The organism is Streptomyces sp. RB17 (assembly GCF_009604455.1).
In the GTDB taxonomy this organism is placed as follows: Bacteria; Actinomycetota; Actinomycetes; order Streptomycetales; family Streptomycetaceae; genus Streptomyces.
The window spans coordinates 398,488-453,863 of record NZ_WEGL01000002.1 but is presented as its reverse complement, the minus strand read 5'-3'; the positions used below and the strand labels follow the sequence as shown (position 1 = coordinate 453,863).

The window sequence follows — 55,376 nt, the reverse complement described above, 5'->3', positions numbered from 1 at the left end:
TCAACGCGGAGGTCGAGGGTGACCGGCTCACCGACGACGAGATCGTCGCGGGCATGCTGCTGCTCTTCGCCGCGGGCAACGACAGCACCATGGCGACGTACACCAGCGCGATGATCGCGCTGATCCAGAATCCCGACGAGCGCCAAAAGGTCCTCGACGACCCGTCGCTGGTGCCCAGCGTCGTCGAGGAGGCGCTCCGGATGTTCCCCGCGTTCACGTTGATGCGACGCACGGCGACGAAGGACACCGAGGTCGGGGGGCAGGCGATCAAGGAGGGCGACCAGGTCGTCCTGTTCTACCCGTCGGCGAACCGCGACGAGGACAAGTACGAGGACCCGGACCGCTTCGACGTCACCCGCAACCCCGAGCACCAGGCGTTCGGGGCCGGCGGCCGCCACTTCTGTCTCGGCAACGCGCTGGCCCGCCTCGAGCTGCGGCTGATGGTCGGGGAGACGCTCAAGCGCTACCCGCGGATGGAGATCGCCGGCGACGCGCCGTTCACCGCGTCGTTCTTCGTCAACCAGCGCCAGACGCTCCCGGTCCGGCTGGGCCCCCGCGCGAACTGACCTGACCCACCACCGGACAGGAAGTGGAGAACCCGTGTCAGACACCACCGCAGGAACCAAGACGTACGACGTGGCCGTGCTCGGCTGTGGGCTGCTGGGCTCGGCCCTCGCCCGCAACTTCGCGGCACAGGGCCTGAAGACCGCCGCCTGGAACCGCACACCGGCCAAGGCCGAGACGCTCGCGGGAGACGGCGTGAGCGCACTCCACGACATCGACGAGGTCGTGCGCTCGTCGAGGCTCGTCGTGGCCGTCACGTCGACGTACGCGACCACCCGCGAGGCCATCGCGGGTGCCACCGACTGGACCGGCACCGCCCTGGTCAACGTCGGCACCGGCACGCCCACCGAGGCGGAGGAGATGAAGACCTGGGCCGAGGAACGCGGTGTCCCCTACCTCGACGGGGCGGTGCTCTGCTACCCACAGCAGATCGGCACCGAGGAGGGCATGGTCCTCTACTCGGGCTCCCCTGAGACCTGGGCGGAGCACGAGCGCACCCTGACGGCCCCCGGCCCCTACTCCGCGCGCGTCTCCGACGACGTGAAGGCGGCGAGCGTCCTCGACGCCGCGATCATCGCCGGGTTCTACTCCGCCGCCCTGAGCGCGTACGTCGAGGCCTCGACCTACGCGCTCGACCAGGGTGTCGACCCGGAGACCCTGAACGCCATCAGCGAGCTGGCGTTCCAGACCCTGGCCGCCACCGCGAAGGAGGCCGTGGGCGCCATCGCGAGCGACCAGCACACGACCGACGTGGCCACGCTCGGTGTCTACGCCGCGGGGTGTCGCGCCGCCCTCGGCACCATGCGGTCGGCCGGCCACAAGGCCCGGCTGCTCGCGGCCGCCGTGGAGAACCTCGCCGAGGCCGAGAAGGCCGGCCTCGGCGAGCTCGGGTTCTTCGCCTCTACGAAGGTCGCCCGCGCCGACGCCTGACCCTCCCCACCGTCGAGGCGCCGAGCCCTGGACCGCGGACCCACCCAACTGGGCGGGTCCTCGCGCAACCTCCCGCTGCGCGCGGTCCGGGGCTCTCTGCCTGCGGCGCATGGGCAAGACACCGATCCTCGGTGCCCGGGGCAACCTGAGCGGGCTGCCCGCCCGGCTACGCGCTTCCCGCGGAGGTGCTGGTCGTGACCCCGACTTCGTCACCGACAAGCCCGTGAATCGGCTGGACGGCCGGTTCGAACTGCTCCGAGAGGGCAACCGGAACCTGCCGCACAGCCACCAGACGCTCCACGCCCTGGTGGACAGGAGCCACGACGTCGGCGACGCCGAGTTCGAAGCGGCGTTCGCGCGCGGCACCGCCCTGGGCCCAGATCGCCGGCCTGGTCACCAATCCAGTCTGTCGACGGCCGCCGACCACTCCCCCAGGTGGGCACACTGCGGGCTTCGCGGCCACCCCATCGGTCCGCTGCGAGCACGATGCGGTCATGACTTCCTCAACTTCTGAACAGGTCGCGCCGAAGAGGGTGCTCGTGACCGGCGGTGCCGGCGAGATGGGCGCGTACGCCTGCGGCGTGCTCGCCAAGGCCGACGAGATCGCCAAGGTGGTCGTCGCCGATCGCGACGAGGAGAAGGCGGTCAAGCTCGCCGCCGACCTCGGCGCGAAGGCCACCCCGCTGGCCCTCGACATCTCGGACTCGGAGGCGCTGGCGAAGGCGCTGGCCGACGTCGACTTCGTGCTCAACTGCGCGGGCCCGTTCTACCGCTTCGGTCGCGAGGTCCTCAGCGCCGCCATCGCGGCCGGCACCGACTACCTCGACATCTGCGACGACTGGGAGCCCACCCTGGAGATGCTCGAGCTGGACGACGCCGCGCGTGCGGCCGGCGTCACGGCCGTGATCGGCATGGGCGCCAGCCCGGGCACCAGCAACCTGCTCGCCGTCCTGGCGATGAACGAGTGCGACACCGTCGACCGGGTCTACACGTCGTGGCGTGCCTCCGCGGCCCACTTCCCCCGACCCACCGCCGACCGGGAGTTCCCCGAGGCGACCGCTGCCATCGAGCACTGGGTGCACAACTGCACCGAGCCGATCAAGATCTGGCGCGACGGTGGCCTTGTCGACGCGCACGCCCTCGAGGAGCTGACGCTCGCCTACCCCGGGTGGGGCGAGGACGCGGTCTGGGTGTGCGGCCACCCCGAACCGCTCACCCTTCCGAGGATCCGGCCCGAGGTGCGGGAGTCGCTCAACGTGATGAGCGCCCGCCGGGGACTCATGGACGGCATCAGCGGCATCGCCGACCGCGTCCGCGCCGGAGAACTGAACGTCCGCCAGGCCTCCGACGAGCTGCTGCGTCGGCCGAACCTCAGCGGCAAGGCCGCCGGCCCGTCGCCGAGCCTGCCCAGCAACATCTTCGCCATCGCGGAGGGCACCAAGGACGGAACCCGCGTCCGCGTCGGCGCGCAGGCCCTGGTGCAGCCGGAGGGCAACATGGGCGAGATGACCGGGATCCCGCTGGCCGTCGCGACGCTGATGGCGGCCCGCGGCCAGGTGAGCAGGCCGGGCGTCCACGGACCCGAGGGCGCCATCGACCCGAAGATCTTCTTCAACGACCTGGCGCAGTTCGCCGACGAGCCTCCCGCGCCCGGCGCCGCGGTGTACGAGGTCGTCACGGACGTTCTCGACAGCTGACGACGCGCCGCCGCGCAGGCTCCCCACCACCAAGGAAGGCAGGTCGTCCGGATCACGGCGGCCGCCTGCCTGGCGCCATGCTCGCCGGGCCGGCCCCGGCCGGGTGCCGGTTTCGTGGCCATTGCCAAGGCACTGGTGTGGCCGTGCCGTGGCCGCCCTCCTCGACCGCCACACCCGCCGCGCCGTGACGACCGCGCTGGTCGTCGACTCGGCGATCGCGATCGTCCAACCCTCCGGTCTCAGCCCGCAGACCCCGTTCGCCGGGCGCCGCATGTCCGACCTGGCCTACTGAGCGGGAGCTTGGTGGGGCTCCTGGCGGCAGCGCTCGGCGCGCGCACTCCTCCCGAGAGGTCCACGACCGGCCCGCTCAGTCGTCGCAACCAGACCTGCCTCGTCTGGAAAGTGACCCCAGACATAGGTCACCTGGGTGGGATCGGGCAGCAAGACCACGCCGGGGGCCCGGTGATGCGGCACCGTGACCAGCGCTCGAGCGAACGTGCTCGCGCGCACGACAGAACTCAGCGGCATGAATGGAACAGGTGGCCACGTGGACGAAGCAGGCGGATCTTCCCTCATCTACCTCTCGGGCAGTGGGTGGGCCGACAGGCCGACGACGCTCGAACCGGCCCTGACCGGCGACGTGGAGTGCGACGTCGCTGTGATCGGCGGTGGACTCGGCGGGATGGCGGCCGCGCTACGCCTCGCGGAGCTCGGCCGGGACGTCGTACTCGTCGAGGCCGAGCTCTGTGGCTGGGGAGCCAGCGCCCGCAACGCCGGGTACATCACGCCGACCCTTGGCAACGACCCCCGGATCCTCAACCGCTTCTACGGCGACCGGGTGCGCGGGCTCTACAAGTTCGCCGGCAATGCGGTGGACTTCACCGAGGATCTCATCACCAAGCATGAGATCGACTGCGGTTACCAGCCGACCGGCAACATCGCGGCCGCTCCGACTGCCGCCGCGTTCCGGCACATGGTGGCGCACAGCAGGCCGGGCCGCCGATCGGTCGTGGGCGACGCCGCACAGCTCGGCATCCCGCCGGCCTTCCCGGGCGGCATCCACATCAAGGTCGGCGGCGTCCTGAACCCGGGGCAGCTGGCGCTCGGCATTCGCGAGGTGGTTCGTACATCGGGCATCCGCGTGTTCGAGCGGAGTCCGGTCACCGGCGTCGTCGACACCGGTGACTCCGTGCGGATCGAGCTCCCCGGAGGACGGATCCGGGCCCGCCAGGCGATCCTGACCACCAACGCCTTCACCAACGAGCTGCCGATCGCGCCGCGCAACCTCAGCACTCCCGTCTGGGTGACGGCGGTCGAGACCGAGCCGGTCTCCGCCGAGATGATGGACGCCGCCGGTTGGACGAGTCGCACCCCCATGACGACGAACCATTTCGTGATGCAGAGCTTCCGGCCGACGAACCGCGGCACCATCGTCTTCACCACGCGCCGCCTGCGGACGGCCCGTCGGCCGCGGGCGGACCGGATGCCCGACCAGGCGGTGGTCGACGACCTGATGCGCGGCTTCCGGGAGCGCTTCCCCACGTTGACCGACGTCGCCCCGGCTCGCGCTTGGGGCGGTTGGATCGGGCTCACGCCGTCCAACATGGCGGTCGTAGGACAGGCGACACCCCGCGTCCACTACTCGATGGCCTGCAACGGGCACGGGCTGCCCCAGGCCCCGTACCTCGGCACCCTGCTCGCCGACCACCTCGTCGAGAAGGGCATGCACGACGACCTGGCCGCCGTCTGGCGAGAGTCGCGACGGTTCGCTCCGGGCGTCGTGAACCCGGTTACGCTGCGCCTGGGTTGGCTCGCCGACCGCCTGGGGGACCGAATCGGCCGCCTCCGCCGATGACGTCGGCCTCCCCCGGCCGGGCACCGCTTCAGTCGTTCGGCCCGCGTGCGTCGACGCATGCCGGAAAGTGCCAGGCATCGAAGAGGCCGTGAACCACATGTCGACCCGAAGAGGAGCCTGACCACCCATGTCTGACACCAAGCCGCCCCTGGGCACTGTGATCATCGTCGGCGGCGCCGGCGCGATGGGGCGCTGGGCCGTCCGAGGGATCGCCAAGCTCGGCACGGCCAAGAAGGTGCTGATCGCCGACATCGATGTGTCACGCGCCCAGCAGCTCGCCGATGAGGTCGGCGGTCCGTGCGTGCCCGTGCGCCTCGACGCCACGGACCCGGCAGCGCTGCGGCAGGCGTTCGTCGAGTGCGACGTGGTCCTCAACACCATGGGCCCGTTCTCGAAGTTCGCCAGGCCCATCGTGGAGGCCGCCATCGACTGCGGCTGCGACTACCTGGACATCGACGACGACTGGGAGTCCACGGTCGAGGCGTTCGAGTTCGACGCCCAGGCTCGCGACAAGGGCCTCCGCGTCGTGAAGGGCATCGGCGGCAGCCCGGGCATCTCCAACCTGGCGGCAGCACTGGTCGCCCGGCGGCTCGACAAGGTCACCGAGATCTTCACCGGATGGTCGATGCGTGGCGCGGTGCTGGAGGACGAGCCGGCGTACCCGTCGACCGGTGGTGCCGGCGCGGCCGTCGAGCACTGGCTGATCCAGATCAGCGGCTCGATCCGCGCCTACCGCGACGGCGCCGAGAAGGACATCGAGCCCATCACTCCCGTGGAGCTCTTTTACCCGGGCAAGGGGCAGGTCCAGGCCTACACGGTCGGGCACCCGGAGGCGATCACCCTGCCGCGCTACTTCCCGACGGTCGTCAGCTCGACCAACCTCACGTCCGGCCCGGCGTGGGTCTTCGACCACGCGCGCAGGGTCGCGACCGACTACGACGCGGGCCGGGTGACCCTCGCGGAGGGCGCCGGCCGCCTCGAGGACATGCCCGCGCCCCCGGCCGACGCGCCGCGGACTCGCGACCCGCTCGCCCAGGTCTGGGCCCTGGCCCGCGGCGAGCGCGACGGGGAGCCGCTCGTGATCTCGGTCGAGCCGACGTCGATGCCGCCGGGCAAGATGGGCGGCGGCACCGGCGCGGCGCTGGCGGTGGGACTCGAGCTGTTGCGCCAGGGCCGCATCACCGAGCCCGGCGTGCACGCCCCGGAGGGCGTCATCGACCCCCACGAATTCTTCTCGGTGTTCCTGAAGTTCGTCGAGCCGGCCGTCGCGTCGGTGGAGGATCTCCTGATCATCCACGAAGGCCCGGTGGGCTGATCGACGACCGTGGTGACGCGGGCCTGCGACGACGTCACCACGCCGGGAAGGCCCACCGCCCCCGGCGGTGGGCCTTCCCGGCGTCGTTCGCGGCGAGGAAGTCCTCTGGTCCCGCAGGGCCGCCCGGGTACTGGTGCTGGTGATCGGCGCGGCGATCTGCGCGGCCGGACTGCTGTTCCTGCCCGGGCAGGGGATCGGCGTCCCCCACCACTGTCTCTTCTCCGCAGCCTTGCACCAGTTGGGCGGCGCCACCGTATCCGAGCAGCACCGAGCAGACCACCAGCACCGTGTGGGCCTCGGCCACCGCCGCGACCAGCGCCCCGACGGTGAGGAGGCCTCCCGACAGCAGCGAGATCGAGCGATCGCTGGACATGTCGTTCAGCCGCGGGATCGACACGAACCCGGAGCAGCCGCCAAAGGTGAGCGCGGTGAAGACCCACGTCGCGGCGGCGAGCGATCCGCCGGCACCGCCGAACTCACTGTTGTGAGGAGTGCTGTGACAGCGATGAGGGCGGCGGCCCCGAGCCGAGCTGATCCCCCAACCGGGTGTGATGACCCTCGGGAGACCGGCGCGGCACCGTGTGGTTGGCGAACATCTGGGCATGACGATTCAGAAGGTCAACCCGGACACGATCGCACCGCCGCACGGCCACGCGCAGGTGATCGTCGCGACGGGCAGCAAGCACGTCTACATCTCGGGGCAGATCGCCATCGACGTCGACGAGAAGTTGCTCGGCGAAGGGGACTACGAGACGCAGGGCTACCACACGGTGAAGAACGCCTACGCGGCCATCGCTGCGTCGGGCGCCACTCCGAAGGACGTGGTCCGGGTGATGGTGTACGTCGTCGACCCGACCCAGGAGCACCTCGAGAAGCTCTACGTCGGGCTGGCCAAGGCGACCTCCGAGGCCGGCGGCAGCACCACCGCCATGACCCTGATCGGCGTCGTCGGCCTGTCCACGCCCGGCGCCCTGGTCGAGGCGGACATGACCGCCATCATCGACTGACGAACCGATCGCGTGCACGGAAGCCCATGTCCCCACCGTCGAGCAACGCTGCGACGACGACCCGCGGAGTCGACCCTGCCTGCAAAGCGCCGTCGTGGAGGTATGCACCGGCGCGTTCGGCCGCCGGTACACGGCCAAAGCACTGCGTCGGCTCAGGAATGTGGCCGCCCAAGGTCACGCCGACGTGAATCGACGCGCTGCGCGAGGCGGTACGCGTCCTGTGGGAGGACGCCGTCGTACGGCAGATGTTGTTGCCCAGTGGTGGGTACAGGGGGGCAGGACCGCCCCTGCTCCAAGAACCGCGAAGAGCTCAAGCGCAAGTGAGATCCTCGCCAACCACCCGGCGGCCTCCCGCCTCTACGGCTTGTTGGAGGGCGCGTCGAAGCACCGGCCCCGGCCAGGAGGTCCGCCGACGGGCATAGACCTCGATGCTCTGGTGCGCGAGGTCCAGCGATGGCGGCCAGGACAGCGATGGGTGACAGTCGCGCAGCTGCTCCACGACTTCGAGCTCGCACGGACAGGCGTGGGGACATGCGTGGGGTCGTGGTCGTCGGCCTGACGGAGGAAGGAGGGAAAGAACTGCTCACCCTCCTCACCGACGCCGTCCGCGCGTTCGGCGACGGGCGCAGTGCGGCGCTCCTCGTCGCACCGTCCACGCCTCGCACCACGTGCGTCGTCGGGCCGTCGCGTCTGCACGGCGGGGACGAGGGGCGAGCTCCGGGCCGCCGCTCCCGTGGTTCAGGCGCTCTCACGGCAAGCCGGGAAGGTCCTGTTCCGCCCAGATGGTCTTGCCCGTCCGGGTGTACCTGGTTCCCCAGCGCTGGGTGAGCTGGGCGACCAGAAGCAGGCCGCGTCCGCCCTCGTCGAACATCCGGGCGCGCCTGAGGTGCGGCGCCGTGCTGCTGGTGTCGCAGACCTCGCAGATGAGGCTGCGGTCGTGGATCAACCGCAGGCGGACGGGCGGCCGGCCGTAGCGGATCGCGTTGGTGACCAGTTCGCTGACCACCAACTCGGTGACGAACGCGGCTTCCGTCAGTCCCCATGCGCTCAGCTGACCGACGGCGTCTGCTCGGGCCTGGGCGACGGCCGTGGGCTCAGGCGGGATGTCCCAGGTGGCGACCCGATCGGCCGGCAGCACTCGGGTGCGGGCCAGGAGCAACGCGATGTCGTCGTCGCAGCGTGCGGGAAGCATGGCGCCGAGAACGGCGTCGCAGGCGGCCTGGAGAGAGCCGGCGTGCTGGGCGAGGGCGTGGCGCAACACGTCCAGCCGGTGCGCGGCGTCGCCGTCGCGCCCTCCGATCAGGCCGTCGGTGTAGAGGGCCAGGACGCTGCCTTCGGGCAGTTCGATCTCGGCTGTTTCGAAGGGCAGGCCTCCCAGACCGAGCGGTGGCCCGGCAGGGAGGTCGAGTACGCGCACGGTGTCGTCCGGACCGCACACCAAAGGCAAGGAATGCCCGGCGCGGGCGAGGGCGCAGCGGCGGGAGACCGGGTCGTAGATCGCGTAGAGGCACGTGGCACCGATGTCCCCGGTGGGCTGGGGACCGGAGTCGGAAGGGGCTTCGGTGTTCAGGCGGATGACGACGTCGTCCAGGTGGGTGAGCAGTTCGTCGGGCGGAAGATCGATGTCGGCAAGGGTGCGCACCGCCGTGCGCAGCCGGCCCATGGTGGCGGCGGCCTGAATGCCGCGGCCGACGACATCGCCGATGACCAACGCGATCCGGGCGCCGGAAAGCGGGATGACGTCGAACCAGTCGCCGCCCACCCCGCCCTCGGCGCTGGCGGGCAGGTAACGGGCGGCGACCTCGAGCGCCGTCTGCTCCGCCAGCCGCTGGGGCAACAGGCTGCGCTGGAGGGTCACGGCGGTCGTACGCTCGCGGGTGTAGCGGCGAGCATTGTCGATGCAGACGGCCGTGCGGGCGGTGATCTCCTCCGCCAGCAGCAGGTCATCCGCTCCGAAGGGCTCCGGGTGTCGATGGCGGACGAAGACGGCGATACCGAGGCCGGCGCCACGGGCCCGCAGAGGGACCACCATCATCGAATGAGTCCCCACAGCGCGGAGCCGGGCGGCCTGGGCCGGTTCCTGGTCCGCCCATCGGGCGAGAGCGGGATCGGTCATCCGGTACAGGGCCGGCGCGTCCGCCGCCAACCACTCGGCGGCCGTGGAGGACGCGGGAGAGGTGACCGTCGCTCCCACTTCGACCGCGGACTCGGGCGCGCCCAGAAGGACGGACTGCTGGGCGGTACGACGCATGGTGACCGGGCCGGTCACCGGGCCGGCGGGCAGTTCGTCACCGACGTCGAGGCTGGTCAGCAGGTCGACGCCGGCGAAGTCCGCGAGCCGCGGAACGGCCAGGTCGGCCAGTTGCTGCGCCGTGACGGTCATCTCCAGGCTGGTGCCGATGCGCCTGCCGGCCTCGTTGAGGAGCAGTAGCCGCTGCCGGGCCTCGTACTGCTCGGTGGTGTCCTGCGCCGCGAAGCACACCCCGCACAGGCGGCCGTCCGGGTCGTACAGCGGGGCAAGATGAATCGCCCATGCGTGTTCACGGCACTCGCCCGGCACGCGCAGGTAGATCTCCAGGAACTGCCGCTCACCGGTCTCCACCACGCGGCGCATGGCGCGTTCGATCTTCTCGCACTCCGGGTGCGGTACCGCCTCCGTCACGCGCATCCCGCGCAGCTGATCGCCGGTGAGGCCGACCGCGCGCTCCTCGTCCGCATTGGTCCGTACGTATCGCAGGTCCATGTCGAAGATCGCCAGAATGCACGGCGACTGATCGAAGCACCACTGCACCGGAATACCGTCCACCGGTGGGCGCGGCCTCCGGGCCGCGCCCCACACAAGGAGCCAGTCGTCCCCGTTCCGCCCCACCCGACGGTGGGCGAGCAGCTCCCCCGACACACGGTGGCCGTCTCGGTGCCGCACCGACACCTGACCGCTCCAGCTCAGCCGCCCGACCAGGGATTCTCCGGCAGTCCGGACGTCCCCGGCCAGCAGCTCTGCAACCGGCCGCCCCACGACATCCTCGGACCGGTAGCCGAGCAGACGCCGTGCGCCCTCACTCCACCCGGTCACCGTACCGTGCTCATCGGTAGTGGCCGTGACGACGTCCGCCGCACCGAAAGGCTCGGTGAGCGGATCTTCAGGCGCGGTCCCGTGTCCCGTCATGGCAACTCCTGCAGAGAAGTGCTTCCCTGACAGGGGTACCCGCGCCGGGGCGCGAGGCGCGCACAGTGCTACGGCCAAGTGGAGTGCGGGCGCCAATACATCATCCGCCCAGACCACAGCCGTGGATCACGCCTCCGGTGAGTCTCAGCCCGCCAGCAGCGCACCGGCACCGGGGACCACCGGCTCGAGGTCGAGGGCGCGCAGCGTGCGCCAGACCGTGGCGGCGGACGCGGTCACCACGGGGATGTCGAAGGCGTCCTGGACGGTCTGCAGCGCCGGCAGTGACGGCATCTGCACGCAGGCGCTGAGGACCAGGGCGTCGACGCCCTTGGTGTCCACCGTCCGGGCCAGCTCGGGAAGCCGGCCCGGGTCCAGTCGGCCCACTTCCAGGTTGTCCGGTACCTCCAGACTCAGCGCGTCGTGCACCTGCAGGCCCTCGGCCTCGAGGTAGTCGCAGACCATGCCGGTCAGCGGCTTCATGTAGGGCGCGATGACGGAGATCCGCTTCGCTCCCACATGATGCAGCGCCTCGGCGAGCGCGCCCGCCGACGAGAGCACCGCAGGCGCCTTGCGGTCGCCCACCGCGGCGGCGGCCGCGGCGCTGAGGCGTTCCTCGCTGCGGCGGTGGTATCCGTCGCCCTGCGCCATGATGGCGACGAGACACGCGTACGCCATGACGTCCACATCGGCGTCGGCGAGCTCGACGGCGCAGCGGTCGGAGGCGGCGTCCATCGCGGCCAGCTCATCGGGAGTGACCTGCTGCATGCGCATGCGGGCGGAGTGGAAGGTGAAGCGTTCCGGACGGATCTTCTCGCGAGCCTGCAGCATGGCGGGGATCTCCGTCTCCATGGTCGTGTTGGAGCTCGGGACGATCATGCCTATGCGGTGGCTGGTGTTCATGGGGGTGCCCTTTCGAGGGGGAAGAAGGAGTGGTGCGGGCACGCCGGGACAGGCCGCGGCGCGACCGGCGGGTCGTCGCGGCCTGGGGTGACGGGCGTGTGCGGGGTCAGTCGGCGGGACGGTGCTCGACGTTGGCGGTGCGGGCGTAGGGCATGGCGACCGCGCCCGGTCGCACCCACTCGAGGCGCACGGGTCGGGTGACGCTGCCGTCCGGCTCGTGTTCCAGCCGCAGGCCGAGGCCCCTGGCGGCCGTGAGGAGGGAGTCGAACCGGTAGTCCGGGTCTATGTCCAACGCCATGCCGAGGGCTGCGTCGATCAGATGGAGCTCGAGCAACTGGCGGGCACGCTCGCCCTCTTGGGCGCGGACGGACTCCAGGAACTGGCGGTCGACCTGGGTGAAGTGCCCCGGGACGGCGGGCCGGGACATGTACAGCCGCTGGTGGCGGAAGATCCGCGAGTACTGCTGGTTCGTGATCTCCGCGAGCAGGGGCGGGTAGCGGTGCAGCAGGACGGCATGGAACTGCAGGTGGGCCTTTTGGAAGTCCCGGGTGCGCTCGGCCAGTCGCTCCATCTCCTCCAAGGCCTCGGCCATGGCCTTGATGTCGTGCTCCGTGATCTCCTTGACCAGGGCCGCCACCAGCGGGGGTTCCATCAGCAGCCGCGCCGCGTACGACTGCTCGGCCTGCTCGTGATGGGCGGGGCTGACCGTCATGCCACGGTTGGCCTCTGCGACGACGAGCCCGTCGGCCTCCAGGCGATGGAGGGCCTCGCGCAACGGGGTGCGGCTGACACTGAGCTCGTCGGCCACGGCCTGCTGCGACAGCCTGACGCCCGGTGCGTAGGTGCCGTCGACGATGCGGTCGCGCAGCTCGAGGTAGATCTCCTCGACGGTGCGCCCTGACCTGGCCATCAGTTGCCGTCCTCCTCGTCGGAGCCGAACTGGACGGCGAACAGCTCGCTGAACCGCTCGGGGTCCTGGGCCGCGACGATCTCCAGCTGCATGGCGTCCAGCAGGATGCGGTAGCCCCGCTTGGGAACCTCGATCTCCAGCCGCTCGCCCTGGGGTGTGAAGACCTTGCGGAGCCGGACGCCGGTGAACTCGTTGCCGATGCCGATCCAGTCGCCGTGACGGACGATGCCGTCGTCTTGTCGGTCACTCATCTCGCGGGCTCCTGGTTCGGCTCGGTTCGGCGGGCGGCGCCGGCGCTCAGTCGTGCGGGGGTGCGGGCGTAGGCGTCGGCGCGGACCTGCTTCAGGACCGGCAGCGCGGCCCTGGCCTTCGCCACCTCGCCGAGGTCGAGGTCGACGACGCGGTGGGCGAAGGCGGCCTCTCCCAGGTCGGCGATGATCTCGCCCCAGGGAGCGACGGCCATGGCGTGACCGTACGTCTCGAAGGCGTCCCCGCCGGGCGGCTCGCCGTGGACCGTGGCGGACGCCACGACGAAGGCGCCGTTCTCGATCGCGCGGGAACGCAGCAGCACCTCCCAGTGGGCGCCGCCGGTGGTGCGGGTGAAAGCGGCGGGGACGAGCAGGACCTCGGCGCCGGCGCGGGCGAGGGAGCGGTACAGCTCGGGGAAGCGCACGTCGTAGCAGATGGTGATGCCCACCGTGACGCCGTTCACCTCCAGCAGCAGCGGCTCGGAGCCGGCTCGTTCCACACCGGACGCTTCGAAGGAGCGTCCGTCGACCGTCGCGTCGAACAGGTGAATCTTGTCATACGAGCCGAGCACCGCTCCGTCCCTGTCGATGACCAGCGCGGAGTTGCTGACGCGGTCGGACCTGCGGTGCTTCATACCGCCGAGCACCACGACGGTACCGGTTTCCCGCGCTGCCTCGCGCAGCTCCATGATCTCCGCGGAGTCGGCGGTGAACGCGCGCTCGCGCATCTCGCCGCCGGTGCCGAGCATCAGCCCGTTCTCCGGGAGCAGCACCAGGTCGGCGCCGTCGGCCGCCGCCCGGGCGACGGCCGTGCGGGCGTGGACGGTGTTGCGCGCGGGATCGCTGGTGGCGTGCCACTGGGTCAGGCCGACCCGCAGGGTACGGCGGTCACTCATCGTGGCCGCCCCGCTCCGGAAGCACCATGTTGACGACCGCCCAGCCGCCCCCGGACGCCTCCATCGGCTCGTAGGCGTAAACCTCGCCGCGCACGCCCGGGCCGACCATGCCCAACATGATGAGCCAGTTGGGGAACTCGTACTGACCGTGGTCGAGCAGGGCATACGGCTCGAGGTTGGCGATGTCGGTGCCGCGGCCGGCCTGGAGCATCCGCAGCAGGTAGGTGTCGAACTCCACGTCGGCCTTGCCGAACTTGCCCGGGTCCAGCCAGTGCGACAGGCCGCCGGTGGCCAGCACGGCCACCCGCAGCTCGCGCGAGGCCACGACGTCGCGCAGCACCTCGCCGAACACGCGGGCGCCGAACGGCGAGAAGGACCGGCCGGGCTGGGTGACGATCGGGACCACCGGCAGGTCCGGGCGTGGCAGCAGCAGTCGCAGCGGCACGATCTGGCCGTGGTCCAGGGGGAAGTCGGGGCACTCCTCGACCTCCAGGCCTTCGGCGCGGACCGCGTTCGCCATCGCCCGGGCGAAGTTCGGCGCGCCGGTGACGGTCAGGTCGAGGTCGGGGCGCTTGAAGAACTCCATGGAGCCGGAGTACGACTCGCCGGTGCCGATGACGTACGCGCCGGTGCGGAAGGACTGGAAGTGGCAGTCGGCGGTGATCAGCAGGACGTCCGGGTCGGCCGCCGCGAGGTCCTTGCGCAGCCGCTCGTAGCCCGCCGTCAGCCGTGCGACCGCATCCGGCGGATCGATCTCCGGTCTGGCCAGCAGGTCGGGGACGTGTGAGGCCCCGCCGGCGAACACCAGGTTGGCCGGAACGTCCGGGGCGGGCAGCGGCGAGCTGGTGTCGACGTGGAACGCCCCGCTGCTGGTCGAGTCACCCAGGTCGTCGGCGAACCAGCGGCTGACCAGGATGGTGATGCCGTCGGGCAGGCCCGCTGAGCGGAGCCGGTCGCGGTCGCCCGAGGCGATGACGCCGGACCACTCGGCGTCGAGGCCGAGGCCGGCGCCGACCGACACCGCGTCGGCGCGGAAGGAGCGGAGCAGTTCCTGGTCCCGGGCGAGCGTGAGGATCGCCTGCTCCAGAGTCGTGCGGTCCACGGTGCCTCCTTTGGCTGTGGAATGGAGGAGTCTTGGGTTCAGACGAGCCGGCCGTCGGTGACCACGGCCTCGCCGTCGATACGGACGGTGCAGCCGCCCATCGGGATGTCCAGGTGCGCCGGGGTCTCGCGGTCGGCGAAGCGGTTGGGACCCGTGGACCACATGAAGTTGCCCGCGGTGGAGCGCAGTTCCTGGCCGTAGAGGCTGCGCGGGTCGTACACGTCGAAGGCCGACCAGCGCGCGGCGGGGAGCAGGCCCCAGCCCATGTGGGAGACGGCGTAGACCTCCGTGTCGTCCCACGCCTCGAAGTAGTCCCGCAGCAGGTGGGCGTCGGCGCCGGAGCCCTCGACCTCGGTGATGAAACCCTTCTCCACGGTGATGGCGACCTCGTCACGGACGTAGCGCTGCCAGGGGATGAGCGCGTCGCCGGGCTGCAGCACGATGCGTCCCTCGGCGGTGCGGTCGTGCGGGAAGCACGCGACGAAGCCGCTCGGCCAGTGGTCCCAGCGGTGCTCCTGGTCGACGTAGCCCCACTGGTGGGTGATGGGCAGGTCGCCGCCGCTGATGTCGGCGGTCAGGTCGGTGCCGGCGGCACTGGTGACGTGCAGGGTGGAGCCGGCCCGGAGCTTGTCGCCGCCGGCCTCGACGGTCGCGCGCAGGTCGGCGTCGCCCATCAGCCGCTCCAGCACGTCGGCGGGCTCGGCGACGAACAGCATCCGCTTGCCGTTGCCGGTGATGCGGGTGCGGACGTCGGAGTGGATCAGTCCACCGACGGTGACGTCGACGACCATGTCGCACTCGGCCGCGGCCGCCAGCAGGGCGGGCACCTCCCGGCCGTCGGGCTCGTACGGCGGGAGCATCGGGTTGGAGAGGCTGGAGGCGGTCAGCACCAGGGCCGAGGCGCCGAGGTCGCGGGCGGCGGCGACGGCGGCCTCGACGTAGTCGGTCTTCTGGCCGAGCTCGGCGATGACGGCCACCTGCTGGTCGGCGGCGACGTGGCACAGACGGAGCTGTTCGACGAAGAGCTCGCGCAGGGTACGGGGCATGACATGGGTCCTTTTCAGGTTCGTGTACGGGTCGAAGGTGTGCCGTGGCGCGCGGAGCGCCTACGGCAGTGAGCGGATGGCGCCCCCGTCGACGGCCAGCGAGGCTCCGGTGGTGAACGAGGAGCGCGGCGAGGCCAGGAAGGCGACCGCGTCGGCGATCTCCTCGGCGGCGGCCCAGCGTCCGAGCGGGATGTCCTGGACGACCTTGTCGATCTCCTCGTCCTCGCTGCTGCCGTGGGCCGCGGACTTGGCGGCGACGATGTCACGCATCCGGTCGGTGCCGGTGGCGCCCGGCATCACCTGGACGACGCGCACCCCGGCGGGGGCGACCTCGGTGGCGAGCTGCTTGGCCAGGGCGGCGATCGCGGAGCGGAACGCGGCGGAGAGCACTCCGCCGGGGGCAGGCTGCCGCACCCAGGTGGAGGTGAGGAAGACGATGCAGCCGCCGCCCTGCTCCGCCATCTGCCGGGCGCCGGCCCGGGCGAGCTGCACCGCGGGGCGCAGCAGCAGGTCGTAGCCGGCCGCCCAGTCCTCGTCGGTGGTGCCGAGGAACGGGCCGAGGCGCGGACCCGCCGTGTTGACGACCAGTACGTCGAGCCGGCCGTGCTCCGCGACGACGTCCGGCACGAACCGGGCCGTGGCCGCCGCGTCGGCCAGGTCCAGCTTCACGGGCAGGACGCGGCCGGGGGCGGCCTCCGGGACGGTGGGGGCGGTGCGGGAGGCAGCCACCGCGGTCGCTCCCTCGGCGGCGAACCGGCGGGCGACCGCCGCGCCGATGCCGCGGCTGGCGGCGGTGACGGCGGCGACTTGGCCGGTGAGGCCGAGATCCATGGGTGTTCCCTCCTGGGTGGTGCCGGTGTTCGGCACAGTGGTCCTGCGTCAGTCGGTCAGGGTGATGGCCTTCTCGGGGCAGTCGGCCAGTGCGGCCCGGGCGGACTCCAGGGCCTCGTCCGGGACGGTTCCGTCGCCCACGACGGCGGCGTAGCCCCACTCGTCGAGCTGGAAGACCGACGGGCATATCTCGGCGCAGGTCCCGTAGGCGTTGCACTTGGTCGCGTCGACTGCGGCTTTCATCTGATGGCTCCTCACTTTCGGTCAGGGCGAGGCCGGGAAGGCCTCGGGGTACTCGGCGACGGCCGAGCGGGCCAGGGTTGCGGCGCCGTCCAGGAAGGCGCACGCGCCGCGGCGGGGCAGGGATTGCCCCCAGCGGGCGAGGCGGTCCCGGTCGTCCGCGGTGCCGGCGCCGTCGGCGAGGCGGGCGAAGGTGTCCCGGATCGCCTTGGTGCCGTTGACGCAGACGCCGCACTGGGCCGCGGACTCGCGGGCGTACCAGGCGGACAGTTCGGCAGCGACCCGCAGCGGCGTGTCGTCCGTGCCGAGCGCGGTGATCGCCCCGCAGCCCAGGCCGCTGCCCACAGCGCGCAGGGTGTCGTAGCAGCAGCCGGTGGCGAGGTGGTCGCGCCGCAGCATGCCGCCGAACCAGCCACCCATCAGCACTCCGTGCACCCCGTCGGCGAGGCCGCCGCCGACCTCGTCGAACAGCTGCCCGACCGTCCGGCCGAGCGGCACCTCGTACACGCCGGGCTCGGCGCAGGCGCCGCTCAGGGTGACCAGGGTGGTGCCCGGCGAGGCGTCGGTGCCCTCGGCGCGGTAGGCGGCGGCGCCGTGCCGGGCGATCCAGGCGGCGTGTGCCAGCGTCTCGACATTGCTGACCAGCGTGGGCCTGCCGTCCACGCCGCTCTCGTGCGGGCGCGGCGGCTTGGCGGTGGGCAGCGCCGGGCCCCCGCTGAGGAAGCGGCACACCGCGCTTTCCTCACCGGCGACGTAGGTGGGTTCCACCGTGCGGATCTCCACGTCGGCGGCGCGGTCGTCGCCGTCCGCCGTGAGCTCGTCCAGCGCCGCGCGGACGGCCTGAACGGTGTCCGGGTGCGAGAGGTAGACGATGGCGCGGTCGGCGCCGACGGTGCGGGCGGCCAGCAGCAGCCCGTCCAGGACGAGGTGCGGGCGGTGGGTGAGCAACCAGCGGTCCTTGGCGGAGGCGGGTTCGCCCTCCTCGCCGTTGGCGACCGCGACGCGGGGGCCCTGACCGGCGGCGACTCCGCGCCACTTGAGGTGGGCGGGGAAGGCGGCGCCTCCGCGACCGCGCAGCCCGGCGGCCTCCAGGGTGTCCAGGAGCACGGTGGGGTCGGCGCCGTGCGGGCCGGGCAGATAGGTGCCGAGGTCGCGTTCGGCGGCCAGGCCCAGAGGGGTGTCCGTACTGCCCGGGACGACCAGCCGGGGCGTGATCGCCGGGTGGGCGGCCGCGCTCAGTGCGGCGCCCGTGCGGGCCAGGGTCGGAGCTGTGGTCATGACGCGGCCCTCCCGGTCGTCGGATCGGGCAGCAGGGCCAGCGCGTCCTCGAGGCCGATGACGTCCCCGTACTTGGCGTCGATGTCGAACAGGCTCGCCTCGTGCGGTCCCGCGGCGCGGTCGCCCACGCACTCGGCGACGACGAAGGCCGGGTAGCCGGCCGCGCAGGCGTCGACGGCGGTGGCGCGGACGCAGCCCGAGGTGGTGGCCCCGGTGACGATCAGGCTGTCGGCGCCGAGGGCGGTCAGCAGGGCGGCCAGCCCGGTGCCGGCGAAGGAGGACGCGGCGCGCTTGACCACGAGGGGCTCGGCTTCGGTGCGGCCGAGCCGCTCGTCGGCCTCGACCCACCGGCTTCCCTCGACCAGGACCTTCATGGCCGGCATCTTGCGCAGCCACAGCGAGCCCTCGACGCCGTCGGCGGCGAACGCGATCGTCGTGAACACCACCGGTGTGCCGGCGGCCCGGGCCCGGTCGAGCAGCGTGCGGGTGGCGGTGACGACCGCGTCCAGGTCGCTGCCGGGCGGGCAGTCGGGGTCGGTGAACCCGTTGATCAGATCGACGACCAGGACGGCCGGCCGGCTTCCGGGGGTGAGCCGGCCGCCGAGGCCGCGTGCCGCGTACAGGTCTCCGACGGCAGCAGGCGTGCTCACAGGTCGTCACCTCCCGCCGGTGCGGCCAGGCCGCGGGCGAGCAGCCCCGAGTCGGCCACCAGCACGGAGCCGGTCACGGCCGCGGTGTCCGCCGCCGAGGCGAGGGTGACGTACAGTCCGGCCAGGTCGTCGCCGGTGGGGATGTGGTGCAGCGGCAGCGCGTCCTCGGTGCCGGGCAGGACCGCGTCGCGCGTTCCCTGCCCGAGAGCGCCGATGCCGGTCATCACGGTGGGCAGGACGCCCGGGGCGACCGCGTTCACCCGCACCTTGGGGGCGAGTTCGTGGGCGAGCTGCTTGACCACGCCCAGCACGGCGTGCTTGGAGGAGGTGTAGAGCACCCCGCCCCCCGCGGCCGCATAGGAGGCGTACGACCCGGTGAGGACGACCCGGCCACGGGTGGCGATCAAATCGTCCAGTGCCGCGCGGAGGTTGACCAGGATCGAACCGACGTTGATGCGCCAGCACTCCTGGAGCGCCTCGCCCAGCTGATCGCCCGGCAGGTCCACCAGGCGCACGTTGTGGTCGTACACGCCCACGCACGAGGTGTAGACGTCGACCGGGCCGAAGTGGCGGTGGGCGGTGTCCACCATGGCCACGGAGGTCTTCCAGTCGGAAGCGTCGCCCGCGACCGTGGTCAGGGTGGCGGGGCGGCCGAGCCGTTCGGCGAGTTCCTCCAGCGGGCCGGCCCGCAGGTCGGCGGCGACCACTCGGGCACCCTCTGCGAGGTAGCGACGGACGACGGCCGAGCCGAGTCCGCCGGCCGCTCCGGTGACCAGGGCGACCTGCCCGTCAAGCCTGCTGCTCATGGCTGTCCTTCGAGTCCTGCGGGGCGGCGCCCTGGGCCTCGGGAAAGACGAGGCTGGGCCAGGCGCCGGGGGCGGCGCGCATCATGTCGGCGTAGAAGGCGTACAGGTTGCGCTGGACGCCCTCCTCGTAGCGGGTCCACTGGACGCGGCCCGGACCAGGCCACTCCTTCACCGGCTCGGAGATGCCGATGCCGGGCTTGCCCATCTCGTAGTTGAGCTGGAAGTCGAGGAGCTCGGCGGCGGTGGAGCGGCCGGTGCGGCCGACGGTGATCCACGGCTCGGTGTCGTCCACCTCGAAGGCGCCGCCCATGGAGAAGGTGCCCAGGCCGGCGCGGTAGGCGCGGTCCTTCTGCTCCGCAGAGAGATTCTTGTAGGCGGCGAACCAGTTCCACACCTCGACCTGCCCGGGGCCGTGCGGCTGCCAGACGCGGAGGGTGAGGATGCCCACTGGCGGGTGGTTCGCGCCGTCCTCGGTCATGGGGAGGGCGAGCAGCGAGAAGTTGGGGAAGACATTGGCGACCATGACCCGGGACCGGCGGGCGACCGACAGCTGTTCGGCGCTGATCCGGCTGGTGTTGAAGGTCTCCACCAGCTCCTCGGGGAAGCCGAAGAACTTCGGGCCGGGCTCGTTCTCGTCCGGGGCCATCGAGAAGGACAGCGAGTGCCCCGGGGAGGCCTGGATGTGATAGCCCATCATGTTCTCCCGGAACGGGACCGGGAAGGCGCCGATCTCCCACACCGAGCGGTGCAGGGTGCCCAGGTGGTAGTCGTCGCCGGAGAAGTTGTCCGCGCCGGACTTCCAGTTGGCGTCGATCACGAACCGCTGCGGCGGGCCGAGCACCTCCATGCCGTGCTCGTTGAGCCCGAAGAGCAGGTCGAGGTACCAGGCCATGCCGCCCAGGTACTCCTTCAGTTCAGGCGCCGTCGCGTCCAGGGTGGCGAACACCAGACCCTGGTAGGACTCGACCTTGGCGGCACTGACCAGGCCGTTGCCCTCCTTCGACATGCCACCGAAGGCGTTGCGCCACAACGGGGCGCCGACCAGGTTGCCCTTGGTGTTGTACGTCCAGCCGTGGTACGGGCAGCGGAAGTGGGAGGTGTTCCCGGAGTCCGAGCGGCACACCTGGACACCGCGGTGCCGGCAGGCGTCGAACAGGACGTTGACGCCGCCCTCTTCGTCGCGGACGACAATGAAGTTGTCCTCGCCGATCTTCCGCAGCACGTAGTCGCCCTTGGCGGGAATCTCGGACTCGTGGGCGAGGAACACCCAGCAGCGTCCGAAGACGTTGCGCAGTTCCTGCCGGTAGAGGTCCGGGTTGCCGAAGATCGTCGCTGGGATGCTGCCCCGGTCGGCGCCCTCGGCGACCGCGTCCAGCAGCCGGCCGGTGTCGGTGTGGCTCGTCATGGTGTGTTCCTCGCTCAGAAGAAGATCGCCAGGTTGTGGGTGCGGATCACGGTCAGGTCGAGCAGGACGTCGCGGCGCAGCAGCATCAGCCGGCCGTCCTCGCGGCGCAGCAGGTCGACGCGCTCGCCGGACAGCAGCTGGGGCACGCTCTGGTCCTGGCGGGTACGGTGCAGCAGCAGGTTGCTGCGCACCTTCACGGTGTCGGGGTCTTCGGTGGCACGGACCCGGACGTTGGTCACGAAGTGCCGGATGCGGGAGGGCGGGTCTTCCGCCCAGGCGTACTGGGTTTCATTGCGGGCGACCCGGCTGCTGAGTGATCCGTAGGTCTCCAGCAGGTGGTAGGTGTCCTCCGCGAAGCCGCGGCCGCGGGCCCGCTCCACCGTCTGCCGCAGCGGCACGGTGTACGTGACGTCACGGCTGACCATGGTCTCGAGCCACTCGCGCTCGCGAAGGTCGTCCAGAAGTTCGGCCTCGGTGTGGATCCAGTCGAGGACTTCCGCGTAGAGCGCGGTGTCCGCCGAGACCCGAGACAGTGTCGAGTCCATCCGTCACACTCCTCCGGGGTGGGTTGAACACACTTTTGCATGCACTTTTGTGTACGGCAAGCCCCGTCCAAAATTCCGTATGCAGCCATTTTCGCCCCTGCGGCGACCTTGTGCAGGGCGCTCGTGCAGGGCGCGCCGAAGCCCCGCCCCGGCCCCTTGCGAGCAGGCCGGGGCGGGCCGCCGGGACCACGGCGACGCCAAGGGCTGTCAGATCAGGCGGGCCGCGAAATACGCCGTGTGCAGGGCGTCGTAGACCCGGCCGGGCGCCACCGCCGAGCCGATGCTCGTGACCGGCAGCCCTGCCTTGCGGACCTCGGCCGCCAGAGAGCGGGGCGACGGCTCCCGGCCGAGGGCGAGCACCACCGCGTCCGCCTCGACGCCCTCCTCGGCACCGTCCGCGCGGCGCACGCGCACGCCCTTGTCCTCGACCGCGACGACCTCGCATCCGGTCCGTACCTCGACGCCCACCTCGGCGAGCCTGCTGGGCAGCACCAGCACGTCGTACTTGACCTCGTCCCCTCTCATCATCCGCTCGCCGCTTTCGAGGACGACGACGGTGGTGCCGGGTAGTTCGGCCAGCCGCAGGGCCGACTCACAGCCCTGGAAGCCGCCACCGACCACGACGACGCGCCGTCCCACCAGGTCCTCGCGCCGGTCCGAGATGTCGCCGGGGCCCAGCACCAGCGCCGCCTCGGCGACCGGGCCGCCGAAGGAGCGCTGCGGCGCCCCGGTCGCGACCACGACCTCGTCGAATCCTTCGGTGACACCGGCGGCGTCTGCGGCGACGGGGCGGACCTCGATCCCCCGCCGGGTCACCTCGTGGACCAGGTGGTCCCGCAGCCCGGCGAGATCCTGCTTCACGGTGGATCCGACGGCGTGGTTCAGCGCCCCGCCCAGCTCACCGGGTTCGAAGAGGACGACCGTGTGCCCGCGGTCGTGCAGGGCCGCCGCGGCGCGCAGCCCGGCCGGTCCGCCCCCGGCGACGGCCACGCGCTTGCGCACCTGGGCCGTGCCGATCGGGAACCGTCCCTCCTCCGCCACCTCGGGATTGACCGTGCAGCCCACACTGCGCTTCTGGTCCAACCCGCGCTCCAGGCAGCCGTCGTTGCAGCGGATGCAGGGCACGATCTCCAGCTGCCGTCCTTCGCGGGCCTTGTTCGTCCAGTCCGGGTCGGCCAGCAAGGCGCGGCCGAGGGAGACGAAGTCGGCGCTGGAGGATCCTAGGATCTCGTCGGCGATCTCGGGCGTGATCAGCGAGCCCGAGGCGATCACCGGTATGGACACCGCGGACTTGATCTTCTCCCAGCCCCAGCGGTGCGGCTGGCGCGGCATGTACCAGGAACTGACCTCCCACTGTTGCAGTGCGTGGTGTCCGCCCGAGGCATGGATCACGTCCACGCCGTGCTGCTCCAGCAGCCGACACAGCTGAACGGTCTCCTCGAGCATGATGCCGTCCGGCTCGTAGTCGGTCACCGAGAGCCGCACGCTCAGCGGGAAGCTGCGCGGCACGTGCGCGCGGACGCTGTCGACGATCTCCAGCAGGATCCGCGCGCGGTTCTCGAAGGAGCCGCCGTAGTCGTCGGTGCGGTCGTTGGTGTGCGGGGACAGGAAGTTGGTGATCATGTAGCCGTGGCCGGCGTGGATCTCCACCAGGTCGAACCGCGCCATGTAAGCGCGCGCCGCCGCCTCGCCGAAGCTGCGCACCACCCCGGCGATCTCCTCGACGGTCATCGGGGCGGGTACGACGCCGAACTGCATCTCGGCCACGTCCCAGGAAGAGGAGGACGCGGACTTCATCGGACTGGTGCCCAGGAAGCGCTGGCGTCCGGCGTGCACCAGCTGCAGGCCGATCGCCGCGCCGGTGGAACGGACCTCGTCGGCGAGCCATCCGAGGCCGGGAACGTGGTCCTGGCGGCTCGCCCCCGGCTGACCGTGGATGGACTTGCTGGCGTCGTCGTCGACGTAGGTGTACTCGACCATCACCAGGCCGGGGCCGCCCTCACCGAGCCGCCGGTAGTGGTTCACCGTGCGCCGGCTGACGGTTCCGTCCGGGTTGCAGGTGGCCGTGGTGTTGGGTGACTTCACGACGCGGTTGCGCAGGGTCAGGTCCCCTATCGCGCCGGTGCGGAACAGGTTGTCGAATGCCATTTTGTGCTGCCTCTTGTTTCGGGTCTGTCGGTTCTGTCGGGCCTGTCGGTTTCTGTTGTGCCGGGGAGTGGGCGAGGCCGTCCGACGAGCGGTCGGAAAGATCAGGAACGTCCGGGCACGAGACTCGCCGTGGCGCAGGCGTCGCAGACCGCCGGGGCGCCCACCGCTGCCTCGCGGTCCATTTCCAGGACCACGTAGGCCTTCTCGCAGCGGTGGCACTCGGCCCAGGTGGCGGCCGGGTCCGCCACCTCGCCGCGCGGGTCGGAGGCATCCGGGGCGACCACCGGGCGCACCTTCACGACGACCGCGTACAGGGCCGAGCTGACCACCAGCGCGACGAGCGGCGCCGCTCCGGTGAGCACCGCCGGCACACCGGGTGCCTCGGCGAGGCAGATGCCGACGGCGGAGGCGAGCACCCAGACGCCGAGCCCCCAGGTGACCCGTGGCAGGCGCAGCGCACGGAATTCCGGTCCGACCGCACGGTCTTCCGGCACCAGTACGTAGTGCGTGAGGGCGATGCCGACCCAGCTGACCAGGAACACGCCCTGCCAGGTCAGCGCGGACTGCAGATAGCTGAAGACGTCGGTCAGCATCAGCAGGAACACCACGCCGGACGTGGCGACGACCAGCAAGGTGCGGCTGAGTCGGACGCCGGTCAGGTCCTTGATGAGCCGCCCCCAGTTCGCGGACGACAAGTAGTAGTTGATGCTGTTGATCCTGGCCTGGGACACCACGATCAGGATCAGCCCGGCGACACCGAGACTCGCGATGATCGCCTGCACCACGCCGGTCTCGGCCGTGGGCTGGTCCGGGATCGCCGCGCGGACCAGGAAGATGCCGGCCACGCCGTTCGCCGCGAAGAGCCAGACGTAGAAGACCCAGCCGAAGGTGACCCTGCGGTGGAAGCCCTCGTCCTCGACCCGGGCGAACCGTGCGAAGTCCACGGTGACCGGCATGCACAGGTAGATGCCCATGTAGAGGATCGCGCCCAGCAGCCAGCCGGGCAGGGCCCGGGCCTCCGGCGGGACGACCCCGCCGAAGGAGAGCCAGTGCGAGCTTCCCGAAAAGCGCACGGCGGCGACCACGACCGCTGCGACGATGCCCACGACGTAGAGCGGCAACAGGACGCCGTTCAGTCGCGCCATCCAGGTCTGCACGCCGCCGAGCATCAGCGGCAGCATGGCGACCACGATGATCGCGTACCAGACACGGATGTCCCAGCCCGGGGTGTAGTGGTCGAACGCGACCGCGAGCGTGCTGCTCTCGAAGACCGCGTAGTAGGTGGTGTTGGCGGCGATGAGCAGTGCGGTGAGCGAGGCGCCGAGCACCCCGAACATCCGGCGCGACAGCAGGGTGCTGTTCAGGCCGCTCCGCCGGCTCCAGCCGGTGAACAGGGCATTGATGAGTGAGTAGGTCACCACCGAGATGCCGATGGCGATCAGCGCGTCGACGGTGCCGTACAGGCTGGCCGCCAGAGCGCCGTAGAACAGCCACACCATCGCGCTGAGCAGGGACCAGAACGACATGGTCAGCTGCCAGCGCCCGACACGAGCGGTCAGCGGGACCAGGTGGTTGCTGTAGTCGTCGGCGCGCTGCTCGGCCACCACGGCGGGGTCGTCGGTGGATCTTGTCCGCAGTGGGGCGGGGGAGACTTCCTGGGCTAGCGACATGGCCGCTCCTGGGGGAAGAGAGTCCGGAGAGTGCACACTAAAGTGCATGCAGAAGTGAATACTTTGCATTGCCCAGGCGCTGCGTCAATGGCTGTGCAGAGGTTTTTCCCGCCCGACATACGACCGTGAGCAGGGCGAAAGCGCACGGTGCGCGGAGTGCGCGTGTGCGAGGAAGCCGCCCGGCGGTTCCGCAGCGAGCGCGGGCCACGCCGGGCTCCGGGGCGGCCACCAGCCCGATGGATCCGGCAGCCACACAGCCATTACGTACGGAAGCGGCGACCCGCGATGAAGATCGACCGCCCGCTCCGGCAGGCGGTCGAGAAGGCGCAGCTCCATGAAGGAGCCGGCACGGCCCCGGGGAGGGGCCGTGGTCAGCCGCGCAGCACGGAAGCGAAGATCCTCGGCAGCGCGGACCAGCGGGGCGCGGCGGCGAAGCCGGTGAGGAGAGGGCCCATGGTGGCGGCCGGTGCGGTCGGCGACGGACGACGGAGGCTTGGGGGACATCGCCGACTCCCCGTGCCGGAGCGATCGGGGCGCCGGGGGGAACAGTCCGCGCACGACGGTGCGCTCGGGTTCGTCCAAGGATCAGGAAGAGCCAGGGGCCGGCCGCGGAGGTGGAGCACAGCCGGTTCCGCGCGACGTAGCGGACCTGGCCTCAGTCGTTCCGCGCCAGCAGCCTCATGCTGAGCATTCGCTGACCCGGGCACGGTGATCAGAGCTGGTGAGCGGTCCGGCGCAGAACCGCAGCGACGGCCCGTGGGAGCTGATCGGCGTCTCATCGGTTCCTCAGCTGTCGAAGTCGACGGTCAGGGTGTCGGAGACGGGGAAGGTCTGGCAGGTCAGCACGTATCCGGCGTCGACCTCGGCAGGTTCCAGGGCGTAGTTGCGCCGCATGTCCGCCTCCCCCAGGAGGACCCGAGCGCGGCAGGTGCCGCAGACGCCGCCCTTGCAGGCGAACGGCAGATCGGGGCGTACGCGGGAGGCCGAGTCGAGGAGGGTGGCCTCGCGGGAGAGGGCCGAGGTGGTGGCGCGGCCGTCCAGAACGACGGTGACCTGGCTGACCGGGCCGTCGGACACGTTCTCCGGCCGGCGCACCGGAGCCACAGGCTCCTCGCCGGCGAAGAAGAGTTCCTGGTGGATACGGTCGTCGGGCACGCCCAGACCGGCGAGGACCTTCTGGGCGTCGAGAACCAGGCCGTGTGGTCCGCACAGCCACCAGTGGTCGGCGGCGGAGGCATCGACCAGGCCGTCGATGAGTGCGGCCAGCCGGTCGGCATCGAGACGGCCGGACAGCAGCTCGGCCTCGCGCGGTTCGCGGGAGAGGACGTGGGCGAGCTGGAAGCGGGCCGGGTAGAGGTCCTTCAGGTCGGCCAATTCGTCGGCGAACATGACCGAGTCGGTGCGCCGGTTGCCGTAGAAGAGGGTGACGCGGAAGCCGTCGTCCGCGGCGAGGACGGACTCGGCGATCGAGATCATCGGTGTGACACCCGAGCCGGCCGCGATGAGCACATGGTGTCCGGGCGTGGACAGATCAGGGGTGAAGGCGCCGGTCGGGGCCATCACCTCGACGGTGTCGCCCGGTCTCACCTCGTTCACCAGCCAGGAGGAGAACAGCCCGCCGGGCACGACGCGTACTCCGATGCGGGGAGGGGTGCCCACCGGGGAGCAGATCGAGTAGGAGCGCCGCTCGTCCCGCCCGTCGACTTCGCGCCGCAGGGTGAGCGACTGCCCGGGTGCGAAGGCGAACTCCTCCGCCAGCTCGGCGGGGATGTCGAAGCTCACCGCCGCGGCGTCGTCGCACAGTCCCTGCACTGCCGCCACCTTCAGGGTGTGGAAGGCCGGGCGGCGGCGCGCCGGCCGCGCCGGCGAGGGGGCGGCGTCGGGAGCCAACACGTCCTTCATCTAGATCTCCTTGACGTACTCGAACGGTTCCTGGCACGCGCGGCAGCGCCACAGCGCCTTGCAGGAGGTGGCGCCGAAGCGGGAGGTCTCCTCCGTGTCAGTGGCGCCGCAGCGCGGGCAGGGCACCGCTCGGCGAGTGGCGGACAGGTCCAGCGGCACGGGGCCCGGCGCCGGACGCGCTGCCGGGCCGGGCGGTGCGATGCCGTGTTCGGCGAGCTTGAGGCGGCCCTCCGCGGTGATCCAGTCTGTGGTCCACGGCGGGTCCAGGACGGTGCGCACCTGCACGCGTTCGTATCCGGCGTCCTTCAGTCGTGCCGCCACGCCGGCCCGCATCTCGGACATGGCGGGGCAGCCGGAATAGGTCGGCGTGAGCGCGGCGACGACCGTGCCGTCGGCGGCCACCGTCACGTCTCGCAGCACCCCGAGGTCGGCGAGTGTGAGCATGGGCAGTTCGGGGTCGGGCACCTGCTCGGCGATGCGCCGGGCGCGCCGGGCCTCCGTCAGCGCGGTCACCATGTCGCCTCCGGGTGGGCACGGGCGACGCTCTGCAGCTCAGCCAGCAGCGGGGCGAGGTGCTCGGTGTGGTCACCTGCGCGACCGGAGCCGGCCGTCCGCGTCGATACGTCCGGCAGGGGCAGGCCCGCCGCCTCGGCGACCTGCCGCAGTACCGCGAGGACCTCGGTCCGTTCCCCATGGGCCTCGAACAACTCGCCCAGATGGGCAGCCACCTGGTCGAGGCCGGCGCGCATTCTGCGGTGGGACTCCTCGGTGCCGTCACCGAGCCGGACGACCCACTCGGCCGCGTACTGGCGGTGGTAGGTCAGTTCCTTCACGCCCTTGGCAGCAATGGCGGCGAGCACCGGGTCGGCCGAGGTCGCGAGCCGCTCGAAGTGGGCGAGGCGCCAGCTGGCGAACACCAGCAGCCGTGCGACGCTGAACGCGAAGTCGCCGTTGGGCAGCTCTGTCAGACGCACACTGCGGAACTCGTCCGGGTCACGGAAGTAGGCATAGGCGTCCTCGCCGCGCCCCGTACCGTCGACCTGGCCGCAGCGGGCATAGAGGAGGCGGGCCTGGCCGAGCAGGTCGAGGCCGATGTTCGCCAGTGCCACCTCCTCCTCCAGCTCGGGGGCGCGGGTGGTCCACTCGGCCAGGCGCTGCGCACTGACCAGCGCGTCATCGGCCAACGCCAGGCAGAGGTCTGCCAGTTGGTGCCGGTCGACGCCGTCCGGCACTGCGGTGCTCACGCCGTGCAGGGGATCCTCGAAGCCGGTGCCGTAGGCCCAGCGGGCGTCGTCCTCGTGTCCCTCGGCGAGGGTCATGTAGACGTGGTCGTCACTCATGCCCTGCTCCTAGATGTGGGGGACGTCGTCGGGGATGTCGTAGAAGGTCGGATGCCGGTACACCTTGTCGGCGCTGGGCGCGAAGAAGGGATCCTTCTCGTCGCGGGTGGACGCGGCGATGTTCTCGGAGCGCACCACCCAGATGCTCACGCCCTCGTTGCGCCGCGTGTACAGATCGCGGGCATGGGTGAGCGCCATCGCGTCGTCGGCGGCATGCAGTGAGCCGACATGGACGTGGTTGAGTCCCCGCTTGCCGCGCACGAACACCTCGTACAGGGGCCAGCCGTGCTTCTCGGAGGTCATGCCGCCGCTCCCTTGTTCGCGCGGTTCGCCTGCTTGGCAGCGTGCACACCGGCCGCCTCGCGCACCCAGGCACCTTCTTCATGAGCGACTCGGCGCCGCTCGAGCCGCTCCGTGTTGCAGGGGCCGTCGCCCTTGATGACACGCATCAGCTCGTCCCAGTCCGGCGTGCCGAAGTCGTGGTGCCCGCGCTCCTCGTTCCAGCGCAGTTCCGGGTCGGGCAGGGTGACGCCGAGCTTCTCGGCCTGCGGGACCGTCATGTCCACGAACCGCTGGCGCAGCTCGTCGTTGCTGTGCCGCTTGATCTTCCAGGCCATCGACTGCGCGGAATTGGGCGATGCGTCGTCCGGCGGGCCGAACATCATCAGCGACGGCCACCACCAGCGGTTCACGGCGTCCTGCACCATCTCCCGCTGTGCCTCGGTGCCGCGCATCATCGTCATCAGCAGCTCGTAGCCCTGCCGCTGGTGGAACGACTCCTCCTTGCAGATCCGCACCATGGCGCGCGCGTACGGCCCGTAGGAGGAGCGGCACAGCGGCACCTGGTTGCAGATCGCCGCGCCGTCCACGAACCAACCGATCACCCCCACGTCGGCGAAGCTCAGCGTCGGGTAGTTGAAAATTGACGAGTACTTCTGGCGCCCCTCGAGCAGTCGCCCGGTGAGGTCCGCGCGGTCGGCGCCGAGGGTCTCGGCGGCGGAGTACAGGTACAGGCCGTGGCCGGCCTCGTCCTGCACCTTGGCGAACAGGATCGCCTTGCGACGGAGCGACGGCGCACGCGTGATCCACTCGCCCTCCGGCTGCATGCCGATGATCTCGGAGTGCGCATGCTGCGCCACCTGCCGGACGAGCGTCTTCCGGTAGCCGTCCGGCATCCAGTCACGGGGCTCGATCCGCTGGTCCCGCGCGATCGTCGACTCGAAGTGCTCTTGAAGCGCGGGTGGAACATCGAGTGCGGCCGACGAGCCGGCCTGCTGTTCAGTCATCCGTATCCCCAATCCCTACCGACCGTTCGTTCGGTCGATGATATGGCGAGGTCCCCGGGTTCCGGCAAGAGCCGGAGTGGGGTCAGTTCCCGTTGAAGGAAGGTGCCCGGCCGTCGAGGAAGGCGCGGACAGCAGCGTGGTGGTCCTTCGTCCGACCGAGCCGCTCCTGCGCCCCGGCCTCCGCCTCCGGCAAGGCGGCCGGGTCGCCGCCGGCGGCAGCTCGCAGCAACGCCTTGACCTCGGCGTACGCGAGGGTGGGCCCGTCGGCCAGGTGCCGTGCGAGGTCGAGGCCCCGCTCCGTGGCCGAGCCGTCCGGTACGACACGGTGGAGCAGGCCCCACCGCTCGGCCTCCTCGGCGCCGAACCGGTCGCCGAGGAGCATCAGGGCTGCGGCCCGTGAAGGCCCGACGGCCTGCGCGAGCGTGCCGCTCAGCCCGCTGTCGGCTGCCAGGCCGATGCCGGTGAAGGCGGTGGCGAAGCGGGCGCCCCGAGCGGCCACTCGCAGGTCGGCGCACAATGCCAGGCCGAGGCCCGCGCCGACACAGGCGCCCTCGATGGCCGCCACCACCGGTTGCGGCAGCGCGCGTATCTGCGTGACCAGTGGGTTGTACTCGTCGCGCACGATGGAGAACGCCGACTCGGGGCGGGTCTCCAGGGCGTGGGCGTGCTCCTTGAGGTCCTGTCCGACGCAGAAGTGCCTGCCCTGCGCGGCCAGCAGAACCGCGCGCACTTGTTCACCGTCGGCGCGCACCTGCCGCAGGGCGTCCAGCAGCCCCTTGCGAATGGACGCGTCGAGGGCATTGCCCGCGGAGGGCCGACGCAGTTCGATGACGGCGACGCCGTCCCGCAGGGCGTATCCGACGGTGCGTTCGCCGGCCTGCGCCGTACCGGTCACCGCCATGCGTAGAACCCCTGTCCGGTCTTGCGGCCGAGTTCGCCTTGGGCGACCTTCTCGCGCAGCAGCCGCGGCGGAGCGAACCGTTCGCCCAGCGTGGCGTGGAGGTGCTCCGCAATGGCCAGGCGTACGTCCAAACCGACCAGATCGGTCAGGCGGAGGGGGCCCATCGGGTGCTTGTAACCGAGTCGCATGGCGTCATCGATGGCCTCGGGTTCCGCCACTCCGTCCTCGACCATGCGGATGGCCTCCAGCCCGAGAGCGAGGCCGAGCCGGCTGCTGGCGAAGCCGGGCGAGTCATGGACGACGACGTCCTTCTTGCCGAGGCAGCGCGTCCACCGCAGGGCAGCCTCGACCGTGGCGGCGTCTGTGGCCGGTGCCAGCACGATCTCGACCAGGTCCGACACGGGTACCGGGTTGAAGAAGTGCATGCCCAGGAAGCGGCCGGGCCGGGTGAGGACGGCGGCCAGCTCGGTGACGGAGAGAGAGCTGGTGTTGCTCGCCAGGACCGTCGTAGCGTTCACCGCCTGTTCGGCGGCGGCGACAACACCGGCCTTGAGCGCGGAGTCCTCGGGAACGGCCTCCACGACCAGGTCTGCCTCGCTGGGCAGCGCGTCCACCGACTCCACGGTGGACACCCGCGCCAGAATCTCGTCCGGTGATGCGGTGAGCCGGTCGCGCTCGGCGGCCCTCTTCAGCCCGTCGGCCACCCGGTCCAGGGCCGCGGCCGCAGCCGCAGCGCCGCTCTCGACCACGGTGACGACGGAACCGGCGGTCGCATAGGACTGAGCGATACCGGCGCCCATGCGGCCGCCACCGATCACCCCGACCACGGCCGGCGCGGATGCGTTGGTTGTCATGCTCGGCTCCTCTTCTGCAGGAAGCGGATCATGCGATCCTTCTTGTCTTCGCCCTCGAACAGCACTGCCTGGGCCAGGTCGTCGGCGACCGGATGGGCGCCGGGCGAGTCGACGACGAGCTTGGTCAGGCGCAGGGCCACGGCAGAGGACCGCGCCATGCGGTCGAGCAGGGCATGCGCCTCGTCGAGCAGCTTCTCGGCCGGTACGACGTCGATGACGAGCCCGGTCGCCAGGGCCGCCCGTGCGTCGAGGTTCCGCCCGGCGAGCAGCACCTGCTTGGCGACCGACTCGCCGACCAGCTCCGGCAGCCGCCAGCATGCGCCGGCGGCGGCGAGAATGCCGAGTGCCGGCTCCGGGTTGCCGAACACGGCGTCGGGTCCGGCGATGCGCAGGTCGCATGCGTAGGCCAGTTCGGCGCCGCCGCCCAGGGCCCAGCCGTCGACCGCGGCGACGGTCGGCATCGGAAGCCGCCGCACCCGCTCGAACAGGCGACTGTTGATGCCCTGCAGTGCTTCGTCCCGGCCGCGCCTGAGCAGTTCGGAGATGTCGGCGCCGCCCGCGAAGACGCGGCCATGTCCGGTGAGCAGCAGCAGTTTCGGCCGACGCTCCAGCTCGTCACAGACGCCGTGCAACTCGGCGATCATCCTGCCGCTGATGGCGTTGCGGGCGTCGGGCCGGTTCAGCGTGACCATCACCCGGTCGTCGCGCTCCTCGACCAGGAGGGTCTCCCATGTCATGGCGTTCACATCCGCTCCACGAGCATGGCGACGCCCTGGCCGACGCCGACACACAGCGTCGCGAGACCCCTGCGGGCGTCCTCCCGCTCCAGGCGGCCCAGCAGGGTGAGCAGGATGCGGGCGCCCGAGCAGCCGAGGGGATGACCCAGCGCGATGGCGCCGCCATCGGCGTTGACCTTGTCCTCGTCGAGCTTGAGGCGGCGCATCACCGCCAGGGCCTGGGCCGCGAACGCCTCGTTCAGCTCCACCGCGTCGAGGTCCCCAGCCTGCCATCCGGCCCGGGCGAGGGCCTTCTCGGTGGCGGGCACCGGGCCGAGGCCCATGACATGGGGCTGGACGCCGGCCGAGGCGGAGGTGACGATGCGCGCCCGCGGAGTGAGGCCGTACCGGTCCACGGCCGCAGCACTCGCCACGACGAGGGCGGCGGCTCCGTCGGACAGTGGCGAGGAGGAGCCGGCGGTGACGATGCCGTCCTTGCGAAAGATCGTGCGGAGCGTGCCGAGCTTCTCCAGAGTGGTCGTGGGACGGGGGCCTTCGTCCCGAGCGACCTCGCCGTCCTTGACCGGGACCGGCACGATCTCGCGGTCGAAGCTGCCCGCCTGCTGAGCGGCGACGGCCCGCTGGTGGCTGCGCAGCGCGAAGGCGTCGGACTCGGCGCGGGTGATGCCGTCCAGGGCCGCGACCTCCTCCGCGGTCTCGCCCATCGACAGGGTCACCTTCACCGTCTCGGGTCCGGCGCCCGCGGGCACGGCACGGCCGGCGGCCGTGAAGCGGGGGTTGGTGAACCGCCAGCCCAGTGACGTGTCGTGCACCTCCCCAGGCTTGGCCCAGGGAGTTCCCGGCTTCTCCATCACCCACGGTGCACGGGTCATGGACTCCGCGCCCCCCGCCACGACCACGTCGGCCTCGCCGGTACGGATCGCCTGGGCTGCCGAGGCGACAGCGGTCAGGCCCGAGGCGCACAGCCGGTTGACGGTGTAGCCGGGCACCGTGTGCGGCAGACCGGCCAGCAACAGTGCCATGCGGGCGACATCGCGGTTGTCCTCGCCGGCCTGGTTGGCCGCTCCGAGGATGACCTCGTCCACGGCGTCGGACGGGATGCCGGAGCGGCGCACGGACTCGCCGACCACGAGGGCGGCCAGGTCGTCGGGGCGAACGGAGGCCAGCGCGCCACCGTAGCGCCCCTGCGGCGTGCGGGCTCCGTCGATCAGGTAGACCTCTTCGGGCATCAGGCGGCCTCCTCGGCAGTGGCGACGGGACGACGGGACTGCAGCACGGAGAAGCGGCCGGTGACGAAGGCCGCATCGGACAGGGTGGCGCTGGCCGCGGGGTTGGCAGCACTGCCGTGGAAGTCGCTGAAGGCGGCGGACTGGTTGACGAAGATCTGACCGGTGAGGTTCTCGGACAGGTGGACGCCGGCTTCCAGGGCGGCCTCCTCGGCGGCGGCCAGCGTCTCCTCGTCGGTGGTGTGGACCGCAGCGGTCAGCGCCCCGTGCGCCCGCACCGTCTCACGGAAAAGCTCCAGGCTGTGCTGGGTGGAGTCTGTGCGGATCACGAACGACACCGGCCCGAACCACTCCCGGGTGTACACCTCCCGGTCGGCCTCCGCGTCCAGCAGCGCCACGAGCGGCGTCCGCACGTCCGCCTCGGCGTACTCCGGGTGTTCGACGGACGTCGATGCGCGTACGGTACGGCCGACACCGGCCGCGTCAGTCAGCCGGTCGCGCACACCCTTGTTGACGATCGCGCCCAGCGCGCCAGCAGCGCGCGCGGGGTCGCCCAGCAGCTTGTCCAAGGCTGCGGCCAGGTCGGCGGCGAACTCGTCGGCCGTCCGCGGTCCCTGGTCGGTGGCCATGCCCTCGCCGGGGATCAGCAGATTCTGCGGGGTGGTACACATCTGCCCGCTGTACAGCGACAGCGAGAAGGCGAGATTGCCCAACAAGCCGCGGTAGTCGTCGGTGGAGTCGAGAACGACCGTGTTCAGGCCGGCCTTCTCCGTGTACACGACCGCCTGGCGGGCGTTGGTCTCCAGCCAGTCTCCGAACTCGGTCGAACCGGTGAAGTCGACGATCCGCACGTCCGGGTCCAGGGCGAGCGCGGCGGCGTGCCGGCCTCCGGGTGCCTCGGCGACCAGGAGGACGAGGTCGGGGCTGAATCCCGCCTCCGCCAGCACTTCGCGGGCGATGCGCACCGTGATCGCCAGAGGCAGTACGGCGCCCGGGTGCGGCTTGACCACGACGGGGTTGCCGGTGACGAGCGAGGCGAACAGGCCCGGATAGCCGTTCCAGGTGGGGAAGGTGTTGCAGGCGATGAGCAGTGAGACACCCCGGCCCACCGAGGTGAACGTCTTGTCCAGCACGAGGGCGTCGCCCTTGCGCTGGGGCTTGCTCCAGCGGGCGGCGGCCGGGTGCTTCTTCTGCGCGGCCCACGCGTAGGCGACGGCTTCGAGCCCCCTGTCCTGCGCGTGCGGGCCTCCTGCCTGGAAGGCCATGACGAACGCCTGGCCGGTGGTGTGCTGCACGGCGTGGGCGATGTCGAAGCTCGCCGCGTTCAGACGGGCCAGGATCTCCGCACAGACGCCGGCGCGCGTGTCCGGGCCGGCCGCGCGCCAGGCCGCCGTGGCGGCCTTGGCGGCGGCCACGGCCGCCGTCGGCGAGAGCCGCGGGTAGCTGATACCCAGCGGGAACCCGTACGGGGAGTGCTCCTCGGGCGCCACGCGCCCCTCCCCCGGGTGTCCGGGCAGGTCGAAGGGCCTGCCGATCTGCTCCCGGAAGGCCGCCTCACCCAGCTTGGCGGCGTCCTCGCCGTACACCGACTTGCTGGGCGACTCCGGATAAGGAGTCCAGTGCTCCCGTGACTCCGTCGCGCTCACCGCCCGTTGCAGCAGTTCACGGTGACGAGTGAAGAAGTCGTGCGCCGCAGGGCTTTCGTTCGGCATGTGGCTCACCTCTTGACAGGCAATGGCGTGGCTTGATTTGTTGACCGTGCCGCACGCTAACCGAATGTTCGGTCGGGACACAAGATGGTGGAAACCGTGACGGAAGCAACGCCCACGATGCCGGGGCCGACGACGCGCATGCTCGCCGCGGACGAGGCTTCACGCCTCCTCGGTATCGAACTGCTGGAGCATGGCGAGGGAACCGCTGTACTGCGCATGACCGTGACGGCGTCCATGGTCAACGTCCTGACGGCCACCGCTCGGGAGGTCACCCGCTTCGGTCGCAGCGGCATCTATGACGTCAGCGTCGTACGCGGCGAGACGGTGATCGCGGAGTTCCGCGGCCGCAGCCGCAGCATCCGGAGCACGGAAACCAAGGAGCCGCAATGATCAGCGAACCGACCGCACCGATGGACGTCCGCCTCCGCCGCGGTGAGCCCCTGCCGACGGAACTGCAGGACGACGCGGAGCGGATGTCGCGCGAGGAGGTGGAAGACCTTCAGCTGCGCCGTCTGCGCCGCACGCTTCGGCACGCCTACGACAACGTCGAGCTGTACCGCAAGACGTTCGACCAGGCCGGCGTGACGCCCGACGACTGCCGCACCCTGAAGGATCTGGCCCGGTTCCCCTTCACTACCAAGGCCGATCTGCGCGAAACCTATCCGTTCGGCATGTTCGCCGTGCCCATGGACCAGGTCCGCCGGATCCACGCCTCCAGCGGCACCACGGGCCGCCCCACCGTCGTCGGCTACACCGAGAACGACCTGTCGACGTGGGCGGACGTGATCGCCCGCTCGATCCGTGCAGCCGGCGGCCGTCCCGGCCACAAGGTGCACATCTCCTACGGCTACGGCCTGTTCACCGGCGGCCTCGGCGCCCACTACGGCGCCGAACGGGCCGGATGCACGGTCATCCCCGCCTCCGGCGGCATGACCGCCCGCCAGGTGCAGATCATCCAGGACTTCGAGCCCGAGATCATCATGGTCACCCCGTCCTACATGCTCACCCTGCTCGACGAGTTCGAGCGCCAGGGCGTGGACCCGCGCTCCACCTCCCTCAAGGTGGGCATCTTCGGCGCCGAACCGTGGACGGAGGAGATGCGGCGCGAGATCGAGGAGCGCATGGACATCCACGCCGTCGACATCTACGGCCTCTCCGAGGTGATGGGCCCCGGGGTGGCCCAGGAGTGCGTCGAGACCAAGGACGGCCTGCACGTCTGGGAGGACCACTTCCTCCCCGAGATCGTCGATCCGCTCACGGACGACGTCCTCGCCGACGGCGAGAGCGGTGAACTCGTCTTCACCTCGCTCACCAAGGAGGCGCTTCCGATCATCCGCTACCGCACCCGCGACCTGACGCGACTGCTGCCCGGCACCGCCCGGACCGCCTTCCGCCGGATCGAGAAGATCACCGGCCGTTGCGACGACATGATCATCCTGCGTGGCGTGAACGTCTTCCCGACCCAGATCGAAGAGGTGGTGCTGCGCACCCCGGGCGTGGCACCGCACTTCCAGATCCAGCTGAGCACGCGGGGACGGATGGATCACATGACCGTCCGCGTGGAGGCGGTTCCCGGCGCGGGGCCTGAGCAGCGCGCGGCAGCCGCCCGCGCGATCGCCGGGGGTGTCAAGGACGGCGTCGGAGTGAGCGTGGCAGTGGAGATTGCGGAACCGGAGAGCCTTGAGCGCTCCCTCGGCAAGCTCAAGAGGGTCAAGGACCAGCGCACGGCGTGATCCGTTTCCTTGCCACAATGGGCGGGGTGAGCAATACCCCCATAGGACATCCCGCACGGCGCGGGGAGCGGGCGGTCTACGACCGTGACTCCCTCCTGGAAGTCGCGGTCATGGTCTTCAACGAGCGCGGCTACGACGGCACCGGCATGGAGGAGCTGGCCCGGCGCCTCGGCCTGAGCAAGTCGAGCATCTACCACCACGTCGCCGGCAAGGAGGAACTGCTCTCCCTCGCCCTCACTCGTGCTCTGGACGCGCTGTTCGCCGTGCTGGACGAGGCGCCGGCACCGGACGCGTCGGCCACCTCGCGGCTCAGGCACGTCGTGCGCGGCAGCGTCGAGGTGCTCGCGTCCGAGCTGCCGTACGTCACCCTCCTGCTGCGGGTGCACGGCAACAGCGACACCGAGCGGCGCGCGCTCACACGGCGGAGGGAGTTCGACCACCGGGTCGCCGACCTGGTCATACGCGCCTCGGCCGAAGGGGGCATACGCGACGACATCGATCCACACCTGGCGAGTCGTCTGCTGTTCGGCACGGTGAATTCCCTTGTGGAGTGGTACAGGCCCGACGGAGGTCTTCCCGTGACGGCGCTGGCCGACTCCGTCACGGCCGTGCTGTTCGACGGGCTGAGTCACTGGGAAGCCGCCGACGCCGGCGCAGGACGCCGCTCTGGCCACGTGCCGGACTGAGCCACGGGCGCCGCACCTCAACGCGACAGCTGCCCGCACGGCAAGAGGCCAAGGAGAACGGGTCCTGGTCACCCGGATCACCGGCTCCCCCTGCACCGTGCAGTGCCCCTCCGCTCTTGTCGGCTCCGGCGACCGTGATCTGGTCAATGTCGCTCTCCACGGCAAGGGCCGAGCCGGGGTGCAACAGGACGGCCGCCAGTGCCTGCCCGACGCCGGAGACCTGGTCCTCCCCATCCCACGAGCGAGCTGTCGAGCCACGCATCAAGCCTTCCGGGCGGACGCCGGGCGGCACATCAGGTCCCCTGCCACGGGGAGCACACCAGCAATGCGGGACACCGCCCGGCGTCATGCCGGCCATTTGCAGCCCGGACGCGGCAGGGCGTCTGTTCGGATTCCAGTGCGGCGGCGCCACCGACCCGAGCCGACCGCAGCTGGGCCATTCCCCCCAGGCGTGGCTGCCGGCTACGCCCCGCCCGCAACGCGCGCACGGACATGCGCACGTTGCGGGCACGGGGCGCGCGAGTGGTCAGCGCTCAGAGTGCTGGTGAAGCGGCCGGATCCCGGGACTGATCGATTCAGCCGCCGCTCTTACGCCTGAACGACCGCTGGCTCGCAGCCGGGCCGTGCGCCGCACGCACCTTCGACGTTTCCGGGTTGCCGGCGACATCGGCGGCGTCCGCCTGCGCACCGCGCTTGCGCGCCAGGGCTTCGCGGAACTTGCGCTTGAGGTCGTAGTTGCCGTCGCTGTCCGGCTCCAGAGGGGACGCTTCGGGGGCAGCCGGCTCCGAACCTTCCGTAGGTACGGGCTCTGCGGTCATGGTGACCTCCTGGGTTCGGGGGTGGGCCAGCACAGCTTGTCATGCCGGGCGCGCTGCGGGGCGCCGGCAACATCATCCTGCTCCGTTTCGGCGGGTAACCCTCTCGCCGCCGAGGGCGTTCGCTTCGTAGGTGGGGGCACACTACGGGCTTCGGGCCGCGCCAACGGCTGTCGATCCCGTGGCCAGGAGACTCGCTGCCAGGGCAGCGGCTCTCAGCCGTTGCGACGCACGAGGGCGGCCTTGCGGGCCTCGGCGAGCTTGCGGGCCTCGGCGGCCTTTCTGGACTTGCCGCCGGCGCCGCGGGAGGTGTCCTTGCTGGTGCCGAGACCGCGGAACGGGGCGTTGGTGTTCTTGGGCCGGGGAACGGCGGGCCCGCCGTCGAGCGGGGTGCCGGAGGGAGCCTTGGCGCCGGTGATCCGGCTCAGCTCCGCCTCGCCCGAGCGCACCTTGGCGACGGTCGGCTCGATGCCGGCCCCGGCCATCATTCGGCTCGTCTCGCGGCGCTGGCCCGCCAGCACGAGCGTGACCACGCTGCCGGACTCGCCGGCGCGGGCGGTGCGGCCCGCCCGGTGCACATAGTCCTTGGGGTCGGTGGGCGGGTCGACGTTGACCACGAGATCGAGGTCATCGACATGCAGGCCACGGGCCGCGACATCGGTCGCCACCACTACGGTGATCTGGCCGTTCTTGAACTGGGCCAGGGTCCGTGTGCGCTGTGGCTGGGACTTGCCGCTGTGCAGGGCCCCGGCGTGCACCCCGTTGGCCCGCAGATGCAGGGTGAGCTGGTCGACGGCGTGCTTGGTGTCGAGGAACAGCAGCACGCGGCCGTCGCGGGCGGCGATCTCCGTGGCGACGGCGTAGCGGTCGGGGCCGTGGACGACCAGAATGTGGTGCTCCATCGTCGTGACCGTGCCTGCGGCCGGATCGACCGAGTGGACGACGGGTTCGTGGAGGTAGCGACGGACCAGCTGATCGACGTCGCGATCGAGAGTGGCCGAGAAGAGCATCCGCTGACCGTCGGGGTGTACCTGGTCGAGCACGTCGGCAACCTGCGGCAGGAACCCCAAGTCGCACATCCGGTCGGCCTCGTCCAGCACGGTGATGCGTACCCGTCCCAGGCGGCAGGCGTTGCGCTCGATCAGGTCGTGCAGACGTCCGGGGGTGGCCACGACCACCTCGGCTCCCTGGCGCAGCGCGGCGGCCTGCCGGCTGATCGACATGCCGCCGACGACCGTGGCCATCCGCAGCTGCAGTGCCTCGGCGTACGGCGCCAGCGCCTCAGTGACCTGTTGGGCCAGCTCCCGGGTGGGCACAAGGATCAGAGCGAGGGGCTGCTTCGGTTCGGCGCGCCGCCCAGCCGTACGGGACAGCAGCGGCAGGCCGAAGGCGAGCGTCTTGCCCGATCCGGTGCGCCCGCGCCCCAGGACATCGCGCCCCTCCAGTGCATCGGGCAGCGTGGCGGCCTGGATCGGAAAGGGTTCGCGCAACCCGAGGCCGCTCAGTGTCCGCAGCACCTCCACCGGCAGTTTCAGACCGGCGAAGGAGACGGCCGGGGGCAGCGCCGGGGTCGTGGCCTCGGGCTGGGCGGGACCGCCGTGAGCGATGCCGGAGTCATCGGGATGCTTCATGAACAGCCTTCCGCAGAGGAATGTACCGAGGAAGGCCCGGCAGGATTGAACAGCCCACGCACAAGGGGACGAACAGGCAGAATCGCCCACCGCGACGACCACGCAAACGCATGACACTAACACCTACGGCGCAGTGCGCGAGTTCCTGTCTCACCGGACCGGTATCGGTCGGTGGCCACCGCACACAGGAGAGCGAGTGATTGCAGCAGGGCGCCCGTCTTCCCACCACCTGATCGGTGCGGGTTCGGGCGGCCACGCAGTCCGAGGCCCTTCCGAGCGAGGCGCCGGGCGGCGCAGCCGAGGCGTGGGACGGGCGTTCCCCGCCGGCCACGACCTGAAGTGGTCGGAGCAGGAGCACGTCAAGGGCATGACGGAGGCGGAACTGGTGGCGGCCACGGAGTGCCCGCACGCGATCCCGCGGCAGATCCGGGCGTGCCCGGTGCCGGTGGTGGCGAGGGTGCACGGCCACGCCCGTTCGACGCCGCCCAGGCGCGGGCCCGGGACCTGGTGAACCGCGCCGTGCCCGACGCGGACCTCGCCGCGGAGGTACGGCGGGTCGTCGCGCTCCTGCGCACCAAGTCGCCCACCGTGCTGCGGCCGGCCGCCTTCTCCGACGGCCGCCGCCCGCGGTTCGCCCAGTCCTGAGCGATCCCGAACGCGAACGGTCACTCGGCGCACCGCTCACCTCGCTGACCGCCTGCATCCAGTGGAACAGCACACACACGGGAGCAGAAAGGCCGTCCCACCTTTCACGTCTGTCATGCGGGGGTGCTCTGCGTGTTTCATAGAGGTGTGGTCTGCGGTGCGCGATTATATGGACGCGGCACAGGACTTTTCCCAGCCGGGTTGGGCGCTATGGGGCGCTGATTGGCTGGGGAGACGTGCTCGGCACGAGCAAAGCCGACGACATCAAGAGCGGCAGCCGGCAGAAGGAACACCGAGACAGGAAGAAGGACGGGCATGTCCGGCAGTGAAAGCGAGAATCCAGCAATCCCTTCGCCGACGCCCACACCGACTCGGCGGCCCAGGACGAACCGGGACTGGTGGCCGAATCAGCTGGACCTCCAGGTTCTCCACCAGCACTCGCCCCGATCCAACCCGATGGACGAGGACTTCGACTACGCGAAAGAGTTCGCGACCCTCGACGTCGACGCGCTGAAGCGTGACGTCTTCGAGGTGATGACGACATCCCAGGACTGGTGGCCCGCCGACTACGGTCACTACGGGCCGCTCTTCATCCGGATGAGCTGGCATGCCGCGGGAACGTACCGCATCGCGGACGGCCGCGGCGGTGGCGGCAGCGGCGCACAGCGCTTCGCCCCCCTCAACAGCTGGCCGGACAACGCGAGCCTGGACAAGGCGCGCCGTCTGCTCTGGCCGGTCAAACAGAAGTACGGCCGGAAAATCTCCTGGGCCGATCTGCTGGTCTTTGCCGGAAACTGTGCCATGGAATCCATGGGGTTCAAGACGTTCGGGTTCGGTTTCGGGCGAGAGGACATCTGGGAACCCGAGGAGATCTTCTGGGGACCCGAGGACACATGGCTCGGAGATGAGCGTTACAGCGGCGACAGGGAACTCACCGGTCCTTTCGCCGCCGTACAGATGGGACTGATCTACGTCAATCCGGAGGGACCCAACGGAAACCCGGACCCGATGGCTGCCGCCCGGGACGTTCGGGAGACGTTCGGGCGCATGGCGATGAATGACGAGGAGACGGTCGCACTCATCATCGGCGGCCACACCTTCGGCAAGTGTCACGGCGCGGTCGAAGCCAGTTATATCGGCCCGGAACCCGAGGCCGCCTCCATCGAGCAGCAGGGCCTCGGCTGGCGGAACACATACGGCAGCGGCACGGGCCCCCACACACTCACCAGTGGCCTGGAGGGCGCATGGACCACCGAGCCGACCAAGTGGGACAACGGCTACCTGGACAATCTCTACGGGTACGAGTGGGAGTTGACGAGCAGCCCCGCCGGCGCCCACCAGTGGACCCCCTCGGATCCCGCGGCCAAGAACGCCGTACGCGACGCCCATGATCCGTCGAAGCGGCATGCCCCCATGATGCTGACGACGGACCTCGCGCTGAAGGTGGACCCGGTCTACGGCCCGATCACGAAGAGGTTCCACGAGAACCCGGACGAGCTCGCAGTGGCGTTCGGCAAGGCGTGGTACAAACTGCTGCACCGCGACATGGGTCCCCTCTCGCGATACCTCGGCCCGTGGATCCCCGAGCCGCAGCTGTGGCAGGACCCCGTTCCCGACGTCGATCACGAACTGGTCGGGGACGAGGACATCGCTGCCCTCAAGGGCAGGATCCTCGCCTCGGGCCTTTCCGTCCCCCAGCTGGTCACCACCGCCTGGGCGGCGGCGGCAAGCTTCCGCGGCACCGACAAGCGCGGCGGGGCGAACGGAGCGCGAATCCGGCTCGCGCCGCAGAAGGACTGGGAGCTCAACGCCCTCCCCGAGGTGACCGAGGTACTGCGCACGCTCGAGCGGATCCAGCAGGACTTCAACCTCTCCCAGACCGGCGGAACGCGGGTCTCCCTCGCCGACCTGATCGTCCTCGGCGGGTGCGCGGCCGTCGAGCAGGCCGCGAGGAACGCCGGTTACGACATCACGGTTCCGTTCGCACCGGGGCGTACGGACGCCTCGCAGGAGCAGACCGACGCGGCGTCGTTCGCCGTGCTGGAGCCCAAGGCGGATGCCTTCCGCAACTACCTTCCGCCGGGCGAGAAGCTGTCCCCGGAGACCCTCATGCTGGACCGCGCCAACCTGCTGACGCTGACCGCTCCCGAGATGACGGTGCTGATCGGCGGCATGCGGGCCCTGAACACCGGCTTCAAGGGATCTCCCCACGGTGTCTTCACCCACCGGCCGGGACTCTTGACCAACGACTTCTTCGTCAACCTGCTCGACATGGGCACGGAGTGGAAGGCGTCGGCTACGGACGAGAACGTGTTCGAAGGCCGGGATCGCGTCACCGGCGAGGTCAAGTGGACCGCCACCGCCGTCGACCTGATCTTCGGTGCGCACTCCCAGCTCCGGGCCGTCTCGGAGGTCTACGCGTCCCAGGACGCGGGAGAGAAGTTCGTACGTGACTTCGTGGCGGCGTGGAACAAGGTGATGAACCTCGACCGGTTCGACCTCGTCTGAGCCCGACCTCCCGGCCGGCCCTCATCGGCCGGCCGGGACGTGGCGAAGCGCGGAAGGTGCATGGCGGGCACGGGACCGGTCATTCCGGCTCACCGGTGGGCGCCGCTCACCGGAGGCGTCCTCCGGCCAGGGCGCCGGCCTCCGGGTCACCGATGCGGGCCGACGAGAGCGGGACCGGCGTGAACATGGGGGGCTCCTCGTCCGGGGTCAGCGCGGTCGGGCCGTACAGCCAGTCCACGAACGAGTAGTCGTAGCTGTCGCGGGCGCGCAGCAGCACATTGCGCTGCTCGCGGGCGACACCCTGGAGGTGCCACAGCTCGCCCCACGTGCGGGACGTGGTCACCACGCGGCGGCAGTGCTCCGGGCGGACGGCCTCGTAGGCGGCGAGGGCGGCGCCCCAGTCGATCGTGCCGTCCTCGGCACGGTTGCGGGCAAGGTGCTCGCCCAGCACCCAGCCGTCCTCGATGGCCATGATCGCGCCCTGCGCGATGTACTGCAGCGGCGGGTGCGCGGAGTCACCGAGCAGCGCGATCCGGCCGTGGACCCAGTTCATGATCGGGTCGCGGTCGAACATCCGCCACCACTTGTCCCGCCACATGAACGGCAGACCGTCCCGGACGAAGCCGCAGGTCTTGGCGAAGGCTGCGTCGAGCTCGTCCGGCGTGCCCCAGTCCTCCTGGCCGGCCAGCGCCTTGGGGGACTCGAAGACCGCGACCTGGTTGAGCAGCTCGCCGCCGCGCAGACCGTAGTGCACGAAGTGGCAGGCGGGGCCGACGTACACCACGACCTCGCTGAGGTCGACGGACCGCGCCCGCGGCAGCCCGGCGGGGACGGTGCCGCGGTAGACGACGTACGCCGACGAGACGGGCTGGTCGTCGACGAGCAGCTTGCGGGCGACGGAGTGCAGTCCGTCGGCCGCGATCACGACGCCCGCCTCATGGGTCTCGCCGGAGGCGCGGGTCACGCGGGCGCCGTCGTCGGTGTTCTCGTACGAGGTCACCTGCGCGTCGGTGATCAGCTCCACACCGGCGCGCTCGCACGCGCGCAGGAGCAGGCCGTGCAGGTCGCTGCGGTGGATGACCATGTACGGGTAGCCGTAGCGCTTTTCCAGGTCCCGCAGGTCGAGCCGGGTCAGCTCGTGGCCGTCGACGGCGTCGCGCATGATCATCGCGTCCGGGACGACGCCGAGGCTCTTGGCCTCTTCGAGGAGGCCGTAGTCGTCGAGGATGCGGGTGCAGTTGGGGGCGAGCTGGATGCCCGCGCCGACCTCGCCGAAGGCGGGGGCGCGTTCCAGCAGGCGGACGCTCGTGTCCTGGCGGGTCAGCGAGAACGCCGCGCCGAGGCCGCCGATGCCGCCACCCACGACGATCGCATCAGGTTGGTACATGACGTGCTCCTCTACAGCCACGGGCCGAGCTCGGGAGCGTCGGCGAGTGAGTGGGGACGGCCGGCCAGCCAGGCGGCGACCTCGGGCAGAGGGCCGTCGGGGAGCTCGGTCAGCCCGCGTCTGGTGCTGATCTCGTCGGCCAGGGCGGTCAGGAAGCCGCTCGGGAGGTCGGCGAAGGTGATGCCGGTGCCGAGGTCGACGGCATGGACGCACACCTCGCGGGCGCGCATCCACGGCAGCTCCGTCGCGGGGACGGTACGGCCCTGGGCGGTGACGACCTCGTGCTGCCACTGCCGGTGGGTGAGCCGGTTCAGTCCGTCGCCGAACGCCCGCGCGGAGGCGGTCACCCAGGAGCGGAGCTCCTCGGCCGGCAGGGTCGAGCCCTTGGCGATGCCGGCGGCGCGGTCCTGGGGGGAGGCGTACATCGGCGTCCTCTCGCCGGTGGCCGCCCAGTGCACCAGGTTGCACAGCGCGTCGGCGTTGGCGGCGACGTGCGCCACGAGCTGCTTGCGGGTCCACCCGGGCAGCACGCTGGGGGCGGAGAAGCCGGCCATGTCGAGGCCCGCGACGGCGTCGAGCAGCAGCTTGGTGCCCGTACGGGCCCACTCGCACGCGTCGGCGAACGTCCGTGTGCGGTCCGTCATGCCTCGACCACCTTGTTGGTGCAGGCGCCGAGGCCGCTGATCTCGGTGACCACGGTCTGGCCGGGGCTGAGGAAGACCTGCGGCTTGCGGGCGTTGCCGACGCCGGCCGGGGTGCCGGTGGCGATGATGTCGCCCGGACGCAGGGTGATGACGGTGGAGATGTACCGCACCAGGAAGACCGGGTCGAACAGGAGCGTGCCGGTGTCGTCCCGCTGCATGACCTGACCGTCGACGACCGTCCTGACCTCCAGCGCGGGCCGGACGCCGCCGGCCTCGTCAGGGGTGACGACATAGGGGCCGACCGGGGTGGAGGCCTCCCAGATCTTGCCCTGCGTCCACTCGATGGTGCGGAACTGCCAGTCGCGCACCGAGATGTCGTTCATGACGGTGAAGCCGGCGATGGCGTCCGCGGCCTGCTGCTCGTCGGCGCGGCGCACCTGCTCGCCGATCACGACGGCCAGCTCGGCCTCCCAGTCGAGCGCGTCGGTCTCCGCCGGCTTGACGATGTCGTCGCCCGCGCCCAGCAGCGTCTCGGCGAACTTCGGGAAGAGAGTCGGGTGGTCCGGCAGCTCCCGGCCCATCTCCTTGATGTGGTTGGTGTAGTTGTGGCCGACGCAGACGACCTTGGACGGGTTGGGGACGACCGGCGCGAAGCCCGCACCCTGGACCGGGTAGGTGGTACCGGAGGCGGCGGCCTTGGACCGCCAGTCGGCCTCGGCGAACAGCTCGCCCAGGTCGGAGTACCCGAGGTCGACGAGGACCTCGCCGTCGAGGCGGACCGCCCGGGTCCCGTCGGCGGTGCGGATGGTGGCGAGCTTCATGGTCAGGCGTCCTTCTGGGTGCGGTTGAGCTTGAGCGCCTCGAAGACGGGCGCGTCGGAGAAGCGGAACAGGTCCAGGGCGCCCTCGTCGGAGTCGGTGGCGCCGGCCTCGGACTTCGCGGAGAACGGCGCCCAGGACGGGACGACGAACATGTCGCCGCGCGTCACGGACCAGGACTTCTCCCCGACCGTGACGGTGCCGGAGCCGTCGAAGACCTGGCAGACCGACGAACCGGTCTCGCGCACCGGCGCGGTCTCGGCGCCGCGGGCGATGCGGTGGAACTCGGCGCGGATGGTCGGCAGGACGTCGGAGCCGTCGTACGGGTTGGAGTAGCGCACCGCGGCGTGGCCGGGCTCGACGGTACCGCCGAAACCCTCCTTCTCCATCAGGAGTTGGTCGCTCAGGGCGGCGTTGGTGTACTCCCACTTGCAGCGATCGGAGCGCGGTCTCATCGCAGTCGGCGTGCTGGTGCGTGACCGGGACGGCACCGCGCTGGCCGGCCTGTCGGTGTCGATGCCCAGCGTGCGCTACGACCCGCACCGCCTCCAGTCCCTGGTCGCCTCCCTGGACGCCGCGGCGCACGCGCTGGAGAAGGACCTGGCCGAGCAGCACTGAGCCACGCACGAGCGGGCGAGGCCGAGGCATCGTGAAGCAGGTGAGTTCAGGGAGGTTTCTCTGCCGCACCCGCTGCGCGAGGGGATGGCGCGATGTGAGGAGAAGCCCGGGGCCACGAAGGACGTGTACCTGCTGCGCTGCACAAGCGGCTACCACACCTGCACCCGTGGCAGCTGAAGGGCGAGTTCGAGCAGTAGTGCGCTCAGTTCTGCCGGCATGGTGATCATGCGGTCGTCCCCGGTCGGCAGTTCCCGCACCTGGGCCGGAGAGCCATTGGGCTGTGTCGCGGGAACGGGCCGCCGTACGATGCCCTCCTGCTCCACGCCGGCACAGTGGATGTGCGTGCGCGGGATCGCGTTCACGGCCGGGTTGTCCAGCCGGACCGGTTGCTGCAGGCAGCGCACCGGCTGATCCGAGAGCACGGCCCGCAGCCATGCGACGTCGGCTGGGTCGGTGACCCCGAACAGGCCAAGGGGCGCGGGCATCTCGGGCAGCGGCGGAATGCGCCGGCCCCTGCCGGACTTCGCGGCCAGGTCGATCAGGTGGTCCTGGGTCATGGGTTGGACGTCGACGGCGGTCTCGCCGTGCTGCGGGACCATCGCATCGAGGTACACGTCGCCTTCTGGGCAACCGTGCCACCGCTCACCTCGCCCCGCGCGACCTGGACCTCTGGACGTCGAACGGCGTCTGCACCGGGTCACTCCGATCGCCGACGCGCCCGTCGGACCGGACGGACGCGAGTCCGAACTGGTCGCCGGACGCCCCTTCGCCGCCGACCACCCGTCGCCTGGCGTCCTGACCCGCCGATCGAGCGGCCGCCGGCACCGTGCCCACGGGGCGCACGGCGAGTCGGCGAAGCCGGAGCCGCCGTCCGGTGTCGCCGCGCCGGGCTGGTCCATACCCGGCGCAGGCGTGGTGGATCTCGCCGGTTCAGCAGCCGGAGTCGGCGATGACGAAGTAGCCCGGGGAGGTCTCCTTCAGTGTGTGGGTGACGGCGACGTTGTACAGGCCCATGTTCTGGCCGGAGCCGTTGGCATAGGTGTAGCCGCCGCTCTGGTGGGCGCGTCCGGCCTGCACCTGGTTGTAGTTGTTGTCGGTGTAGCACTTGGGCGCCGAGCCTGTCGTCGTCGCCGTGACCGGCGCGGACGACGCGCCGACGGCGCCGGAGGAATCGACCGCGGCGACGGTGTAGCTGTAGGAGGTGCCGGCGGACAGGCCGGTGTCGGTGTACGTGGTCCCCGACGCGGAGCCGACCTTCGTGCCGGCGCGGTAGACGTTGTACGACGCGGCGCCGCTGACGGAGTTCCACGACAGCGAGGCGCCGGTGTCGGTGGTGCCGGTCACCGTGAGGCCGGACGGGGCGGGCAGGGAACCGGTGCCGCCCTGGCCGCCGCTGCCGTCCAGGCCCCAGAACTTCGCGGTGTAGTAGCTGGAGCAGATGTAGTTGAGGTAGTAGGTCCCCGTGCTGCCGCACTGGTCGGCGCCCGAACCGGGGTTCACGGCCAGGCCGTGCGCCATGCCGGACACCGAGAACAGGGCGACGGCGGGCTTGCCGGTGCTGTCGTTGTAGATGCTCTCGGTGGTGCCGCCGGTCAGGTTCTGGGTGCTGGAGGCCGTCTGGCCGATGCCCCAGACGTCGGTCCACTGGTCGCGCAACTCGGTGCCGTTGACCGGGGCGACGGTGGTGTCGGACGTTCCCTGCCAGACGGCGACCCGCGGCCACGGGCCCGAGTACCCCGGGTAGGAGTTGCGGACCTTGTCGCCCCACTGCGTCGGGGTGAGGTTCTGGTTGCTGTACTGGCATCCGGAGGCGGCGGTCTGCGTGGTGGCGCACTGCGCGGGGAGGCCCGAGTCGACGGAGCCGCCGGCGAAGACGTCCGGGTAGTCGGCGAGCAGGTCCGCGGTCATGCCGCCGCCGGCGGACAGGCCGGTGACGAAGATGCGGCTGCGGTCCGAGCCGTACTGCGCCACGGCGGTGTCGACCATCTGCTTGATCGAGGCCGCCTCGCCCTTGCCCCGGGTGTCCTTGGTCGAGTCGAACCAGCTGAAGCAGGACAGGCTGTTGTTGGCCGAGCTGGTCTGCGGGTAGACGACGGCGAAGCCCCACTGGTCGGCGAACTTCTGCCAGCCGGAGTGCGTGTGGTAGTCGCTCGCCGACTGGGTGCACCCGTGCAGAGCCACCACCAGCGGGGCGTCGGCGGGCAGGTTGGACGGGGCGTACTCGTACATCGCCAGGTTGCCGGGGTTCGAGCCGAAGTTGGTGACCTGCTGGAGGGTGCCGGCGGCCGCCGCGTTCGTCGCGAGGGGTGTGACGACGGTCAGGCCCGCGGCGAAGGCGCCCAGTGCGGCGGCCAGTGCGGTGCGCCGGAAGAATCCGCGCCAGGAGGAGTGAAGCATGGTGCGACTCCGATGAGTGGTGGGGAGGGAGGGGGACGCGGGCGCGGCGCGCCGCCCGGCGGTCCCACCCCGCCCGGCTCCGCCCCGCGCCCGTCCCTTCGGCCGGCCTGCGCGGCACCCGGCCGCACCCGGCCCACTGTCGTACCGGCTTGCTGGAAGCGGACCGTACGACCGGCCGGCCCACCGGCGACATGTGAGGGACATCCAGGACTGCGGTGCCCGGCGTGGCTCGTACACCCATGGTGTCGGCGGTGGCGCTGTGACATACGACGCACCGTGCGGGCCGGCGCACCCCGCGCTGACCGGGTGTTCCGGGCGGGCAGGGCGCGCCGCAGCACCCGCCGACCGCCGACACATGGTGGCCGAACCCATCTCATGCTTGGAAAATATGTCGCCGACCCACGTGTCTCACCTCCTGGTTCCTACCTAGCGTGTTCGGACATGGACAGCACCAAGAGCTCCGACGAGGGCTCGCCCCAGCATCCCGGGCCCGGTGACACCACCGCGCCCGGTCTGGCCTCGACCCGGTTTCTCGCCGGCCGCAAGGTTCTCGTCACCGGTGCGGCGAGCGGGATCGGCCGAGCCTGTGCCGAGGGCTTCGCAGCGGCCGGTGCCGAGGTCTACGTGGTGGACCGGGCCGCCGAGGCCGCCAAGGAGGTGGCCGAGGCGATCGGTGGCATCGCCGTCGTGGCGGACCTCTCCGAGGCCGACGCCGTGGACGCGCTGCCGGACGACGCCGACATCGTGGTCAACAACGCGGGTCTGCAGCACGTCGCCCCCGTACACGAGTTCCCCCCGGAGCGGTTCGCCCTGATCCAGCGGGTCATGGTGGAGGCGCCGTTCCGTATCCTGCGCCGCACCCTGCCCCACATGTACGCGCAGGCCTGGGGCAGGGTCGTCAACATCTCCTCGGTGCACGGACTCAGGGCCAGCGCCTACAAATCGGCGTACGTGGCGGCGAAGCACGCGCTCGAGGGCTTGAGCAAGGTGGTCGCCCTGGAGGGCGCCGCGCACGGCGTGACCAGCAACTGCATCAACCCCGGCTATGTGCGCACGCCGCTGGTGGAGGAGCAGATCGCCCACCAGGCGCTCGCCCACGGCATCCCGCCGGCGGACGTGATGGACCAGGTGTTCCTGGACCGCACTGCGATCAAGCGCCTGATCGAGCCGGCCGAGGTCGCAGAGGCGGCCCTGTGGCTGTGCACCGGACGCAGCGGCTACATCACCGGCAGCTCGATTCCGCTGGACGGCGGCTGGACGGCTCACTGACGGTACATCAGATCAGGGTCACCGGCCGGCTGTTGCCGGTTCCGGCCGGCTGCGGCCGGCCGGAACCACATCCGCGCCGCTCAACACTGCCGTCGCCGGTCAGGGCAGCGTCCAGAACCGGACGGTGACGAGGTAGAAGACGACGGCCCAGAAGGCCAGCGCCACCACGACGACGCCGAGGCCACGGAGGTGTGCCCTTGCCGGTTCGTCCGGAGGGGGCCGCAGCCAGCGCCCGAGCAGCGGGTTCACGTAGTAGGGCATGGTCAGGAAGCTCATGATGAAACTCGACAGCAGGTTGCCCACGAGCAAGCCGGCCCAGAGCCGCATGTGCAGCGGGGACAGAGCGAGCGTCAGCAGCACGACCGTCGGGTACAGGCCGACCCAGACGGCGAGAGAGGTCCTGGTCACGGAGGGCGGCGGCGGTGCCTCCCTGCCGTCGCCCGCGAAGGCGAACCAGCTGCCGAACGAGTTGTCGATCGTACGCAGTTTGAAGTCGCTGAACTTCTCGCCCTCGGCCAGCATCTCCTGCCGTCGGGGCGACGTCAGCCAGGCGTCGAGGTGCTCGGCGCTGTCGTAGCGGTACAGCGTGGTCCATTCCTCCTGCAGCCCCTCGATGGGGCGGAAGAGCTCGGTCCCGCGAAACCCCTCGAACTTGCTCTCCTCCTGGACCATGTGGTGCTGCCAGACAAGGAAGTCGTCGACCTGGTTCGGGGGGACGTGGTGGGTGACCACCACGGTGACCAGCGGATCCAGTGACTGGGTGCCGCTGCTGACCACCTGCTGGGTCGCCGGACCGTCGAAGTACTTGGCGCCGACGTCGAGATACGTCTGTCTGGTCGCGCTGTTGATCCACGCCTGCAGATGCGGTATCGAATCGAACCGGTACACGACGACCCAGTCGGGTTGCAGCGGGGTCGGCGGGGAGATCTCGGCGCCGAGGAAGCCGGGGTAGTAGGCGGCCGCGGCGTTGAGGTCCTCCTGCCACTTCTCGAACTCCTGGTCCATGCCGGGATGGACCTTCTGGCCGATGATCGCCGTCGCCGCGGCGGCTACGTTCTTTTCGGTGTTCATGATGGCTCAACCTGTTGACACCGGCTGCTCCGCAGAGAGTCGGCCGTAAATGCGTTCCGGAGTCAGCGGCAGCGCACGGTAGCGGACGCCCGTGGCGTCATGCACCGCGTTCGCGAGCGCGGGGGCCACCGGGTTGATACAGCACTCGGCCATCCCCTTGGCCCGCATGGGCCCCACCGAATCCGCCGAGCCCACCAGGAGGACCTCGGTACGGGGGATGTCGGCGTAGGTGGGGATGCGGTAGTTGCGGAGGTTCGGGTTGACCATGACGCCGCTGTCGTCGAGGTGATGGTTCTCGGTCAGCACGAAGCCGATTCCCTGGGCGACACCGCCCTCCACCTGCCCCCGGACCTGCGCCGGATTGATGATCACTCCGACGTCCGCCGCATGCACGCTGTACAGGATCCGTATCTCACCCGTCACGCGGTGCACGGCGACCCGGAACCCCTGGGTGTTGGAGGTGACGCTCCGGGGTGAGCCGTACGCCTTGCGGGCGGCGGTGAAACGGATTCGGCGCGTCCGGGCGAGCGCGACGAGTTCGGCCAGCGACACCCGCCGGTCCCCGCAGACGACACCGTCGTCGTCCATCGTGCACATCACGACATGGACGCCGGTGTGCGCCGCGGCGAATTCCAGGATGCGGTCGCGCACGGCATTGGCCGCCCGCAGGACCGCGTTGCCGGCCACGAAGAGGCCCGCGCTCGCGAAGGCTCCGGTGTCGAAACCCGTGCGGTCGGTGTCGGACTGCACCAGACGGATCCGCGAGGGTGTCGTGCCCAGCTGGTTGGCCGCGATCTGGACATGGGCCGTGGAAGTACCCTCCCCGAACTCGGGGGTCCCGACGGCCAGTTCGTAGATGAGATCGTTGCCCAGCGTCACCCAGGCCTCGGAGAGGTGTTCCGTCGGGGGCGCGGTCTCGTGCAGGGAACTCGCCACGCCGGCTCCGACGAGCCACTGAGGGCCGGGGGGCGGCCGGTCGGCCGTACGGGCCAGGGCGTCGCCCACCAGGTCGATGCACTTGGCGAGTCCGTCCTCGGTGAAGATCACGTCGTCGGGGCCGTCGTGCAGGGCGACCAGGGGGTCACCCGGCCGTACGATGTTGCGTCGGCGCAGTTCCAGCGGGTCGAGGTGAAGGGCACGGGCCAGTTCGTCCATCGCCGACTCCACCGCGAACGCCGGCTGTGTCATTCCGTAACCGCGCAGCGCCCCGCTCGGCACGGTGTTGGTGTAGACGGAGTACGCGTCGTACTTCTTGTTGGGGCAGCGGTAGATCATGACGGCGGCTCCGCCCGCGTACACCGTTTCGCCGCCGTGGTTGCCGTACGCGCCCGTGTTCGACACATTGCGCACCTGGACAGCGGTGAGCGTTCCGTCGGCCTTCGCACCGAGCTTGACCGTCAGCGTCATCGGGTGCCGCGGCGAGGCCGTGGTGAACTCCTCCTCACGGGTGTACTCAAGGCAGGTGGGCCGCCCGGTGTCCAGGGTGGCGAGCGCGACCAGGTCCTCCGCGACCACCTCCTGCTTGCCGCCGAATCCGCCGCCGACGCGCTTGCAGAACACCCTCAGCTGGTCCGGGCGCAGCGCGAACAGGTACTCCAGTTTGACCTTCGCGATCGATGGTGACTGCGAACTGGTGCGGACGTTCAGCCGGCCGTTCTCCATCCAGGCGATCGACCCGTGGGTCTCCAGATGCGCGTGCTGCACCCGCGGTGTGGAGTACGTGCCCTCGTGGATCACGTCGGCCGCCGCGAATCCCGCGTCCACGTCGCCGATGTGCGAGTGGAGTTCGAGCAGGATGTTGTGGGCAGGGTCGCGGACGAACGGGTCGTGGGAGCCGTGCAGTTGGGGTGCGCCGTCGGCCATCGCCGCCTCCGGGTCGAACACCGCGGGCAGCACCTCGTACGCGACCGCGAGCCGCCGGCAGCCCTCCTCGGCCGCCCCGACCGTGTCGCCCAGGACCGCTGCGACACGCTGGCCGGCGAAGCGGACCGTGTCGTCGAGGACGTAGGTGTCGTCCGGGTCGACCAGGTGGTCGGTGTGGATCGCCGTGGTGAAGCGTCTGCGGGGTACGTCTTCCCAGGTGTAGACCCGGTGCACGCCGGGCACCGCGAGGGCGGCGCTCTTGTCGACCGAGAGGATCCGCGCGTGCGCGTGGGGTGAGTGCAGCACCTTGAGGTGCAGCATGCCGTCGATCTGCGTGTCCATGGTGAACTCGGCCTGACCGGTCACCACGTCGTGGCCCGCGGGAGCGCCGACGCTCGTCCCGACGGCTTTGCCCGGTTCCGCCGTCTCCACCGCACGGACGCCCTTCACGGCGTCCTCGATCGCCCGGTATCCGGTGCAGCGGCAGAGGTTTCCCTTCAACGCCCGTGGCAGATCCGCCTTCTGGTCCTCGGTGAAGGTCGCCGACGTCATGATCATCCCTGCGGTGCAGAAACCGCACTGGAACCCCGGGGCGTCCTCGAACTGCCGCTGCATGGGATGCGGGGCGCCGGGCCGTCCGAGGCCCTCGATCGTGGTCACCTCATGGCCGTCCGCGCGGAACGCGGGGGTGATGCAGCTGTGTACCGGCGTGCCGTCCAGCCACACCGTGCAGGCGCCGCAGTCGCCCGCGTCGCACCCCTTCTTGACGCCGAAGTGGCCGAGTTCGCGCAGGAAGGTGCGCAGGCACTGGCCCGGGGCCGGTTCCCGGTCGAATTCCCGGCCGTTCACGCTGTAGGTCATGGCAGGTCCCCCGCCGTGAGTTCGCGGCGGATCTCTTCGGCGAAGTGCCGTGACAGATGCCGGCGGTGGTCAGGGGTCCCGTTGGGATCGGCGAACCAGACGTCGGCGCGCACGGCGTCGATGCTCTGCCGCAGGGTTCGGGCATCGGGCAGGGAGCCGAAGGCGATGCGGACCGGCCGTGTGGTGCCGGCGGTGACGGTCAGCAGCAGATCGTCCGCTCCCCGCCGTTGCGTGCCGACGAGGAAGACCGTCGAACGGCCGAGCCGGGTCAGCGTGAAGCGACGGTGCGCGGTGCGTTTGCGCAGCGCATGCTCCGGAATGGTGATGCGCCGAAGGATCTCCCCGGGGGCGAGGACGTTGCGGTGGTCGCCCGTGACGAAATCAAGGGCGTCGACGAAACGCACGGAGCCATCGCGCGCCCACAGTTCGTACTGCGCCTCGAGTGCGACCGTCAACGTGATCATCGGGCCGGCGGGCAGGGACATGCAGATGTTTCCGCCGACGGTCGCCGCGTTCCAGACCTTGAACGACGACAGGAATGCCTCGCAGCTCTTCCGGAAGAGGATTCCGGCGGTCCAGCCCTCCGGCCACGGGAAGGCGTACAGGTCGCCGATGGTGCATGTGGCGCTGATCTCCAGACCCTGGTCCGTCGGGACAAGAGGCTCCCAACGCAACGCCGTCAGGTCGATCAGCCGCCGCAGGTCCGGCTGCTCCGTGGAATAGAGCCATGTTCCGCCTGCGAGCCAGGCGTCGCCCTCGTGCCAGTCCGTGCCCGGCCGCTCGGACGGTCGCCGGATTACTTCGGTGATGGTGTTGAGGTCCATGAAAACCGACCTACGGGAAAACGGACCTACGGAATGACAACTGTCCCTTGGCACTGTCGGAGTTGGTTTCCGCTGACCGAGCAGCTGGTGGCCGCCATGCCGCACCGTTCGGGCGACTGAGCCGCGAGGGACCGGCAGGCAAAGACACTTTTGTCACAGCTTATCGCAGCATGCGAATGAGGGCCCGGCCGAGGACAGCTGAAAGTAGTCGATCCACTGCACATCGTAACGGCGTCCATGGGCCTCGACGCCACAGGGGTATCCCCACGGATCAGGTCCAGACCAGCAAGGCACAGGCGGACCAGTTCGGCAGAAGGTCGTCCACAGCTGGGATTTCGTCAACTGGTGGTGTAGATAGGTCAGTTGTTGCGTCGCCTGGATCGCAACAGGCAGTGATCGCGGTGACTTGATCCGCTCTTCCCGCGGTCGCCGACCCCCC

The 55,376-nt window shown here is 70.7% G+C and carries 52 protein-coding genes and 2 pseudogenes (1 of these 54 running past the window's edge); 15 read left to right on the top strand and 39 right to left on the bottom strand.

What is annotated here, in order from left to right:
* Both SRB17_RS08990 and SRB17_RS08985 read left to right on the top strand, forming a co-directional pair.
* Positions 1 to 566 carry the final stretch of a cytochrome P450 gene (locus SRB17_RS08990; protein ID WP_153536565.1) on the top strand. 682 nt of this gene lie to the left of the window's left edge, so 566 of the gene's 1,248 nt are visible here — the last part of the coding sequence; its start codon lies off the left edge, out of view; its stop codon occupies positions 564 to 566.
* Between the two features lie 34 nt (positions 567 to 600).
* Entirely contained in the window at positions 601 to 1,494 is an 894-nt protein-coding gene (locus SRB17_RS08985) for an NAD(P)-binding domain-containing protein (RefSeq protein ID WP_194293950.1), read from the top strand.
* Between the two features lie 166 nt (positions 1,495 to 1,660).
* Here SRB17_RS08985 and SRB17_RS08980 read toward each other — a convergent pair whose 3' ends face one another.
* Positions 1,661 to 1,891 carry a hypothetical protein gene (locus SRB17_RS08980; RefSeq protein ID WP_153536561.1) on the bottom strand — a complete coding sequence of 77 codons (231 nt, stop codon included), beginning with the start codon at positions 1,889 to 1,891 and terminating at the stop codon, positions 1,661 to 1,663.
* A gap of 97 nt (positions 1,892 to 1,988) precedes the next feature.
* Between SRB17_RS08980 and SRB17_RS08975 the strand changes: the two genes are divergently transcribed.
* The 4 genes from SRB17_RS08975 (at position 1,989) to SRB17_RS08960 (ending at position 6,361) form a co-directional block, all read left to right on the top strand.
* A complete protein-coding gene (locus tag SRB17_RS08975; protein ID WP_153536559.1) occupies positions 1,989 to 3,191 on the top strand; it encodes a saccharopine dehydrogenase family protein in 1,203 nt (400 codons plus the stop codon).
* Positions 3,192 to 3,339: 148 nt separating this feature from the next.
* Positions 3,340 to 3,483 (top strand): hypothetical protein, encoded by a 144-nt coding sequence (locus SRB17_RS08970; protein WP_153536557.1) that lies wholly within the window; start codon positions 3,340 to 3,342, stop codon positions 3,481 to 3,483.
* 255 nt (positions 3,484 to 3,738) lie between these two features.
* Positions 3,739 to 5,046: an FAD-binding oxidoreductase gene (locus tag SRB17_RS08965; protein WP_323375205.1), complete on the top strand. Its 1,308-nt coding sequence runs from the start codon at positions 3,739 to 3,741 to the stop codon at positions 5,044 to 5,046.
* Between the two features lie 127 nt (positions 5,047 to 5,173).
* Positions 5,174 to 6,361, top strand: a complete 1,188-nt coding sequence (locus tag SRB17_RS08960) for a saccharopine dehydrogenase family protein (protein WP_153536553.1) — start codon at positions 5,174 to 5,176, stop codon at positions 6,359 to 6,361.
* A 34-nt stretch (positions 6,362 to 6,395) separates the two neighbouring features.
* On the opposite strand, the gene SRB17_RS08955 is transcribed toward SRB17_RS08960, so the two are convergent.
* A complete protein-coding gene (locus SRB17_RS08955; protein WP_153536551.1) occupies positions 6,396 to 6,734 on the bottom strand; it encodes a hypothetical protein in 339 nt (112 codons plus the stop codon).
* Between the two features lie 229 nt (positions 6,735 to 6,963).
* On the opposite strand from SRB17_RS08955, the gene SRB17_RS08950 reads away from it, so the two are divergent.
* A complete protein-coding gene (locus SRB17_RS08950; protein WP_194293949.1) occupies positions 6,964 to 7,368 on the top strand; it encodes a Rid family hydrolase in 405 nt (134 codons plus the stop codon).
* Positions 7,369 to 8,116: 748 nt separating this feature from the next.
* On the opposite strand, the gene SRB17_RS08945 is transcribed toward SRB17_RS08950, so the two are convergent.
* From SRB17_RS08945 to paaN, 26 genes are all read right to left on the bottom strand, one after another.
* Complete coding sequence (locus tag SRB17_RS08945; RefSeq protein WP_153536547.1) at positions 8,117 to 10,534, bottom strand: SpoIIE family protein phosphatase; 2,418 nt, start codon at positions 10,532 to 10,534, stop codon at positions 8,117 to 8,119.
* 144 nt (positions 10,535 to 10,678) lie between these two features.
* Complete coding sequence (locus tag SRB17_RS08940; protein ID WP_153536545.1) at positions 10,679 to 11,434, bottom strand: aspartate/glutamate racemase family protein; 756 nt, start codon at positions 11,432 to 11,434, stop codon at positions 10,679 to 10,681.
* 106 nt (positions 11,435 to 11,540) lie between these two features.
* Positions 11,541 to 12,344, bottom strand: a complete 804-nt coding sequence (locus tag SRB17_RS08935; protein ID WP_153536543.1) for a GntR family transcriptional regulator — start codon at positions 12,342 to 12,344, stop codon at positions 11,541 to 11,543.
* Complete coding sequence (locus SRB17_RS08930; RefSeq protein ID WP_153536541.1) at positions 12,344 to 12,595, bottom strand: hypothetical protein; 252 nt, start codon at positions 12,593 to 12,595, stop codon at positions 12,344 to 12,346. The genes SRB17_RS08935 and SRB17_RS08930 overlap by 1 nt, the downstream gene beginning before the upstream one ends.
* Positions 12,592 to 13,488, bottom strand: a complete 897-nt coding sequence (locus SRB17_RS08925; RefSeq protein ID WP_153536539.1) for a nitrilase-related carbon-nitrogen hydrolase — start codon at positions 13,486 to 13,488, stop codon at positions 12,592 to 12,594. Before SRB17_RS08925 ends, SRB17_RS08930 begins: the two co-directional genes overlap by 4 nt.
* A complete protein-coding gene (locus SRB17_RS08920) occupies positions 13,481 to 14,590 on the bottom strand; it encodes a hypothetical protein (RefSeq protein WP_323375204.1) in 1,110 nt (369 codons plus the stop codon). Before SRB17_RS08920 ends, SRB17_RS08925 begins: the two co-directional genes overlap by 8 nt.
* Before the next feature lie 38 nt (positions 14,591 to 14,628).
* Positions 14,629 to 15,636 carry a hypothetical protein gene (locus tag SRB17_RS08915; RefSeq protein WP_153536537.1) on the bottom strand — a complete coding sequence of 336 codons (1,008 nt, stop codon included), beginning with the start codon at positions 15,634 to 15,636 and terminating at the stop codon, positions 14,629 to 14,631.
* A gap of 60 nt (positions 15,637 to 15,696) precedes the next feature.
* Entirely contained in the window at positions 15,697 to 16,467 is a 771-nt protein-coding gene (locus tag SRB17_RS08910) for an SDR family oxidoreductase (protein WP_153536535.1), read from the bottom strand.
* Positions 16,468 to 16,515: 48 nt separating this feature from the next.
* A complete protein-coding gene (locus SRB17_RS08905; RefSeq protein ID WP_153536533.1) occupies positions 16,516 to 16,710 on the bottom strand; it encodes a ferredoxin in 195 nt (64 codons plus the stop codon).
* 21 nt (positions 16,711 to 16,731) lie between these two features.
* Entirely contained in the window at positions 16,732 to 17,985 is a 1,254-nt protein-coding gene (locus SRB17_RS08900; protein WP_153536531.1) for an NADH-ubiquinone oxidoreductase-F iron-sulfur binding region domain-containing protein, read from the bottom strand.
* Positions 17,982 to 18,635 carry an isochorismatase family protein gene (locus tag SRB17_RS08895; RefSeq protein ID WP_323375203.1) on the bottom strand — a complete coding sequence of 218 codons (654 nt, stop codon included), beginning with the start codon at positions 18,633 to 18,635 and terminating at the stop codon, positions 17,982 to 17,984. The genes SRB17_RS08900 and SRB17_RS08895 overlap by 4 nt, the downstream gene beginning before the upstream one ends.
* Positions 18,632 to 19,441 carry an SDR family oxidoreductase gene (locus SRB17_RS08890; RefSeq protein WP_153536529.1) on the bottom strand — a complete coding sequence of 270 codons (810 nt, stop codon included), beginning with the start codon at positions 19,439 to 19,441 and terminating at the stop codon, positions 18,632 to 18,634. Before SRB17_RS08890 ends, SRB17_RS08895 begins: the two co-directional genes overlap by 4 nt.
* Positions 19,425 to 20,846 (bottom strand): aromatic ring-hydroxylating oxygenase subunit alpha, encoded by a 1,422-nt coding sequence (locus SRB17_RS08885; RefSeq protein ID WP_153536527.1) that lies wholly within the window; start codon positions 20,844 to 20,846, stop codon positions 19,425 to 19,427. The genes SRB17_RS08890 and SRB17_RS08885 overlap by 17 nt, the downstream gene beginning before the upstream one ends.
* Positions 20,847 to 20,860: 14 nt before the next feature.
* Positions 20,861 to 21,391: a 3-phenylpropionate/cinnamic acid dioxygenase subunit beta gene (locus tag SRB17_RS08880; protein ID WP_153536525.1), complete on the bottom strand. Its 531-nt coding sequence runs from the start codon at positions 21,389 to 21,391 to the stop codon at positions 20,861 to 20,863.
* A gap of 207 nt (positions 21,392 to 21,598) precedes the next feature.
* A complete protein-coding gene (locus SRB17_RS08875) occupies positions 21,599 to 23,539 on the bottom strand; it encodes an FAD-dependent oxidoreductase (RefSeq protein ID WP_153536523.1) in 1,941 nt (646 codons plus the stop codon).
* A 101-nt stretch (positions 23,540 to 23,640) separates the two neighbouring features.
* The gene (locus SRB17_RS08870) at positions 23,641 to 25,209 is read right to left on the bottom strand and encodes a purine-cytosine permease family protein (RefSeq protein ID WP_153536521.1); all 1,569 of its coding nucleotides are present in this window, start codon (positions 25,207 to 25,209) and stop codon (positions 23,641 to 23,643) included.
* Positions 25,210 to 25,995: 786 nt separating this feature from the next.
* Positions 25,996 to 27,111, bottom strand: a complete 1,116-nt coding sequence (paaE, locus tag SRB17_RS08865; protein ID WP_153536519.1) for a 1,2-phenylacetyl-CoA epoxidase subunit PaaE — start codon at positions 27,109 to 27,111, stop codon at positions 25,996 to 25,998.
* Complete coding sequence (gene paaD / locus SRB17_RS08860; RefSeq protein WP_153536517.1) at positions 27,112 to 27,627, bottom strand: 1,2-phenylacetyl-CoA epoxidase subunit PaaD; 516 nt, start codon at positions 27,625 to 27,627, stop codon at positions 27,112 to 27,114.
* The gene (gene paaC / locus SRB17_RS08855) at positions 27,621 to 28,451 is read right to left on the bottom strand and encodes a 1,2-phenylacetyl-CoA epoxidase subunit PaaC (RefSeq protein ID WP_153536515.1); all 831 of its coding nucleotides are present in this window, start codon (positions 28,449 to 28,451) and stop codon (positions 27,621 to 27,623) included. The genes paaD and paaC overlap by 7 nt, the downstream gene beginning before the upstream one ends.
* A gap of 9 nt (positions 28,452 to 28,460) precedes the next feature.
* Complete coding sequence (gene paaB / locus SRB17_RS08850) at positions 28,461 to 28,754, bottom strand: 1,2-phenylacetyl-CoA epoxidase subunit PaaB (protein WP_153536513.1); 294 nt, start codon at positions 28,752 to 28,754, stop codon at positions 28,461 to 28,463.
* Positions 28,751 to 29,737 carry a 1,2-phenylacetyl-CoA epoxidase subunit PaaA gene (gene paaA, locus SRB17_RS08845; protein ID WP_153536511.1) on the bottom strand — a complete coding sequence of 329 codons (987 nt, stop codon included), beginning with the start codon at positions 29,735 to 29,737 and terminating at the stop codon, positions 28,751 to 28,753. Before paaA ends, paaB begins: the two co-directional genes overlap by 4 nt.
* 82 nt (positions 29,738 to 29,819) lie before the next feature.
* The gene (locus SRB17_RS08840; RefSeq protein WP_153536509.1) at positions 29,820 to 30,638 is read right to left on the bottom strand and encodes an enoyl-CoA hydratase/isomerase family protein; all 819 of its coding nucleotides are present in this window, start codon (positions 30,636 to 30,638) and stop codon (positions 29,820 to 29,822) included.
* Positions 30,629 to 31,492 carry a 3-hydroxyacyl-CoA dehydrogenase family protein gene (locus tag SRB17_RS08835; RefSeq protein ID WP_153536507.1) on the bottom strand — a complete coding sequence of 288 codons (864 nt, stop codon included), beginning with the start codon at positions 31,490 to 31,492 and terminating at the stop codon, positions 30,629 to 30,631. The genes SRB17_RS08840 and SRB17_RS08835 overlap by 10 nt, the downstream gene beginning before the upstream one ends.
* Positions 31,489 to 32,229, bottom strand: a complete 741-nt coding sequence (locus SRB17_RS08830) for an enoyl-CoA hydratase/isomerase family protein (protein ID WP_153536505.1) — start codon at positions 32,227 to 32,229, stop codon at positions 31,489 to 31,491. The genes SRB17_RS08835 and SRB17_RS08830 overlap by 4 nt, the downstream gene beginning before the upstream one ends.
* 5 nt (positions 32,230 to 32,234) lie before the next feature.
* On the bottom strand, positions 32,235 to 33,458 hold the full coding sequence (locus tag SRB17_RS08825) for a thiolase family protein (protein ID WP_153536503.1): 1,224 nt from the start codon (positions 33,456 to 33,458) through the stop codon (positions 32,235 to 32,237).
* Positions 33,458 to 35,167 (bottom strand): phenylacetic acid degradation protein PaaN, encoded by a 1,710-nt coding sequence (gene paaN, locus SRB17_RS08820; RefSeq protein ID WP_153536501.1) that lies wholly within the window; start codon positions 35,165 to 35,167, stop codon positions 33,458 to 33,460. The genes SRB17_RS08825 and paaN overlap by 1 nt, the downstream gene beginning before the upstream one ends.
* 84 nt (positions 35,168 to 35,251) lie before the next feature.
* Here paaN and SRB17_RS08815 point away from each other — a divergent pair, with 84 nt between their 5' ends.
* The 3 genes from SRB17_RS08815 to SRB17_RS08805 are packed head-to-tail and all read left to right on the top strand — an operon-like array spanning position 35,252 to position 37,586.
* Positions 35,252 to 35,557: a hypothetical protein gene (locus tag SRB17_RS08815; RefSeq protein ID WP_153536499.1), complete on the top strand. Its 306-nt coding sequence runs from the start codon at positions 35,252 to 35,254 to the stop codon at positions 35,555 to 35,557.
* The gene (paaK, locus tag SRB17_RS08810) at positions 35,554 to 36,900 is read left to right on the top strand and encodes a phenylacetate--CoA ligase PaaK (protein ID WP_153536497.1); all 1,347 of its coding nucleotides are present in this window, start codon (positions 35,554 to 35,556) and stop codon (positions 36,898 to 36,900) included. The genes SRB17_RS08815 and paaK overlap by 4 nt, the downstream gene beginning before the upstream one ends.
* Positions 36,901 to 36,926: 26 nt before the next feature.
* Positions 36,927 to 37,586: a TetR/AcrR family transcriptional regulator gene (locus tag SRB17_RS08805; protein ID WP_416237034.1), complete on the top strand. Its 660-nt coding sequence runs from the start codon at positions 36,927 to 36,929 to the stop codon at positions 37,584 to 37,586.
* A gap of 575 nt (positions 37,587 to 38,161) precedes the next feature.
* On the opposite strand, the gene SRB17_RS08800 is transcribed toward SRB17_RS08805, so the two are convergent.
* Entirely contained in the window at positions 38,162 to 38,404 is a 243-nt protein-coding gene (locus tag SRB17_RS08800) for a DUF5302 domain-containing protein (RefSeq protein WP_153536495.1), read from the bottom strand.
* 212 nt (positions 38,405 to 38,616) lie between these two features.
* On the bottom strand, positions 38,617 to 40,032 hold the full coding sequence (locus tag SRB17_RS08795) for a DEAD/DEAH box helicase (protein ID WP_153536493.1): 1,416 nt from the start codon (positions 40,030 to 40,032) through the stop codon (positions 38,617 to 38,619).
* A 304-nt stretch (positions 40,033 to 40,336) separates the two neighbouring features.
* Between SRB17_RS08795 and SRB17_RS46045 the strand changes: the two genes are divergently transcribed.
* The 3 genes from SRB17_RS46045 (at position 40,337) to katG (ending at position 43,185) form a co-directional block, all read left to right on the top strand.
* The gene (locus SRB17_RS46045; RefSeq protein ID WP_228395929.1) at positions 40,337 to 40,543 is read left to right on the top strand and encodes a hypothetical protein; all 207 of its coding nucleotides are present in this window, start codon (positions 40,337 to 40,339) and stop codon (positions 40,541 to 40,543) included.
* Positions 40,544 to 40,551: 8 nt separating this feature from the next.
* Positions 40,552 to 40,677 carry a hypothetical protein gene (locus SRB17_RS47530; RefSeq protein ID WP_267133417.1) on the top strand — a complete coding sequence of 42 codons (126 nt, stop codon included), beginning with the start codon at positions 40,552 to 40,554 and terminating at the stop codon, positions 40,675 to 40,677.
* A gap of 315 nt (positions 40,678 to 40,992) precedes the next feature.
* Complete coding sequence (gene katG / locus SRB17_RS08785; RefSeq protein WP_153536488.1) at positions 40,993 to 43,185, top strand: catalase/peroxidase HPI; 2,193 nt, start codon at positions 40,993 to 40,995, stop codon at positions 43,183 to 43,185.
* Between the two features lie 106 nt (positions 43,186 to 43,291).
* On the opposite strand, the gene SRB17_RS08780 is transcribed toward katG, so the two are convergent.
* The 4 genes and pseudogenes from SRB17_RS08780 to SRB17_RS08765 form a co-directional block, all read right to left on the bottom strand.
* Positions 43,292 to 44,572, bottom strand: a complete 1,281-nt coding sequence (locus tag SRB17_RS08780) for an FAD-dependent oxidoreductase (protein ID WP_153536486.1) — start codon at positions 44,570 to 44,572, stop codon at positions 43,292 to 43,294.
* A gap of 11 nt (positions 44,573 to 44,583) precedes the next feature.
* A complete protein-coding gene (locus SRB17_RS08775; protein ID WP_153536484.1) occupies positions 44,584 to 45,216 on the bottom strand; it encodes a maleylpyruvate isomerase family mycothiol-dependent enzyme in 633 nt (210 codons plus the stop codon).
* Positions 45,213 to 46,037, bottom strand: a complete 825-nt coding sequence (locus SRB17_RS08770) for a fumarylacetoacetate hydrolase family protein (RefSeq protein WP_153536482.1) — start codon at positions 46,035 to 46,037, stop codon at positions 45,213 to 45,215. The genes SRB17_RS08775 and SRB17_RS08770 overlap by 4 nt, the downstream gene beginning before the upstream one ends.
* Positions 46,038 to 46,039: 2 nt before the next feature.
* Positions 46,040 to 46,465, bottom strand: a pseudogene (locus SRB17_RS08765) (cupin); the annotation flags it as partial.
* A 34-nt stretch (positions 46,466 to 46,499) separates the two neighbouring features.
* On the opposite strand from SRB17_RS08765, the gene SRB17_RS08760 reads away from it, so the two are divergent.
* Entirely contained in the window at positions 46,500 to 46,652 is a 153-nt protein-coding gene (locus SRB17_RS08760; protein WP_323375202.1) for an IclR family transcriptional regulator domain-containing protein, read from the top strand.
* Between the two features lie 149 nt (positions 46,653 to 46,801).
* Here SRB17_RS08760 and SRB17_RS08755 read toward each other — a convergent pair.
* Positions 46,802 to 47,266 (bottom strand): annotated as a pseudogene (locus tag SRB17_RS08755) (alpha/beta hydrolase); the annotation flags it as partial.
* Between the two features lie 316 nt (positions 47,267 to 47,582).
* Entirely contained in the window at positions 47,583 to 49,049 is a 1,467-nt protein-coding gene (locus SRB17_RS08750) for an alpha/beta hydrolase family esterase (RefSeq protein ID WP_153536480.1), read from the bottom strand.
* Between the two features lie 441 nt (positions 49,050 to 49,490).
* Here SRB17_RS08750 and SRB17_RS08745 point away from each other — a divergent pair, with 441 nt between their 5' ends.
* Positions 49,491 to 50,318, top strand: coding sequence for a 3-hydroxybutyrate dehydrogenase (locus SRB17_RS08745; RefSeq protein ID WP_153536478.1), 828 nt, complete (start codon positions 49,491 to 49,493; stop codon positions 50,316 to 50,318).
* Positions 50,319 to 50,417: 99 nt separating this feature from the next.
* Here the strand turns inward: SRB17_RS08745 and SRB17_RS08740 are convergent, their stop codons facing one another.
* The 3 genes from SRB17_RS08740 to SRB17_RS08730 are packed head-to-tail and all read right to left on the bottom strand — an operon-like array spanning position 50,418 to position 54,937.
* Positions 50,418 to 51,389 carry an antibiotic biosynthesis monooxygenase gene (locus SRB17_RS08740; RefSeq protein WP_153536476.1) on the bottom strand — a complete coding sequence of 324 codons (972 nt, stop codon included), beginning with the start codon at positions 51,387 to 51,389 and terminating at the stop codon, positions 50,418 to 50,420.
* 6 nt (positions 51,390 to 51,395) lie between these two features.
* Complete coding sequence (locus tag SRB17_RS08735; RefSeq protein WP_153536474.1) at positions 51,396 to 54,113, bottom strand: molybdopterin-dependent oxidoreductase; 2,718 nt, start codon at positions 54,111 to 54,113, stop codon at positions 51,396 to 51,398.
* Entirely contained in the window at positions 54,110 to 54,937 is an 828-nt protein-coding gene (locus SRB17_RS08730) for an FAD binding domain-containing protein (RefSeq protein WP_153536472.1), read from the bottom strand. Before SRB17_RS08730 ends, SRB17_RS08735 begins: the two co-directional genes overlap by 4 nt.
* Between the last annotated feature and the right edge of the window lie 439 nt (positions 54,938 to 55,376).

What these genes read in the sequence shown, in the direction of transcription:
- SRB17_RS08770 (WP_153536482.1), bottom strand. Translation starts at nt 46,037, where the DNA reads ATGAAGCTCGCCACCATCCGCACCGCCGACGGGACCCGGGCGGTCCGC.
- SRB17_RS08960 (WP_153536553.1), top strand. Translation starts at nt 5,174, where the DNA reads ATGTCTGACACCAAGCCGCCCCTGGGCACTGTGATCATCGTCGGCGGC.
- SRB17_RS08885 (WP_153536527.1), bottom strand. Translation starts at nt 20,846, where the DNA reads ATGACGAGCCACACCGACACCGGCCGGCTGCTGGACGCGGTCGCCGAG.
- SRB17_RS08950 (WP_194293949.1), top strand. Translation starts at nt 6,964, where the DNA reads ATGACGATTCAGAAGGTCAACCCGGACACGATCGCACCGCCGCACGGC.
- SRB17_RS08830 (WP_153536505.1), bottom strand. Translation starts at nt 32,229, where the DNA reads ATGACATGGGAGACCCTCCTGGTCGAGGAGCGCGACGACCGGGTGATG.
- SRB17_RS08735 (WP_153536474.1), bottom strand. Translation starts at nt 54,113, where the DNA reads ATGACCTACAGCGTGAACGGCCGGGAATTCGACCGGGAACCGGCCCCG.
- SRB17_RS08750 (WP_153536480.1), bottom strand. Translation starts at nt 49,049, where the DNA reads ATGCTTCACTCCTCCTGGCGCGGATTCTTCCGGCGCACCGCACTGGCC.
- SRB17_RS08815 (WP_153536499.1), top strand. Translation starts at nt 35,252, where the DNA reads ATGGTGGAAACCGTGACGGAAGCAACGCCCACGATGCCGGGGCCGACG.
- paaD (WP_153536517.1), bottom strand. Translation starts at nt 27,627, where the DNA reads ATGGTGACCGCGCTGACGGAGGCCCGGCGCGCCCGGCGCATCGCCGAG.
- SRB17_RS08890 (WP_153536529.1), bottom strand. Translation starts at nt 19,441, where the DNA reads ATGAGCAGCAGGCTTGACGGGCAGGTCGCCCTGGTCACCGGAGCGGCC.
- SRB17_RS08795 (WP_153536493.1), bottom strand. Translation starts at nt 40,032, where the DNA reads ATGAAGCATCCCGATGACTCCGGCATCGCTCACGGCGGTCCCGCCCAG.
- SRB17_RS08935 (WP_153536543.1), bottom strand. Translation starts at nt 12,344, where the DNA reads ATGGCCAGGTCAGGGCGCACCGTCGAGGAGATCTACCTCGAGCTGCGC.
- SRB17_RS08940 (WP_153536545.1), bottom strand. Translation starts at nt 11,434, where the DNA reads ATGAACACCAGCCACCGCATAGGCATGATCGTCCCGAGCTCCAACACG.
- SRB17_RS08780 (WP_153536486.1), bottom strand. Translation starts at nt 44,572, where the DNA reads ATGTACCAACCTGATGCGATCGTCGTGGGTGGCGGCATCGGCGGCCTC.
- paaN (WP_153536501.1), bottom strand. Translation starts at nt 35,167, where the DNA reads ATGCCGAACGAAAGCCCTGCGGCGCACGACTTCTTCACTCGTCACCGT.
- SRB17_RS08880 (WP_153536525.1), bottom strand. Translation starts at nt 21,391, where the DNA reads ATGGACTCGACACTGTCTCGGGTCTCGGCGGACACCGCGCTCTACGCG.
- SRB17_RS08975 (WP_153536559.1), top strand. Translation starts at nt 1,989, where the DNA reads ATGACTTCCTCAACTTCTGAACAGGTCGCGCCGAAGAGGGTGCTCGTG.
- paaC (WP_153536515.1), bottom strand. Translation starts at nt 28,451, where the DNA reads ATGAGTGACGACCACGTCTACATGACCCTCGCCGAGGGACACGAGGAC.
- SRB17_RS08745 (WP_153536478.1), top strand. Translation starts at nt 49,491, where the DNA reads ATGGACAGCACCAAGAGCTCCGACGAGGGCTCGCCCCAGCATCCCGGG.
- SRB17_RS08930 (WP_153536541.1), bottom strand. Translation starts at nt 12,595, where the DNA reads ATGAGTGACCGACAAGACGACGGCATCGTCCGTCACGGCGACTGGATC.
- SRB17_RS08900 (WP_153536531.1), bottom strand. Translation starts at nt 17,985, where the DNA reads ATGACCACAGCTCCGACCCTGGCCCGCACGGGCGCCGCACTGAGCGCG.
- SRB17_RS08730 (WP_153536472.1), bottom strand. Translation starts at nt 54,937, where the DNA reads ATGGACCTCAACACCATCACCGAAGTAATCCGGCGACCGTCCGAGCGG.
- SRB17_RS08915 (WP_153536537.1), bottom strand. Translation starts at nt 15,636, where the DNA reads ATGCCCCGTACCCTGCGCGAGCTCTTCGTCGAACAGCTCCGTCTGTGC.
- SRB17_RS08840 (WP_153536509.1), bottom strand. Translation starts at nt 30,638, where the DNA reads ATGGCGGTGACCGGTACGGCGCAGGCCGGCGAACGCACCGTCGGATAC.
- SRB17_RS08870 (WP_153536521.1), bottom strand. Translation starts at nt 25,209, where the DNA reads ATGTCGCTAGCCCAGGAAGTCTCCCCCGCCCCACTGCGGACAAGATCC.
- paaK (WP_153536497.1), top strand. Translation starts at nt 35,554, where the DNA reads ATGATCAGCGAACCGACCGCACCGATGGACGTCCGCCTCCGCCGCGGT.
- SRB17_RS08775 (WP_153536484.1), bottom strand. Translation starts at nt 45,216, where the DNA reads ATGACGGACCGCACACGGACGTTCGCCGACGCGTGCGAGTGGGCCCGT.
- SRB17_RS08945 (WP_153536547.1), bottom strand. Translation starts at nt 10,534, where the DNA reads ATGACGGGACACGGGACCGCGCCTGAAGATCCGCTCACCGAGCCTTTC.
- paaE (WP_153536519.1), bottom strand. Translation starts at nt 27,111, where the DNA reads ATGAAGGACGTGTTGGCTCCCGACGCCGCCCCCTCGCCGGCGCGGCCG.
- SRB17_RS08740 (WP_153536476.1), bottom strand. Translation starts at nt 51,389, where the DNA reads ATGAACACCGAAAAGAACGTAGCCGCCGCGGCGACGGCGATCATCGGC.
- SRB17_RS08875 (WP_153536523.1), bottom strand. Translation starts at nt 23,539, where the DNA reads ATGGCATTCGACAACCTGTTCCGCACCGGCGCGATAGGGGACCTGACC.
- paaB (WP_153536513.1), bottom strand. Translation starts at nt 28,754, where the DNA reads ATGACCTCCGAGAAGCACGGCTGGCCCCTGTACGAGGTGTTCGTGCGC.
- katG (WP_153536488.1), top strand. Translation starts at nt 40,993, where the DNA reads ATGTCCGGCAGTGAAAGCGAGAATCCAGCAATCCCTTCGCCGACGCCC.
- SRB17_RS08800 (WP_153536495.1), bottom strand. Translation starts at nt 38,404, where the DNA reads ATGACCGCAGAGCCCGTACCTACGGAAGGTTCGGAGCCGGCTGCCCCC.
- SRB17_RS08825 (WP_153536503.1), bottom strand. Translation starts at nt 33,458, where the DNA reads ATGCCCGAAGAGGTCTACCTGATCGACGGAGCCCGCACGCCGCAGGGG.
- paaA (WP_153536511.1), bottom strand. Translation starts at nt 29,737, where the DNA reads ATGACTGAACAGCAGGCCGGCTCGTCGGCCGCACTCGATGTTCCACCC.
- SRB17_RS08910 (WP_153536535.1), bottom strand. Translation starts at nt 16,467, where the DNA reads ATGGATCTCGGCCTCACCGGCCAAGTCGCCGCCGTCACCGCCGCCAGC.
- SRB17_RS08905 (WP_153536533.1), bottom strand. Translation starts at nt 16,710, where the DNA reads ATGAAAGCCGCAGTCGACGCGACCAAGTGCAACGCCTACGGGACCTGC.
- SRB17_RS08955 (WP_153536551.1), bottom strand. Translation starts at nt 6,734, where the DNA reads ATGTCCAGCGATCGCTCGATCTCGCTGCTGTCGGGAGGCCTCCTCACC.
- SRB17_RS08925 (WP_153536539.1), bottom strand. Translation starts at nt 13,488, where the DNA reads ATGAGTGACCGCCGTACCCTGCGGGTCGGCCTGACCCAGTGGCACGCC.
- SRB17_RS08835 (WP_153536507.1), bottom strand. Translation starts at nt 31,492, where the DNA reads ATGACAACCAACGCATCCGCGCCGGCCGTGGTCGGGGTGATCGGTGGC.